The organism is Streptomyces sp. A0642, from assembly GCF_004795105.1.
Lineage (GTDB): Bacteria > Actinomycetota > Actinomycetes > Streptomycetales > Streptomycetaceae > Streptomyces.
This window is the reverse complement of the sequence record NZ_SSBL01000006.1, coordinates 283,129-340,799: the sequence shown is the minus strand read 5'-3', so window position 1 is coordinate 340,799 and position 57,671 is coordinate 283,129. Positions and strand designations below refer to the sequence as shown.

General features: G+C 70.5%; 43 protein-coding genes and 8 pseudogenes (3 of these 51 cut by a window edge). 27 read left to right on the top strand and 24 right to left on the bottom strand.

Annotated features, from left to right (window positions below; translation table 11 throughout):
- Positions 1-52, bottom strand: the 5' portion of a protein-coding gene (locus E6R60_RS37405) for a hypothetical protein (protein WP_240802567.1). The gene continues 566 nt to the left of window position 1, outside the view; only the first 52 of its 618 coding nucleotides appear in the window; it begins with the start codon at positions 50-52; its stop codon lies beyond the left edge, outside the window.
- Here E6R60_RS37405 and E6R60_RS15230 point away from each other — a divergent pair.
- Positions 1-548, top strand: partial view of an Rrf2 family transcriptional regulator gene (locus E6R60_RS15230; RefSeq protein WP_240802579.1) — the 3' portion only. Its footprint begins 43 nt before the window's first position; 548 of the gene's 591 nt are visible here — the last part of the coding sequence; its start codon lies beyond the left edge, outside the window; it ends in the stop codon at positions 546-548. The genes E6R60_RS37405 and E6R60_RS15230 overlap by 95 nt on opposite strands.
- Here the strand turns inward: E6R60_RS15230 and E6R60_RS15225 are convergent.
- From E6R60_RS15225 to E6R60_RS15205, 3 genes are all read right to left on the bottom strand, one after another.
- Positions 487-642: a hypothetical protein gene (locus E6R60_RS15225; RefSeq protein WP_136327069.1), complete on the bottom strand. Its 156-nt coding sequence runs from the start codon at positions 640-642 to the stop codon at positions 487-489. The genes E6R60_RS15230 and E6R60_RS15225 overlap by 62 nt on opposite strands.
- 1,184 nt (positions 643-1,826) lie before the next feature.
- Positions 1,827-2,348 carry a hypothetical protein gene (locus E6R60_RS15210; RefSeq protein WP_136327067.1) on the bottom strand — a complete coding sequence of 174 codons (522 nt, stop codon included), beginning with the start codon at positions 2,346-2,348 and terminating at the stop codon, positions 1,827-1,829.
- 1,517 nt (positions 2,349-3,865) lie between these two features.
- A complete protein-coding gene (locus E6R60_RS15205) occupies positions 3,866-5,665 on the bottom strand; it encodes a cellulase family glycosylhydrolase (RefSeq protein ID WP_136327066.1) in 1,800 nt (599 codons plus the stop codon).
- A gap of 567 nt (positions 5,666-6,232) precedes the next feature.
- Here E6R60_RS15205 and E6R60_RS37400 point away from each other — a divergent pair.
- Positions 6,233-6,361, top strand: a pseudogene (locus E6R60_RS37400) (IS5/IS1182 family transposase); the annotation flags it as partial.
- Between the two features lie 49 nt (positions 6,362-6,410).
- On the opposite strand, the pseudogene E6R60_RS37395 reads toward E6R60_RS37400, so the two are convergent.
- Positions 6,411-6,572: pseudogene (locus E6R60_RS37395) on the bottom strand (TetR/AcrR family transcriptional regulator); the annotation flags it as partial.
- Between the two features lie 210 nt (positions 6,573-6,782).
- On the opposite strand from E6R60_RS37395, the pseudogene E6R60_RS15190 reads away from it, so the two are divergent.
- Positions 6,783-7,223: pseudogene (locus E6R60_RS15190) on the top strand (LysR substrate-binding domain-containing protein); the annotation flags it as partial.
- A gap of 180 nt (positions 7,224-7,403) precedes the next feature.
- Here the strand turns inward: E6R60_RS15190 and E6R60_RS15185 are convergent.
- Positions 7,404-7,682, bottom strand: a complete 279-nt coding sequence (locus tag E6R60_RS15185) for a DUF5133 domain-containing protein (RefSeq protein WP_136327065.1) — start codon at positions 7,680-7,682, stop codon at positions 7,404-7,406.
- 813 nt (positions 7,683-8,495) lie between these two features.
- On the opposite strand from E6R60_RS15185, the gene E6R60_RS15180 reads away from it, so the two are divergent.
- From E6R60_RS15180 to E6R60_RS15165, 4 genes and pseudogenes are all read left to right on the top strand, one after another.
- Positions 8,496-8,969 carry a hemerythrin domain-containing protein gene (locus tag E6R60_RS15180; RefSeq protein WP_136327064.1) on the top strand — a complete coding sequence of 158 codons (474 nt, stop codon included), beginning with the start codon at positions 8,496-8,498 and terminating at the stop codon, positions 8,967-8,969.
- Positions 8,970-9,071: 102 nt separating this feature from the next.
- Positions 9,072-9,272 (top strand): hypothetical protein, encoded by a 201-nt coding sequence (locus tag E6R60_RS15175; protein ID WP_136327063.1) that lies wholly within the window; start codon positions 9,072-9,074, stop codon positions 9,270-9,272.
- Positions 9,266-9,856: pseudogene (locus E6R60_RS15170) on the top strand (LuxR family transcriptional regulator); the annotation flags it as partial. The gene E6R60_RS15175 and the pseudogene E6R60_RS15170, both read left to right, overlap by 7 nt.
- A gap of 53 nt (positions 9,857-9,909) precedes the next feature.
- Positions 9,910-10,341 (top strand): DUF4240 domain-containing protein, encoded by a 432-nt coding sequence (locus E6R60_RS15165; RefSeq protein ID WP_240802566.1) that lies wholly within the window; start codon positions 9,910-9,912, stop codon positions 10,339-10,341.
- Positions 10,342-10,471: 130 nt separating this feature from the next.
- Here the strand turns inward: E6R60_RS15165 and E6R60_RS15160 are convergent, their stop codons facing one another.
- A complete protein-coding gene (locus E6R60_RS15160) occupies positions 10,472-10,924 on the bottom strand; it encodes a hypothetical protein (RefSeq protein ID WP_136327061.1) in 453 nt (150 codons plus the stop codon).
- Between the two features lie 1,168 nt (positions 10,925-12,092).
- Between E6R60_RS15160 and E6R60_RS15155 the strand changes: the two genes are divergently transcribed.
- Together E6R60_RS15155 and E6R60_RS15150 are read left to right on the top strand one after the other, a co-directional pair.
- Positions 12,093-12,284 carry a hypothetical protein gene (locus tag E6R60_RS15155; protein ID WP_136327060.1) on the top strand — a complete coding sequence of 64 codons (192 nt, stop codon included), beginning with the start codon at positions 12,093-12,095 and terminating at the stop codon, positions 12,282-12,284.
- A 552-nt stretch (positions 12,285-12,836) separates the two neighbouring features.
- Complete coding sequence (locus tag E6R60_RS15150) at positions 12,837-13,637, top strand: GNAT family N-acetyltransferase (RefSeq protein WP_136327059.1); 801 nt, start codon at positions 12,837-12,839, stop codon at positions 13,635-13,637.
- A gap of 358 nt (positions 13,638-13,995) precedes the next feature.
- Here the strand turns inward: E6R60_RS15150 and E6R60_RS15145 are convergent, their stop codons facing one another.
- Positions 13,996-14,649: a cytochrome b/b6 domain-containing protein gene (locus tag E6R60_RS15145; protein WP_136327058.1), complete on the bottom strand. Its 654-nt coding sequence runs from the start codon at positions 14,647-14,649 to the stop codon at positions 13,996-13,998.
- A complete protein-coding gene (locus E6R60_RS15140) occupies positions 14,636-15,358 on the bottom strand; it encodes a molybdopterin-dependent oxidoreductase (RefSeq protein WP_206309414.1) in 723 nt (240 codons plus the stop codon). The genes E6R60_RS15145 and E6R60_RS15140 overlap by 14 nt, the downstream gene beginning before the upstream one ends.
- Positions 15,359-15,943: 585 nt before the next feature.
- Between E6R60_RS15140 and abc-f the strand changes: the two genes are divergently transcribed.
- From abc-f to E6R60_RS15125, 3 genes are all read left to right on the top strand, one after another.
- On the top strand, positions 15,944-17,578 hold the full coding sequence (abc-f, locus tag E6R60_RS15135) for a ribosomal protection-like ABC-F family protein (RefSeq protein WP_136327057.1): 1,635 nt from the start codon (positions 15,944-15,946) through the stop codon (positions 17,576-17,578).
- Positions 17,579-17,657: 79 nt separating this feature from the next.
- Complete coding sequence (locus tag E6R60_RS15130) at positions 17,658-19,334, top strand: ABC-F family ATP-binding cassette domain-containing protein (protein ID WP_136327056.1); 1,677 nt, start codon at positions 17,658-17,660, stop codon at positions 19,332-19,334.
- 104 nt (positions 19,335-19,438) lie between these two features.
- Positions 19,439-20,002 (top strand): CGNR zinc finger domain-containing protein, encoded by a 564-nt coding sequence (locus tag E6R60_RS15125; RefSeq protein WP_136327055.1) that lies wholly within the window; start codon positions 19,439-19,441, stop codon positions 20,000-20,002.
- A 45-nt stretch (positions 20,003-20,047) separates the two neighbouring features.
- On the opposite strand, the gene E6R60_RS15120 is transcribed toward E6R60_RS15125, so the two are convergent.
- Together E6R60_RS15120 and E6R60_RS15115 are read right to left on the bottom strand one after the other, a co-directional pair.
- Positions 20,048-20,452, bottom strand: coding sequence for an SsgA family sporulation/cell division regulator (locus tag E6R60_RS15120; protein ID WP_136327054.1), 405 nt, complete (start codon positions 20,450-20,452; stop codon positions 20,048-20,050).
- A 148-nt stretch (positions 20,453-20,600) separates the two neighbouring features.
- Positions 20,601-21,140 carry a DUF308 domain-containing protein gene (locus E6R60_RS15115; protein ID WP_240802565.1) on the bottom strand — a complete coding sequence of 180 codons (540 nt, stop codon included), beginning with the start codon at positions 21,138-21,140 and terminating at the stop codon, positions 20,601-20,603.
- Between the two features lie 608 nt (positions 21,141-21,748).
- On the opposite strand from E6R60_RS15115, the gene E6R60_RS15110 reads away from it, so the two are divergent.
- The gene (locus E6R60_RS15110) at positions 21,749-22,066 is read left to right on the top strand and encodes a hypothetical protein (RefSeq protein ID WP_136327053.1); all 318 of its coding nucleotides are present in this window, start codon (positions 21,749-21,751) and stop codon (positions 22,064-22,066) included.
- A gap of 193 nt (positions 22,067-22,259) precedes the next feature.
- Complete coding sequence (locus tag E6R60_RS15105; protein WP_136327052.1) at positions 22,260-23,813, top strand: alpha/beta hydrolase; 1,554 nt, start codon at positions 22,260-22,262, stop codon at positions 23,811-23,813.
- 154 nt (positions 23,814-23,967) lie between these two features.
- On the opposite strand, the gene E6R60_RS15100 is transcribed toward E6R60_RS15105, so the two are convergent.
- Entirely contained in the window at positions 23,968-24,696 is a 729-nt protein-coding gene (locus E6R60_RS15100) for a DUF4253 domain-containing protein (protein ID WP_136327051.1), read from the bottom strand.
- Between the two features lie 41 nt (positions 24,697-24,737).
- Here E6R60_RS15100 and E6R60_RS37950 point away from each other — a divergent pair.
- Positions 24,738-25,124, top strand: a pseudogene (locus tag E6R60_RS37950) (transposase); the annotation flags it as partial.
- A 54-nt stretch (positions 25,125-25,178) separates the two neighbouring features.
- Here the strand turns inward: E6R60_RS37950 and E6R60_RS15090 are convergent.
- The gene (locus E6R60_RS15090) at positions 25,179-26,156 is read right to left on the bottom strand and encodes a DUF5937 family protein (RefSeq protein WP_136327127.1); all 978 of its coding nucleotides are present in this window, start codon (positions 26,154-26,156) and stop codon (positions 25,179-25,181) included.
- Positions 26,157-26,241: 85 nt separating this feature from the next.
- Between E6R60_RS15090 and E6R60_RS15085 the strand changes: the two genes are divergently transcribed.
- From E6R60_RS15085 to E6R60_RS15065, 4 genes are all read left to right on the top strand, one after another.
- Complete coding sequence (locus tag E6R60_RS15085; RefSeq protein ID WP_136327050.1) at positions 26,242-27,165, top strand: aldo/keto reductase; 924 nt, start codon at positions 26,242-26,244, stop codon at positions 27,163-27,165.
- A gap of 395 nt (positions 27,166-27,560) precedes the next feature.
- Positions 27,561-28,487, top strand: coding sequence for an alpha/beta hydrolase (locus tag E6R60_RS15075; RefSeq protein ID WP_136327049.1), 927 nt, complete (start codon positions 27,561-27,563; stop codon positions 28,485-28,487).
- Between the two features lie 496 nt (positions 28,488-28,983).
- Entirely contained in the window at positions 28,984-31,224 is a 2,241-nt protein-coding gene (locus tag E6R60_RS15070) for a tetratricopeptide repeat protein (protein WP_136327048.1), read from the top strand.
- 229 nt (positions 31,225-31,453) lie between these two features.
- The gene (locus tag E6R60_RS15065) at positions 31,454-34,243 is read left to right on the top strand and encodes a LuxR family transcriptional regulator (protein ID WP_136327047.1); all 2,790 of its coding nucleotides are present in this window, start codon (positions 31,454-31,456) and stop codon (positions 34,241-34,243) included.
- A 173-nt stretch (positions 34,244-34,416) separates the two neighbouring features.
- Here E6R60_RS15065 and E6R60_RS15060 read toward each other — a convergent pair whose 3' ends face one another.
- Positions 34,417-37,203, bottom strand: a complete 2,787-nt coding sequence (locus E6R60_RS15060) for a LuxR family transcriptional regulator (RefSeq protein WP_240802563.1) — start codon at positions 37,201-37,203, stop codon at positions 34,417-34,419.
- Positions 37,204-38,337: 1,134 nt separating this feature from the next.
- Here E6R60_RS15060 and E6R60_RS15050 point away from each other — a divergent pair.
- Positions 38,338-38,913: a TetR/AcrR family transcriptional regulator gene (locus tag E6R60_RS15050; protein ID WP_206309413.1), complete on the top strand. Its 576-nt coding sequence runs from the start codon at positions 38,338-38,340 to the stop codon at positions 38,911-38,913.
- 242 nt (positions 38,914-39,155) lie between these two features.
- Positions 39,156-39,584, top strand: a complete 429-nt coding sequence (locus E6R60_RS15045; RefSeq protein WP_136327046.1) for a hypothetical protein — start codon at positions 39,156-39,158, stop codon at positions 39,582-39,584.
- A 251-nt stretch (positions 39,585-39,835) separates the two neighbouring features.
- On the opposite strand, the pseudogene E6R60_RS37385 reads toward E6R60_RS15045, so the two are convergent.
- Positions 39,836-39,937, bottom strand: a pseudogene (locus E6R60_RS37385) (dienelactone hydrolase family protein); the annotation flags it as partial.
- Between the two features lie 493 nt (positions 39,938-40,430).
- On the opposite strand from E6R60_RS37385, the gene E6R60_RS15035 reads away from it, so the two are divergent.
- Both E6R60_RS15035 and E6R60_RS15030 read left to right on the top strand, forming a co-directional pair.
- Positions 40,431-40,898, top strand: a complete 468-nt coding sequence (locus E6R60_RS15035; protein ID WP_136327045.1) for an SsgA family sporulation/cell division regulator — start codon at positions 40,431-40,433, stop codon at positions 40,896-40,898.
- 181 nt (positions 40,899-41,079) lie between these two features.
- A complete protein-coding gene (locus E6R60_RS15030) occupies positions 41,080-41,928 on the top strand; it encodes a Bax inhibitor-1/YccA family protein (protein ID WP_136327044.1) in 849 nt (282 codons plus the stop codon).
- Positions 41,929-42,705: 777 nt separating this feature from the next.
- Here the strand turns inward: E6R60_RS15030 and E6R60_RS15025 are convergent.
- Together E6R60_RS15025 and E6R60_RS15020 are read right to left on the bottom strand one after the other, a co-directional pair.
- Positions 42,706-43,299, bottom strand: coding sequence for a DUF308 domain-containing protein (locus tag E6R60_RS15025; RefSeq protein ID WP_136327043.1), 594 nt, complete (start codon positions 43,297-43,299; stop codon positions 42,706-42,708).
- A 44-nt stretch (positions 43,300-43,343) separates the two neighbouring features.
- Positions 43,344-44,966: a tannase/feruloyl esterase family alpha/beta hydrolase gene (locus tag E6R60_RS15020; protein WP_136327042.1), complete on the bottom strand. Its 1,623-nt coding sequence runs from the start codon at positions 44,964-44,966 to the stop codon at positions 43,344-43,346.
- 522 nt (positions 44,967-45,488) lie between these two features.
- Between E6R60_RS15020 and E6R60_RS15015 the strand changes: the two genes are divergently transcribed.
- The gene (locus E6R60_RS15015) at positions 45,489-46,052 is read left to right on the top strand and encodes a CGNR zinc finger domain-containing protein (RefSeq protein ID WP_136327041.1); all 564 of its coding nucleotides are present in this window, start codon (positions 45,489-45,491) and stop codon (positions 46,050-46,052) included.
- Positions 46,053-47,134: 1,082 nt separating this feature from the next.
- Positions 47,135-47,677, top strand: a complete 543-nt coding sequence (locus E6R60_RS15005; protein WP_206309412.1) for a hypothetical protein — start codon at positions 47,135-47,137, stop codon at positions 47,675-47,677.
- A gap of 177 nt (positions 47,678-47,854) precedes the next feature.
- On the opposite strand, the gene E6R60_RS15000 is transcribed toward E6R60_RS15005, so the two are convergent.
- The 5 genes and pseudogenes from E6R60_RS15000 to E6R60_RS14975 form a co-directional block, all read right to left on the bottom strand.
- The gene (locus E6R60_RS15000; protein ID WP_136327040.1) at positions 47,855-48,454 is read right to left on the bottom strand and encodes a GPP34 family phosphoprotein; all 600 of its coding nucleotides are present in this window, start codon (positions 48,452-48,454) and stop codon (positions 47,855-47,857) included.
- A pseudogene (locus E6R60_RS14995) lies at positions 48,451-48,660 on the bottom strand (pyridine nucleotide-disulfide oxidoreductase); the annotation flags it as partial. The pseudogene E6R60_RS14995 and the gene E6R60_RS15000, both read right to left, overlap by 4 nt.
- A 189-nt stretch (positions 48,661-48,849) precedes the next feature.
- Positions 48,850-49,008: pseudogene (locus E6R60_RS14990) on the bottom strand (pyridine nucleotide-disulfide oxidoreductase); the annotation flags it as partial.
- A 390-nt stretch (positions 49,009-49,398) separates the two neighbouring features.
- Entirely contained in the window at positions 49,399-49,824 is a 426-nt protein-coding gene (locus E6R60_RS14980; protein WP_136327037.1) for an organic hydroperoxide resistance protein, read from the bottom strand.
- 686 nt (positions 49,825-50,510) lie between these two features.
- The gene (locus E6R60_RS14975; protein ID WP_168713608.1) at positions 50,511-50,981 is read right to left on the bottom strand and encodes an SsgA family sporulation/cell division regulator; all 471 of its coding nucleotides are present in this window, start codon (positions 50,979-50,981) and stop codon (positions 50,511-50,513) included.
- A gap of 320 nt (positions 50,982-51,301) precedes the next feature.
- Here E6R60_RS14975 and E6R60_RS14970 point away from each other — a divergent pair, with 320 nt between their 5' ends.
- Positions 51,302-52,099, top strand: a complete 798-nt coding sequence (locus tag E6R60_RS14970; RefSeq protein ID WP_136327036.1) for an alpha/beta fold hydrolase — start codon at positions 51,302-51,304, stop codon at positions 52,097-52,099.
- A 69-nt stretch (positions 52,100-52,168) separates the two neighbouring features.
- On the opposite strand, the gene E6R60_RS14965 is transcribed toward E6R60_RS14970, so the two are convergent.
- Both E6R60_RS14965 and E6R60_RS14960 read right to left on the bottom strand, forming a co-directional pair.
- On the bottom strand, positions 52,169-54,934 hold the full coding sequence (locus E6R60_RS14965) for an AAA family ATPase (protein ID WP_136327035.1): 2,766 nt from the start codon (positions 54,932-54,934) through the stop codon (positions 52,169-52,171).
- 527 nt (positions 54,935-55,461) lie between these two features.
- Positions 55,462-56,997 carry an MDR family MFS transporter gene (locus tag E6R60_RS14960; protein ID WP_136327034.1) on the bottom strand — a complete coding sequence of 512 codons (1,536 nt, stop codon included), beginning with the start codon at positions 56,995-56,997 and terminating at the stop codon, positions 55,462-55,464.
- Between the two features lie 240 nt (positions 56,998-57,237).
- Between E6R60_RS14960 and E6R60_RS14955 the strand changes: the two genes are divergently transcribed.
- Positions 57,238-57,671, top strand: the 5' portion of a protein-coding gene (locus E6R60_RS14955; protein WP_136327122.1) for a TetR/AcrR family transcriptional regulator. Its footprint extends 55 nt past the window's final position; the window shows 434 of its 489 coding nt (coding positions 1-434); its start codon is at positions 57,238-57,240; its stop codon lies beyond the right edge, outside the window.

The window sequence follows — 57,671 nt, the reverse complement described above, 5'->3', positions numbered from 1 at the left end:
GGGCCCGCGGCGGCTTCCAGTTGGCCAGGCTCCCCGAGCGCATCACGCTCATGGACGTCGTCACCGCTATCGAGGGCCCCCGCCGATGCCTTCCGCTGCAACGAAATCCGTCAACGGGGCGAGGGAGCGGACGCGCGCGCCGGGGAGTTCCGACGGGCCTGCGGCGTCACCACCGCCATGCACCGGGCCGAGCTGGCGTGGCGCCGCGAACTCGCCGCCCCGGTACACGCGAATCCCGCGATGAGGCTCTGCGCTCGACGACCGGCGGGCAGAGCCCGGCTCAGGGCAAACTCCTCGCCGACGAGACAGGGCGGGGCAACGCATGGCCCCGCCCACGGGGTTCCCCCCTGTCTTGTCTCTCTGGCCGGGCTCTCACCTCGTCCCGGCCTCGAGTGGTCCAGAATCTCCCCACGATGTGGATTTTCCGACGCGGAGAGAGCCGTGGACACGTCACTCGTCGCAGAGAGTGGTTAAGCCACCCTGACTTTAGAAGAAGTGCTTGCGTCCACCGACCGCACGACCGGTCGCACCCAGGATCCACAGGATGACGCCAACCAGAATGAGGATGCCACCGATCGTCGTCAGCAGACCCATGCCGACAAGCAGGCCGATAATCAGCAGAATAAGCCCAAGAATGATCATTTTAAACTCCATCGTCAATTCCGGCTCAGGCGCGTGTGCGTATGAGCTTCACAAGGGCCCGAGTTCGTCCCTTGGTGGGTAGATCCCGACCAGCTCCGAATGCCAGGACCTCGTGCGATAGCCCTTGTGCCCGGCGACACGGCGTTCACGCACCCCTTCGAAAAATTGTTCAGTACGTCATCTCCTCGGCCGTCCTCTGCTCCGGAAGGTCCTTCCACCCCGGACGGTTTGGACGCTGGAGACGGAACAGCGGGCAGCGGCACCTACGGGCAGGCCCTCAGGTCCCAGGGCTTCTTCACCCTCGCCAGCCGGCCCCGGGTGACGGGACTGTGGTGCAGTCCGGTTCGACGGCTCGCTTCGAGCCCTTCCTCTGCTCGTGACCCCACCAGCCCTTATACGCAGGACCTCGTCCTCATCGGCACCCCAGATGGACGCGGAGCTGCTGCGGGTCGACCTGAACGGCTGCCGCATACAGGAAGGCGTAGCTCTGACCCCTTCCGATTCCTTCCCTGCCTAGGACACCTAAGTGACTGTTGTCGTTTCGATCTTGAGGAGTGCTGGTCGAACGGGAGTCCGGATCGGGTGAGCTAGCCTGTGCGCCGTGGACCATACTCCCGAGCCGCTGACCTGCCCCGACTGCGGGCAACCGCTGAGGAGTCTGGGCCTGGTCCTGTCTCTCCGTGACGAGGACCAGCAGCGCGTGTGCCGACATGCCTGGAAGTGCCCGGCGAGTCACATCTGGTGGCACTGGGCGGACCAGCCTGCGGAGCCCTTGGACGCCTGTCCCTACCCTCAGCTCTTCCGGCGATGACCACTACCCACTGAACCCGGCCCGCGACCTTGACTGACGAGCTCAGTGACCGGTGCCGGTCAGCTCTTGAGGATGCCAGTCGTACGGGAGTCTCGATCGAGTGAGTGCGACGACAGTCGTGCATGAAAGCAAGGCCTCTTGGTAGCTCAAAGGGTGTCTACGCCAAAGAGCGTTCCGGGAGGCCCTGTTGCCGCAGTTCTACGGCATCGTGGGAGCGAGGTCCACTTCGGCCACTCTCGCGTGTGACTGCCTGGCACGGTTCGGGAACGCCGCCGACCATGGGGTGCGTGCGCGCCGCTACCCGACGGATATGTCCGATGCGGAGTGGGCGGTGGTGCGGCCGCTGCGATGGTCCACTGGTCAATGACCCTGCTCATGACCCGCCGCCTGGCCCGGCCGCGGCCTTCCCGAGCGTGAAGCGGCCCGGCGTCGGCTCGGCGAGCCACCCGCGCGCTGTCAACCGTTTCGCCTTCGCCCGCAGCGCCTCGATCTTCGCGGGTACCGGGTCCAGGCCGAAGCAGGCGGCCATCTCCTGGCAGGTCAGCGGGCCCTGGCCGAGCCGGTTGCGGTCCGCGAGAGCTTGCACGATGCGCTGGTATTCCGCCGACAGTGCTGACTGGGCCAGGCCCGCACGCCACACCGGGATCACCGATTTCGGCTTCGCCGCCTCCGAAGATGCAGGCAGCGCGGGCGGCTCCTCGGCGGCGCCCGGGCCGGCGACGTCGCCCGGGGACAGCACGTCGCCGACGTGTGAACGGGCGATGACCCACTCGTTCAACTCCCGCTCGGCCATGACCAGCTCGGCCTGGATCCGGTCCGCCTCCTCCCGCAGCATGTTCACACGACGGCGAGCGGTCAGCTCCCGCTCTTCCAGCAGCCCCACGACCGACGGCATCCCCGACCTCCAACAGAGCGACGACACGACACGTCACCACTCCCCGAGACCGCCGACCCCATGCCTGAACAGCGGAAACGCAGCCCTCAAGACCGGAAAGGCAACAGCTACTAAAGCTCCTGCGAGAGCTGCGCGCGTGAGCACCACCCCCTCATCACACCCCGGGGGACCGTGGCCGCAGTTCTCTCACCAAGGCGCGCACGACGGCGGACATTGCGCCCCACACCCGGGCTGCGGAACCGATACCCGGCCCGGTTACCAATTACGGACATTTCCGCAACTCTCACCTGCAACCGGCACGCATATGCAGCGGACGCGGCCCTGACATTCACTGACCGCTGCACCCGCCCCTTCAACGATCAAGAGCAAGCCCTTCCATACGCCGGTGCACGCCCCAGGACGCAACCGGCGCACCACTCGTCCGGCCCACGCAATCTTCGTAACGGCCGTTCTGCACTCTTTGCCGCCCACCTGATCCTCAATCGCGTGAGAGAGCGAGGTTCACAGGAGCGTCTGCCGAACCACCACGTCACACACGCCCCACTTCGCACACCTCTCCCGACTGGGGATCTGCGAACCGAGCGATGGCAAAGCACGCAGACAACCGAGCGACGTGCTTCGGCGGGCTTTCTCCCGGTGCACCGCCAGTATCCCGAACTCGGTGAAACGTGCTGGTTGGCCGTCACCGGTATGAAGATCCGGCCGTTCGTGAGGGTGTGGGTACGCGGTCGTGGATCGGGGACGACGACTTGTGGGCGCTGATTGAGCCACTCCTGCCCTCTTGGCCGGAGCACTCGCCGAGGCCGAGACCAGTTCAACCCGACGCGCACGACCCACACCTGGGGACGCACCCCGGTCATTGATGACGTCACTCTTGTCGTTGCCGAACGCTTCCGGGGGGTCGAGCCCCACGACTCGGTTGGCCCATGACCCGCGTCCGACTCGATGGGACTCCGGGAGGACCAACCGGACAGGCCCTATGGGTGCTGGGACGGCTGCTGGTCACAGCCACTCCTTGATGGCGGCGACGAGCATGGTTGTTTCGTAACGGACGGCGAGCTCGTCCTATCGCGTGGCGACGGCTCGGTGGCGCTTCAGCCGGTTGTCTCCGCATTCCGCCGCGCCCTTTTAGTAGTCGGCCTTGGAGAATTCGGCTGGTCGGGCGCCTCGGGAGCCGAACTTCTTGCGGTTGCGGACCTGGTCGGCCTTCTCCGGAATGGTGCACGCGACGTCTCGTCTACGCAGGTAGACGCGGTTTGACCTGGTGAGTGGGTTGCCGCGGGTGACGCCGCGCAGGACCGAACTCGCCGGAGTCCCGCGGCCGGCCCAGCGGGCGGTGGTGCGCGTCCCGGCCGTGCTGCAGTTTCGGCACCCCACATGGCCGCCGGCCCGGCGGTTGTGGCCGGGCCGGCGGGTGCTCCCTGTCCGACACCGCCGGGCTGGGTTTCCGGGGGTTGCGGTGGGGCCACTGCGGTGCGGGGACGCCACTGGTGTCGGTTGCGGGGCAGCGGCTGTGGTCAGGCTGTGGTGCAGGGCCTGCCGCTGAGGGTGAAGGTGGTCGGGGCAGTGTTCGTGGCGCCCTTGTTGGCGATGAAACCGAGAGTGACGGAGCCGCCGGCGGTGATGGTGTCGGTGTAGGAGGCGGGGATTACGCTCACGGAACCACCTGTCTGGGTGGGGGTACCGCCCCACATGTTGTTGATGGTCTGGCCGTTGGTGAAGGTGAAGCCGAGCTTCCAGTTGCTGACAGCGGCGGCGCCGGTGTTGTGGATGGTGATCTCGCTCTGGAAGCCGCTTCCCCACTCCCCCACCAAGCGGTAGCCGACGGAGCAGGTGCCCGCCGGGGTGCCGGTAGTGGTAACGGTAACGGTGGCCGAACGGGTGGAGCGGTTGCCGGCCTCGTCCTTGGCGTAAACGGCGAAGGTGTAGGCCGTGTTGCCGGACAGCCCTGTGACCGTGGCCCGGTTGGACGCCGAGCCGGCCACCTGCGTCTCGGTGCCGCCGGCGACACGGACGACGTCGTAGCCGGTGACGCCCACGTTGTCCGTGGCGGCCGCCCAGCTCAAGGTCACGGAGGTGGCCGTCACCTCGGAGGCGGTGGGAGTCCCCGGAGCGGTGGGCGCAGCGTTGTCACCGCCGGGATCACCGGGGGTCTGGCTGAGCAGGTGCGCCTTGAACCCCTCACCGTAGGTGCTGGTCGGTGTGCCGTTCCAGTCCTCGATGAGCACATTGCCACCGCTGCAACCCCAGGGGTTCCAGGTCCAGGCCGTGTACCCGACCTTGTTGGCGTCCGCCCAGGCCATCACCTGGTCGATGTAGTCATGGGCGCAGGTGTTCTGACCGATCTCGCCGGCCTGGACCGGCACCTGGGCGGCGACCGCTCCGATGGTGCTGTCCCAGCACGAGGTGGTCACGCAGCCGTTGAAGTTGTAGGAGTGCCATGAGGCCATCAGATTGCCGGTGGGGTCCGCCGGTTTGAATTCCAGCCACCGACTCAGGTTGTTCGTCCACTCCAGACCGCCCGTCATGATCACGTTGGTGGCACCGGTGGCGCGTACCGCGTTGACGAGGGTCTGCATGCCGGCGACCGGGTAGGTGATCCCGGCGCAGGTGCCGCCGTCGCGCAGGCAGGTCCATGCGGCCGTGGCGTCGGACCAGTTGTTTGCCGCGTCCGGGTACGGCTCGTTGAACAGGTCGAAGACGACCGCTCCGTTCCCCTTGAACATCGTGGCCACCTCGGACCAGAAGGTGGGGGTGTAGCGCGCGTCCGGCATCGGCTTCTGACAGGTGGCCGTGACGTCCGGGCAGCCTCCGCCGGGGCCGGTGTACTCGCCCCAAGTCCAGTGCAGGTCGAGGATCACGTTGATGCCGTTGGCCACCAGGAGGTCCGCGTAGGTCTTGACCGCCTGCTGGTACGCCGCCGCGCTGGGCGCTGTCGGAGGTAAGTCCCCGGTGCCCAGCCAGCACTCCTCGTTCAGCGGGATCCGGACAGTGTTGATCTTCCATGCCTTCATCGCGTCGACGGCCGCCTGGTCCGTCGGCCCGTCGAATATCTCCTTGCCCTGGACGCAGCCGAACTCCCCGCCGGACCGGTTGACACCCAGGGGGCGGAAGGTGGAATTGGACCCGGTGACCAGGCGGCTGCCCGACACGTGCAGTGCCGGCGCCGCGGCGACCGCCGATGCCCTGCCCTCTGCGGCGGACTGACCGGCCGCCGGCGAGGCGACCGCCGAGGCCGGGCCGCCGAATCCGGCCACCGAACCCGCCATAAGCACTCCGACAACGCCGAAAGCCCGAAGGGCTCTTCGCATGCTCATCGCATTCTCCCTCAACGCACGTAGAGGACCGATCACTCCATAGGGCGCCGCCCGGCGAGAGACCAGCCTCAAAGCGGGTTCCAAAGCGGGCAACGCGCCTTCACCTGCTGAATGACCTTCGATACTGCGCAAAACGCCGTTCACCGCCTATGGGAGCGCTCCCATACGTAGTGAGCGTAGACGCGCCGGGCAATCGGACGGAAGCTCTCTGCAGGACTTGTTTCTGGCATCGAACCCTGAGGCTTCGGAAGCGGCGGCCGCCGCCGAACTGCCCGAGGGGCTGCTTCGCCGCCTGCTCCTGGGCTGCCCGCCATACCTGTGCGGGTCGCCTCGCTGAGAGGGGATCTACGACCCGCACGCCTGTCCTGTGCGCGAGGGAATCGAGCTCCGTATGTCCGCGGCCGAGCCCTGGGGCGCAGGAAACGCGCCGGCTCTCTTCGCTCCGGTGGTCAGTGAGTCCTTTCCGACCGTGCGGTGCCGGTCACGTGTTGGACGGCTCTACGGCACGACGAAAGCTCCTGATAGGCGGGTTCACGACCAGGATCCACCGTCGGCCAGGAGCCCCGCGTGCTTGTCCACCCGTCGTCGAGCGACCTGTCCAGTCGCACCCTGCACTACCTCACCGGCCGACTCTCTGCCCGGCGAGAGAAGATCGGGACCCGGTGGTCGCGTCTGACCGCCGGCCTTCAGGCTCTGCCAGGTGGCCATAGACCTCCAGCGCAACCAGGCCGTGCTGGTGCCCCCAGATCCGCAGCGCCAGGGCCACCATGGCCGGCGGTAGCGCAGGGAACGCCGGGCGGACCTTGTCGAGCAGGCCGGGGTCGCAGTCGTCCCAGCCGAAGTCGCCCTCCTCATAAGCTTGTTCAGCGCTGCTCCAGGCCGTGTCCGCCAGCGCGGCGATGCCGATGCAGACTCGCCGGGCGGCGTCCGGCGCGGCACCGCCCTCTGGGGCTCGGTAGCCGGGTCGGCACCCCGCTCTTCGTTCGTACCAACCGCCGCGTCGCCCTCACCTCACTCGGCCGGCAGCTGCGCGCCGATCTCGAACCGCACCACCGCGCGATCGAGGCCGCCCTGGAGCGGGCCGCCACCACCGCGCGCGGCATCAACACCGTGCTGCATGTCGGTTCTCGAACCCACTGACCGGCGAGATGGTCATGAAGACGACGGAGGCACTGCGCGACAGCCACCCCAGCTGGCCGTGGAAATATGGGAGGTCCCACTCGCCGATCCGTACGGGCCGCTGCGCGAGGGCGAGTTCAACGTCCAGATCACGCTCCCGGGGCGTGAGGAGAATGTGGGCGAGGGGGCGGCACTTTTCGCAGAGGAGTACATCCTCGCGATCACCTCGACGCATCCACTCGCGACTCGGGACTCGGAGTTCCTCGAGGATCTGGCCGGCGAACCGCTGCTCACAATCGTCGGCAACGTACCCGACTACTGGCTCGCCCACCACGTCCCCGCCCACACACCGGGCGGTCGGCCGATCGCACGAGGCCGCGGCGTGACCACTATGCGGAAGGCGTTGATGCTGGCCCCCGGGGGCAAGGGCGCACTGCTCGCACCCGCGCACACGGCGACTGAACCTGGCAGACAGTATCTCGAACGGCCGCTTGGTGGCGGCGTCTCAGTCTCCGTCACCAAGCCGACCACCGCCGGGGGAACTTCGTCCGTCCTCGGACGGGGAAGGTCTCCCGGGACGTATGCACCACGGGCAGACTCCAGCCGATGGACGGCTGCCTCAGACGGCAGCGGTGTCTGTGCGCTTGGGGCGGGTGGGCGCCGACCGCCTTCCCCCCTTCGGCAGCGTCGTGACCTTGGGAGCGCCGGTGCGAAGGAGCGTGTCGGCCGTGTGCAGGGCCTGCCGCACCTCGTTGACGCCCGTCATGACGCACAGGGTGTACGCCGTGTCCTCACGTCTCCGGACGGTGTCCGGGGTGGAATGGCGCTCGTCCTCGATCACTGCGTCTGCGTAGCAGGACAATGCGGCACGCAGATCACCGGGTGTGGGATGCAGCAAGGCCAACTCCTTATGGAATCAATTCGTCCTCCCGGCCGACACGGCAGGGCGGGTATCGCTCATGACGATGTCCGGATGCCCCGTATCATGAAGAGCATTCCTGACTCTTTTTCGCCACACCCTGTGAATGCGGGAACCGGTCTCCTTCCTTCCCCCGGACAGCAGCTTGCCCCTGTTGGTGGAGGTGGCGACGTCAGGACATGGCTGATGAGGTGCTGGACAAGCCGTGCGGCAGTCGTACTGGTCTCGGGCAACTGTCTGCTGCCGGGATGCGCTGACGGCCTCTCGGTACCCAGCCCCCCGTTCGCGGAGCGGCTTCCGCGCTCGGTCGGCCGAGGGATCCCCCGAAGCCGGACCGGGTCACCGCCTGACGAGCTGAGCCGGACGTCGTTCCGAAGTGGGAGGGCCGTCGGGTGGTGGACGTGCGGTACGAACACGAGGCCGACGGGTCACCCGGGCCGTGCTGCGGTTGGGCCGGCAGGCCATGGGCGACGCGTCCCCGAGAGGATGCCGCGCGCAATGAGACCTCCCTCGGGCCGCGGGGGACGCATGGCAAGGCCAGACAATCGCTTGCGGGGCCTTCAGGAGGGAGTGTCCGATCCCGCCTACGACGATTGCGCTCGGAACGCCACGGCCGATGGGTGCGCGAGGCCATGGGCGCGCTGCGGGAATGGCAGTACGACGGAACGCCGATGCAGTTTGCATGCGCCGGGGGGCCATCCGTGTACGTCATGAGGTACGCCACGCACCTGTGGGTAGACGGGGTCACGGGGTGGCACCGCGCCACCGTGTACGTGATCTGAGGAGAACCTGATGGACGGGATCGTGCTGCTCAAGGAAGACCACAAGACGGTGGAGAAGCTCTTCAAGCAATTCGAGAAGGCCGGCGAGAACGCCCATGCCGAGAAGCGGAAGATCGCTGACCGGGTCATCGACGAGCTCACCACGCACACCTGGATCGAGGAGAAGCTCTTCTATCCGGCCGTACGCGAAGCAGCGCCCGACACCAAGGACGACGTCCTGGAAAGCGTCGAGGAGCACCACGTGATGCTGTGGATGCTCTCCGAGCTCAAGGATCTCGACCCCGCCGACGAGCGGTTCGACGCCAAAATGACCGTTCTCATGGAGAACGTGCGTCACCACGTCGAGGAGGAGGAGAAGGAGTGGTTCCCGGAGGTCCGCAAAGCAATGGGCCGCAACCGTCTCACCGAGCTCGGAGAGCAGATGGAGCAGGCGAAGAGTAAGGCTCCCGGTGAGCCTCTCGCCGTCCCCAGCGCCAAGCAGTAGCGGCAGCCGGCCACGAGCCCCCGACCCCCACCAGCGCCGCAGAGCGGCGACCCGGGCCCTCGGTCGGGGGCGCGCCCCCGACTCTCCGATCGCGGCTCCGCCGTGCTCGTGATCGCCCGCCGCGACCGGCAGACGCCCACCGCGCTCAGCGCCGCGCTCCCCCGGGGCGCGGACACCGAGGCGGTGCTCAGGATCGGCCTGACGCCGCTCACCGAGCGTGACTGCGTCGAAGGACTCGCTCACGATCTGCCGCCCGACCGGACCGCGCGCCGGTACGCCGTCGGAGAGGGCAACCCGCTCTAAGCGAACTGGCGGACGAGGCCGAGAACGTCGCCCGCGGAATCGGGAGCGGTGAGCTGCTCGCCTTCGTCCTGGCCAACAAGGCCCAGATACGCGTCGCGGCGTCCCCGCCCGGCGATCCGGAGGCACTGGCGGCCGCGGAGGAGGCCGTTGCGGCGATGGGGCCGAGCGGCAACTGGCGTGCCTCAATGGCCTGGTGCATGTTCGGCTACGCGGCGCTCACCGGTGGCGACCCGCCCCCCGCCCGGAGCGCTCTCCTCCGGGCGGGGGGCGACGATCTGCGCGGCCTGCAACCGTCGATGCGCCTGCTCCTGTCGGAACTACTCGTCACGGCGGCCTTCTTCACAGGGGATGTCGAGTCGGCGTACGCCTGGTCCGAGCGAGCCCGCGAGGAGGCCGAGCGACTGGGCCTGCCCGTGCAGCGGGCGTCGGCGATGCGGAGCGCGGCACAGATCGCACAGCACCGGGGCGATGCCGGCCGGGCGGCCACGCTGCTGGCCGAGGCGGCGGAATGCGCCCGGTCCGGTGCGGTGTTCTGGGAAGCGCGGTCCCTGCCGCTTGCGGCGCCGGCGATGGCGGCGGCCGGGTTCGAAGCGTCTCTCGGCTTGGCATGTCACACCTACCCGCCATGCTCTCCGGCATGAACGAGAACGCCTTCTGGCAGCTAATGGAAGCGTGTAGCCCCTCGACCTCCGACCCCGAGGGCGATGAGCTTGCCGCTGCCCTGTCAGTTCACCTGACGAACGGCCCGGTATCGGACGTGGTCGGTTTCGCCGAGCAGCTCTCCTGGGCCCTGTACAGGCTGGACCGTAGGGAATACGGCGATGACCTGTCGAGCGACCAGTTCCTCTACACCCGAGCGGCAGTCGTCGCAGCTGGCCGTGAGGAGTACGAGAGCGTACTTCGCGACTCACAAAGGTTCAGGCCGTACGTCAACGACCTCATCTGGGCCGAGGCCCTGCTCTACGTGCCCGACAACACGTATAGGCACCTCACGGGTGACGAATGGGACCGCGGCACCCGATACAGCTACGAGTCGTACTCCAACACCGCTGGGTGGACCGACGGATAGGCAACGGCGATCACACTCACCTCACCATGCGAAACGACGTCGAAGGGTTGCTGCCCACCGCCCGTGGCGACTTCCAGGGCGGCGCCGGACTGCCGGTGGGAGCGGAGGCCGAGTCCCGATGAACCCGGGTCTATGAATGCGGGAGGACGAAGTTGAAGCCCTGCGCGCTGTGGGAGCCACCGCTCGGACAGACACCGTCGGTCGGATACCCCCAGTAATACATCGCGAAGCACTTCTGGCAGAAACGCCAGTTGTTCTGCGCGGTCGAACTCGCGGGCACATCGTGCGGGAGAACGAAGTTGAAGCCCTGCGCGCTGTGGGAACCACCGGCCGAACAGACACCGTCCGTCGGATACCCCCAGTAATACATCGCGAAGCACTTCTGGCAGAAACGCCAGTTGTTCTGGGTCGCCTGCGCCCCGGCGGGCTTGGCGGCGGCTGGGGCTGCGAACGTACCAGCGGCAACCGTCACTCCGACCAGGCTGACCGTCACGCCGAGCGTTCTGCCCAGAAAATCGCGTCTACCCGGTAACTCGATTTCATCCTGCTGAAGCGAATCTCCAGATTTCCCCGACAACCCCATTTGCGGTCCTCCCTGATTCATCAGCGACGCACCGGCCCCTGATATGAAATGTGAGCCATACCTGCTGGACGCTGAACGAGATGGTCTCGTTCAGGGCTTCGCAAGTCAAGGGGCGGCGCCCGGCCGGAGGTCGAAAAATGCGGGGTCGAGGATTCCGCATCGTGAGCCTCCAGTTGTCAGGTGCAGCAGGCGCATCAGGGCTATCAGGGAATTACGTACTCCGAGCCCCTTCCCCAGTCGTATTCCTTGCGCCGCAGAAGAGATGATCCGGGATCACCAGCCGGCCGAGTCCATTTGCGTGCTCCTTGCCGAGGACCTGGGCCTCATGTGCGACGCGATCCGGCCCGCGTCGTGGCCTGTGAGGCTCGCGCCGAGCCCAATGCGGTAGAGCAAGTACCAGTCACCCCGGTGGCACCGGGCAGGATCAGCCGACGGTCGTGCCGCAGCGTAGGCAACCACCATCGTGCTGGGGGCGGGGACATGGAGTTCGGGACGTGCACCCACGCCCTGCACGCGGAAACCGGCCCCACACGAAGCCAAACGCCGAGGCTAAGGGCTGCCCCGCCATTCCTGGTGGGTCAGCGCGCGGCGTCAGATGTGGTGCATCGCAAGGCGGAGAGGCATCCGCGTACTGGGCATATTCGGGCATTTCAACAACACGGCTGGGCTCCGTAGCTACCGTCGCGCGCCCGCCAGGAATTGCGGGACGGCCCTCAGCCGCCGTGCGGGGATATACCGGCGACTCGTCCGCAGGCGGCCGTGCTCCGTCAGGCCACGATCACTGCTCGCCAGCGGCTACTCGCCCCGCTCCAGCGCCCCCCTCCGCCTGGCCGGTCGCCTGGGCCGTCGAGCGCGGCATCGAGGCGCTCGCACTGACCGACCGGGACACGGCGTGAGGTAAAGGCCGGCGATCGCCGTGGTCACCGCGGCGGTGCACAGGGAAACCCGGCCGCGCCCGGCCGCATCGAGCAGGCCGTCCCTCGACGCGCATCGCCCTGCCCGGCCCCGGACCTTCGCGAGAGTGACGAGGCGAAGACCCCCGGCTTCGGAAGGCGCCGGATACCCCTTTCCGTCACCGACTTGACCGGTGACGGAAAGGGGTGCATTCTTGTTTCACCCAAGCGCTGAGGCGCACATCCTCAGCTGAAACGAGCGGGGATCCACTGTGATGAACGAACAGAAGACGGACAGCGCCGCGGCGGCACGGCAGGCACGCTTCGGGAAGCTTCCCGCGCGCATCCGGTACGAGGACATGGTCGAGGACCAGGCGGCCGGCCCCAGTGGTGGAGCGGACAACCGCTACAACCCCGAAGGCTCGTGGAACCACTTCAACTGTCTGGCCTTCGACCTGGGCCTCTGAAGGCGGTCACGCCCCCGCGATGATGCACGCCCCCGGCGTGCCTGAGCGTCCGCGCGCGCTCCCCGTCCGATCCGGTCCGGCCCCCTCAGCGCACCCGACGGCCTCGCACCGGACACCGCAGCCCGCTTCACGCGCGAATACCCCGGCCCGAGACGCCCTGTCGCCACCGCGCCGGCCCTCCGCGGCCGCCGTCATCCCGGACGGGGACGGGGTGACGGCGCTGGCGGACGACCGCCCTGACCGGGGCAGCCCGACGCCCGTCCTGACCAGGGGCGGCTGTCCTTCGCTCCGCTGTTGCCGCACACCAGCAGGTTCCCTCAACCGGTCAACGAGCCACCGCGCCCGAAAGGTTCACGTCGCACCGCGAATTCCGCGGCGGATCCCGAAACCTGCGAGCGAACCCCTCCTGAGGAACGCCACCCTCTGACGAAACCGGCCACCTCCGAACAGGTGACGGCACAGGCCCTGGATCCGGATCTATGATCCCCGCATCCAGGGCCGCCGCTCTGCGCGGCCGACTCTTCGCACGCCCCCACTAGTTCAGGAGTTGCCGTGCCGGATCTCGCGGAATCGATCGAATCGATGGAGCAGCTCGCCGTGGTCTGGCGTGCCATGGTGCTGGACCGGGATGCCGGTGCGGACGTACGGGACCTCCCGGGCCTGGCCGTTCGCTGGGCCGACTGCCGGTTCGCGTTCTGGAACTGCGTCACGCTGACCGATGTCGGCGCAGATACGGAGCTGGTCGAGCAACGTGTGAGCCAGGCGGCCGGCATCATGCGATCGAAGAAACACCCGGGCTTCCTCTGGGTCTTCGAGGACCTCCTCGAAGAGGGTGCGCTTGCCGGGCTGGCGGCCATGGCCGAACGGGCCGGCCTCGAACACGCGTTTCCCGGAATCGGCATGGCCGGGGACCTGCTCCCCGTCCCCGACCCGGCCCATCCGGACCTCACGTTCGTACGCGTGAGGACCGACGAGCACCTGCGCGCGTTCGCGGACATCAACTCGCGCGCGTACGGATTCCCCCTGGAGGACGGTCGCGACGGGCTCATCGGCTCCTCCCTGTGGAAGGACCGGGTGCACGCCTACCTGGGTGTGCGGGACGGCGTTCCGGTGACGTGTGCCGCGACCGTGGAGGCCGAGGGCCGGCTCTTCGTCGTGCTCGTCGCCACGGATCCGGACCTCGAACGCCGGGGCTACGGCGAGGCGGTGACGCGCAAGGCGCTGCACGAGGGAGCACGGGCCACGGGTCTGACCCGCGCCACCCTGCACGCGACCGCCGCCGGTGCGCCCGTGTACCCGCGCATCGGCTTCAGGCCGAACTCGCCGATGCGCTTCTACGGACTGAAGGAATGACGCGGGGACGGCCCGTCCCTCCGCCGCCACGAGGACAGGGGCCGTCGCCACGGCTCGACGGCCCGGAGGCCTGCCCTGCCGAGCAGGTGAGCCCGCCAGGGCAGGATCGCCAGGGCTCCGACCGGGAACTCTGCCGTGCCGGTCAGGTTGCGCCGGCGAGAGACCTCGGGGCCCTCCTGCGGAAACTGACACGCCACGGGCACGGGCGAGACCTTTTGCGAGTGGGGGGCACCACTCCCCGCGTCCCGGCAGGGGCGCCGGCCGCACACATCAGCCGGTGGACGGTCGCTCGCCGTGGACAGGAACACCCCCGGAAACCGCAGCCGTGAACCGGACGTCAGGTACCTCAGTCGGCCGGTCACCCCTCGTCCACATCCCCGGCCTCGCTCCTCGCACGCTCTTCACGCAGCCAGTGGACGTGGTGCAGTGCCGCCCATGACCGGCTGACGTACCCGGTGCGCATGCCGAGCCTCGCCTCCGGGTCCTCGTACGCCTTGCGCAGGTGGCCGACGAGGACGAGGGCGACGGCCCAGGCGAGGCAGTCGTGGACGAAGATCGCGCTGGTACGCGAAAGGGAGGGGAGCAGTCCCATGAACCACATGAGCAGGCCGGTGAACATCATCACCAGGACCGCACCGGCGATCCACCCCGCGTAGAGCTTCTGGCCGGCATTGAACTTGCCCGCCGGGCGCTCCCGTGGGGAGGCCAGCCGCTTGCGGACCGCACGCAGCCATCGCTTGTCGTAGGGAGCGAGCCGGTTCAGTCTGCGCAGGTCCGCGCGGAACGCCGGGGAGAACAGCCCCAGCAGGAGCGGCAACGGCAGCAGGATGCCCGACCACTCGTGGACCGTGACCATCAGATGGCGCCGGCCGACGAGTTGGGCGAGCGGCCCGAGGTAGAGGCAGGCGGCCGTGACCAGACACAGCAGCATCAGCCACCCGGTGGCCCGGTGGACCATGCGTTCGGCGGTGCTGAACCGGCGTACCCGGCCCGCCGTCTCAGGCAGCCGCACTGTTCCTGTCCTCCCCGTCGAGCCAGCCGTCGACCGCGTACCCGCGCTCCTCCCAGTAGCCGGGGACGACGGTCTCGGTGACCGAGATGCCGGACAGCCACTTGGCCGACTTGTAGAAGTACATCGGGGCCACATAGAGGCGGACCGGCCCGCCGTGCTCGTGTGTGATCGGCTTGTCCTGCATGTTCAGCGCCACCAGGACGTCCGACCGGCGGGCCTGCTCCATGGTGAGACTCTCGCTGTAGGCGCCGTCGAAACAGGTGAACCGGACCGCCGCACCACCCGATCGCACCCCTGCGGCGTCAAGGAGGTCGGCCAGCTTCACGCCCTCGAACGGGGTCTTCTCCACCCGCCACCCGTCGGTGCACAGGACGTCGTGGACGACCCGGGTCTGGGGCAGCGCGCTCAGGTCGGCGAGTGTGAAGGATGTCGGCCGGTCGACCAGGCCGCCGATCTTCAGTTGGTAGTTCGTCTCGTCCTTGTGCGGTACCGACCCGACGATGCTGTAGTACCGGAAACCGCCCGGGTTGGGCAGCAGGCCGGTGAGTCCGGTCGAGTCGACCTGCGAGGCGGCGCCGAGGAACCCCTCCCAGCCGCGCTGCAGATAGGGCGCGGCGGCGAGCCCGGCGGCCCCCGCCCCGAGCATCCCCAGCAGCGCGCGACGGCCCACGGGTGCGCCGTCGGCCTTCCGCTTCGGCTGTTCTGCCATGTTCAGCACTCCTTAGGGGCGGCGCGGTCCCGGTGCTCCGTGCGCTGGGTCGTCGCGTCCGTGTCGCGGAACCGGTCGACCGGCGTCACGGGCCCTCGACCGGTCACAGGAGACACGTGTGAGTTCTTGGCCGCTGACCCGCTCGAACTACGTCACCGGTTTAAGTGGTGACGATACTGGCATGCCCTTCTTTCCACTGTCAAGAAAGCGAGAAGGGAGCCCATGACCGAGTTCCGCCACCCACCGCCCGACGGCTCACACGTATGCTCCACGCATCCCGAGGGGCACCCGCGCAGGTGCCGCGCACCCGGCACGAGAACACGTACCCCGCCGCACCCGCAGTCGGGCCGCCGCAGGGACATTCCTCACGCTGCTAAAGTGGGATCGGTATCGACCGCGCACAGAGCGCAGCGAGGGAGTGGCAGACATGGCGGGTGACGACGACATCTCCGGGTGATACCCGGATGTGATCGGCCACCGACGGGCGCGCACGAGCGCCGCCGTCCTGGCCCGCGTCGTCGTGCCCTTTTCCCTGTCTGCCCTGGGCAGAACCCTGTCTGCCCTCATTCCGTCCGAGGTCGCCTTATGTCCGACGCTTCCCTCACCTGCTCCCACCTGTCCTTCGCCTGGCCGGACGACACCCCTGTCTTCCACGACCTGTCCTTCAGCATGGGCAGCGGCCGCACCGGACTCGTCGCCCCCAACGGCTCGGGCAAGAGCACGCTGCTCAGACTCATCGCCGGCGAACTGCGGCCCGGCACCGGGTCGGTGTCCGTGACCGGCACGCTGGGCTATCTCCCGCAGAGCCTCCCGTTGTCGAGCGGCCTCACCGTCGCCGAGGTACTCGGGATCGCCGAGGTGATCAGAGCTCTGGACGCCGTGGAGTCCGGGGACGTGAGCGAGGAACACTTCACGGTCATCGGCGACGACTGGGACATCGAGGAGCGCACCCGCGCCCAGCTCGACCGCCTCGGTCTGACCGGCCTCACTCTCGAACGGAGCCTGACGACGCTCAGCGGCGGTCAGGTCATCTCGCTAGGCCTGGCGGCGCAGTTGCTGAAGCGGCCGGACGTGCTGCTCCTCGACGAACCCACCAACAATCTGGACCTCGAGGCGCGCCACAAGCTCTACGACGTCCTCGAAGACTTCAACGGCTGCCTGCTGCTCGTCAGCCACGACCGGGCCCTGCTCGACCGCATGGAGCGGATCGCCGAACTCGGCAGCGACGAACTGCGCTTGTACGGAGGCAACTTCACCGAGTACGAGGAGGCCGTGCAGGCCGAGCAGGAAGTCGCCGAGAAGAACATCCGCAACGCCGAGCAGGAGCTGAAGCGGGAGAAGCGAGAGCTGCAACAGGCCCGCGAACGCGCCGAGCGCCGCGCGAGCAACGCCGCACGCAACCTCAAGAACGCCGGTCTGCCGCGCATCTTCGCCGGCACCATGAAACGCGGCGCCCAGGAGTCCGCGGGCCGGGCGGGCCAGATGCACGCGTCCCGGGTCAGCGAGGCGAAGGCCCGGCTCGACGAGGCGGGACGTTCCCTGCGCGACGAGCAGCGCATCACCCTGGAGCTGCCCGGCACCCATGTGCCCGCCGGGCGCGACCTCTTCCTCGGCGAGGGGATGCGGGTCCGCCTGGGCGACCGGGCGGTCTTCGCCGACCAGGGCGTCGAACTGTCCATCCGGGGCCCCGAGCGCATCGCTCTGACCGGACCCAACGGAGCCGGAAAGACCACGCTGCTGCGCCTGCTCACCGGAGACCTCGACCTGGAAGACGGGCAGATCAAGCGGGCCGAAGGGCGCATCGCCTACCTCTCGCAGCGGCTGGACCTCCTGGACGTGGAGAGGACCGTCGCCGAGAACTTCACCGCGTTCGCGCCGGACCGCCCCGAGGCCGAGCGGATGAACCTGCTCGCCCGCTTCCTCTTCCGGGGCGCGCGGGCCCATCTCCCCGTCCGGGTCCTCTCGGGTGGCGAGCGGCTGCGCGCCACCCTGGCCTGCATCCTGTGCGCCGAACCGGCACCGCAGCTGCTGCTCCTCGACGAGCCGACGAACAACCTCGACCTGGTGAGCGCGGGTCAGCTGGAGAGCGCGCTGAACTCCTACCAGGGCGCGTTCGTGGTGGTCAGCCATGACGAGCGGTTCCTCACCGAGATCGGTGTGAACCGGTGGCTGAGACTGGCCGACGGCACGCTCAGGGAGACGGCGGCTCCCGGGGCGTGAGCCACCGGTGTGCCGACGTACCCCGCGTCCGAGGCTTCGCGCCCGGCAGACCACACCCCAAGACGTTGGAGGGATTCCTGTGCCCCAGCCCGCTCTGATCGCCTACGACCTCGTCCGCAGCCTGGGCGGCCGCCGAGTGCTCGACGGCGTCTCACTGACCGCGTCCCCCGGTCACCGCATCGGCCTGATCGGGGAGAACGGTGTCGGCAAGTCCACCCTCCTACGCCTGCTCGCAGGGTCGGACGAACCCGACGCGGGGAGCGTCGCACGCCCCTCCGACCTGGGCTTCCTTCAGCAGGAGACTCCGTTCGACACGTCCTCGACCATCGCCACGGTGCTCGACGAGGCTCTGCGGGAGGCACGCGATGTCCTCACGGACCTCGAGCGGCTCACCGGGGAACTCGCCCGCACCGCGGACGATGACCCCGGTCACGCGGCGCTGCTCGACGCCTACGGCCGACGGCTGGAGGAGGCCCAGGACCTGGCGGCGTGGGACGCGGACCGGCGCGCGGCCGTCGTGCTGGAGGGTCTCGGCCTCGGGGCGTTCGGACACGACCGGACCCTCGGTTCGCTCTCCGGCGGGCAGCGTGGACGTCTGGCCCTTGCCGCGCTGCTGGTCCGGCGGCCGTCGGCACTGCTGATGGACGAACCGACCAACCACCTCGACGACGCTGCCGCCGCCTTCGTGGAGCAGCAGGTACGTGACCTGCCCGGAGCCGTCGTGGTGGCAAGTCACGACAGGGCGTTCCTCGACGCCGTCTGCACGGATCTCGTCGACCTCGATCCCGCCGTGGACGGTCCGGTCCGCTACGGCGGCAATTACAGCGCCTACCTCGCCGAGAAGCATGCGGAGCGGGAGCGCTGGGAGCGGCGCTATGCCGAGGAACAGGAGGAGTGGGAAGCGCTGCGACACTCGGCCGGTGTGACCGCTCATCGTCTGGCTCCGGACCGGGAGCGGCGGGACAACGAGAAGATGGGGTACGGCCACCGGGCCGGACGCGTGCAGAGCCAGATCTCGCGCCGGGTGCGCAACGCCACCCGCAGGCTGGAGGAACTGGAGCGGAGCCGGGTGGGTGAGCCGCCGCGGCCGCTGCGCTTCGCAGGACCCGTGCTCTCGGCCTCCTCCGCGGAGGGCAAGGACGATCCCCTGGTGACCCTCCACGACGTGCGGGTTCCCGGCAGGCTCGCACTGGACGGCCTGGAGGTCTCGGCGACCGACCGCCTGCTGGTCACGGGCGGCAACGGAGCCGGCAAGTCGACCCTGCTGGCCGTGCTCGCCGGAAGCCTCGCGGCCGAGGGTGAGACGCGCAGGCGGAGCGGTCTGACGGTGGGGCTGCTCACACAGGACACCGCTTTCGACCGGCCGGACCGCACGGTCCGGGAGACGTACGAGCAGACGCTGGGCGCCGAACGGGCCGAGGCGATCACGCTGAGCTCTCTGGGCCTGATGCACGAGGCCGACCTGAACAAACCAGTCGGGCACCTCTCCGTCGGACAGCGTCGGCGACTGGCTCTCGCCCTCCTGGTGGCGCACCCCCCGCACCTGCTGCTGCTCGACGAGCCGACGAACCACCTGTCCCCGCGTCTCTGCGACGAACTGGAGGACGCCATGGGTGCCGGTCCCGGCGCGATCGTGGTCGCGAGCCATGACCGCTGGCTGCGGAAACGCTGGCAGGGCCGCACGCTCCGGCTCGAGGCGGGGCGGACGCATCAGGCCGCGGCCGGCTCCGCCGTCCGGCCCGTCGGCGGGTGCTGACGAAGCGGCGGCGTACGGGGAGGAGGGCGGGCCGTCACGGGCGTGGGCGCCCGGGCCCGTGACGGTTCTTGCCGCACCCCACAGTCACCTGTCAAGATGGTGACGTGAACCTCAATCATGTCTTCGTCTGCGGCAACCCCGCCCTCGACTTCGCGGCGACGCTCCGGGCCCGCCGCTCGACGCGCTTCGAGATGTTCGTGACACCGGACCGGCTGAACGCCTGGTACCTGGAGTCCGGCGTCGTCGACACGATCGTCCCCGGCGAGGAGGATGACGTCGAGCAGGCCAAGGCGGTACGGGAGGCCATCTACCGGTTGGTCACGGCGCGTCGCCTCGGGGAGCGGTTCGACGAGAAGTCGCTCGGGACGCTGAACGAGGCGGCACGCAGGCCGCCCGCGACGCCGCAGCTCACGCCGTCCGGACGGCGGACCGAGGCGACGCCCGAGCAGGCCCTCTCCACCGTCGCCCGGTACGCCGTCGAACTGCTCAGTGGACCGGATGTGCCCCTGATGAAGGAATGCGGCAATCCCGAGTGCACGCGCGTCTACATCGACAGGTCCCGCGGCATGCGCCGGCAGTGGTGCGGAATGGACTCCTGCGGCAACAAGATCAAGGCAGCCGCGTACCGCGCCCGTAAGAAGACCGCACCCCACGCGGCCGCTCACTGAGTGCACCCGGGCGTAGTCCGAGGGATCCGCTCCATCGGTGCGCCGTCACTCCGCCAGCTGAACCAGCTCGTCCCAGTCGACCCCGTCCAGTTCGGTGCCGCGGGGCACCATGGCGTAGGTCCTGGCGAGCCACTGGCCGACGGGCCGGGCGGGGATCTCGAAGAGTGCCGTACGGGCACCTCCCACCCGTGCGCAGAACGTGGCCGGCTCGCCCTCGCCGTCCAGGAGCGGCCAGAGCACCACCTCGCCCTCCCCCACCCGGGCCGTCAGGCCGTCCGCCAGCAGCTGCCGGCAGAAGATCCACCGCACCGACCGCTCGCTGTCGGCTCCGAGGACCAGCGTGACGGCGAGCGGGTCGCTCGTGTCATAGGTGAACTCGCAGTCCAGGTCCAGGGCGAGCTCGTGTGTCACCCAGTGGGTGATCTCCAGGGAGAGGTGGCACTTCTTCATGGTTGCCTCCTGGGCACTCGGGCGCCGGTCAGCCGGCATGGATCGCGGGTGGTTGGGTGCGGCCGCGGCGTGCGACGTCAGCCGACGGCGCGCTGGGTGCGGGAATGCCGCCGGGCGGCGGCGATCGCCTCGAACGCGCCGGTGATCATCAGTACGGAGCCTCCGACACCGGCCACCGTCCGGAGGACTCGAAAGGGAAGGCGGTCATGAACAGACCTGCCGAGACGATCACCGCGTTCAGCAGGTCGTCGTAGACGAAGACATGGCTCACCGAGTCCGACGTCACGGAGATCGCCATGGTGAGTCCCCGCAGCAGCCATCCGCAGCCGGTCCACACCCCGAGCACGAACACCGTGTGGGCCCCGTCGTGGCAGAGGGCAGCACCGAGCGCCACGGCGGCGAGACCGCCCGCGGACAGCAGCCGGCGCACTGCCTTCGACGCCTCGGACCGGTACACGGTGAGCAGCTGCAGCACTCCCTGAACCGTCAGATGCACTCCGAGGAGCGCTCCGACGGCGGCTACCGTCAGGGCCGGGGTGACGACCAGCACGCAGCCGATGACCGCCGAGAGCAGTGAGCCGGCCAGCATGGTCCCCCGAGTGAGGGAGCCTCCCCAGTCGGCGGCACGGGCGCGAGGACCCCCATGGGGGTTCCGGACCTCTTCCCAGGCGGTTTCCAGCTGCGTCATGTCCCGTTTCCGTTCGTCAGCCACATGTGTGCGGTGCACCCAGTCGTCCTCGTAGGTCCGGGCACGCAGTCGTCCTCGTACGTCGGTGAAGTCGTCGGCCGCCGGGACCGCCCGGTGTTCCGGCGATGCCCGCGGACGCGGCGCCCTCCTCCTCCCACGCGGTCCTCCGGTCGCGCCCGGTGGTGGGCCGCGTTCGTCGAGCGCGACCGGCTTGAGGAGCGGGATGACATCCGTAGGCATCCCGGCCCGTGGGGGTCGGGGAAGCGGTCGAGCCGCCTGCTCCCTGCGTCCAAGTCTCCGGCGGGGCCGAGGCCTGATCTGTCATGCGTTCCCTCTCCCTCCCCGGGGGCGACCCCACACGTATGTAGGGTCCACCCCACGTCCCGGCGGGCACCTGGTGTCCGGCGTGCGCAGTGTCCTCGCGGGGCCGGACGGTCCGTCAAGGGCCTCCGGGCGTGCGGGCCGACGGGCTGGAGAGGGAGACACAGAGGCAGGTACGCGACCAGAGGGCGACCCGCCGGGAAGTCCAATTCGGCGACTCCATGGACCCGGCGATGGAGATGCGCCGGGCGGCGCCCGTGCCGCGCGTCCCCGGACGGGGGCCTCAGGTGCGCGCAGTAGCGCTGCACTTCCCGTCGGCTCCGCCGCGGATCGACGGCTGTGACGGTACGGACGACGTCACCGAGGGTGCCGGCGGCCCGGTCGAGCAGATCGTGCGGGTCTGGAACGGACCGGCCGCAACTGCGGTCGGAATGCTGCAGCACCGGCTGACCGCCGGCGAACCGCCCGTACCCGGGAGCACCGGCGGACTGCGGATACCGCTGGGCCTGGACCAGGAAACGCTCTCACCGGCCGGTCACCACTTCAACCGCACCCACAGGTGGTCGCCGTCAGGGACACCGAGAGCGGCAAGAGCAACCTGCTGAAGCTGGTGACCTCAGCGGTCACCTCCGCCCATCGCTGACGCCCTGACCGGAGTCCCGCCGAGGACGCCCCCTCCGATTCACCTCCGCGGGGAGCCGTCTCAGGCGGCTTGTACCCTGCACTCATTCGACGATCACGGGTACGGGCGGGCGCTCACAGGGCGGACGCCCCACGGGCGGGAGCGCGGAGATTTCCATGAGTGACGCACATCCGATACGAAGCCGGAGGCCGGGCCTCCCAGTCGGTGCGCGCATCGTCGCCGTGGCCCTCCTCGCCGTGATCGGGGGCGTCGGCGCCTGGCTCCAACGTGACGCTCCCGGCCGGAATGCGGAGCCGCGTACGGAGCTCACCGCGAGCAACCCGCCCGCCGGTCTGCCCCCCGCCCTCACCACCGGACAGCACCTCCACTGGTCCCGCTGCACCTCGACGCCCACCGCTCGCACGGGATACGACTGCGCCGTCATGAAGGCCCCCCTCGACTACCGGAAACCAGAGGGCAGGACGATCGACGTCGCCCTGATCCGCCGCAAGGCCACCGGCCCGAACGCCCGGCGCATCGGCTCGCTCGTCCTCAACTTCGGCGGTCCCGGCGCGTCCGGTGTGAGCGGCCTGCCCGAGCACCTCAACCAGTACAAGCCACTCCTGGACCGCTACGACCTGGTCTCCTTCGACCCGCGCGGCGTGGGCGCGACCATCCCCGTCCGCTGCGGAAAGACCGCGGACGACACCGGCTACGAAGGGGCCGAGGCCTGCGCCGAGCACTCCGGGGCGATCCTCCCGTACATCGGCACCTCGCACACCGCGCGCGACCTCGACCTGATGCGCTACCTCCTCGGCGACGAGCGGCTGCACTACTTCGGCGTCTCGTACGGAACGGCCCTCGGCGCGGTCTACGCCCACCAGTACCCCTCGCACGTCGGGCGGCTCGTCCTAGAAGCTTCCGTCGATCCGACCGAGGACCTCGACGAGGCGCAGGTGTCGCAGGTCAAGGCGGTCCAGGGGGCGTTCGACCGGTTCGCCGCGCACTGCGCGGCGCGTATCCGCCACTGCCCGACCGGCGACGGGCCCCAGGAGGCCGCGCGACGCATGGCACGCCTGGCCGACCGCCTCGAGAAGAAGCCCGCCCCGGCCGGCGGCGGAAGGAAACTCGACGCCGACGACCTCGCGTACGCCGTCAGCGACCACCTCGACCTCGGCACAGACGGCTGGTCACCGCTCGCGGAGGCCCTCACCGCGCTGATCGACCGCAACGACGGCCGACCGCTGAGCAAGGGCGCGGACGGTACCGGCTCCGCCGACCGCGCGGCGACGCCGAGCGACAACAGCGTCGCCGCCCGGACCGCGATCACCTGCGCGGACTCCAGCCTGCGGCCCGGCTTCGAACGCCTCGGCAGGGACGAGGCCCGCGTCGAAGCCGCGTCACCCGTCTTCGGGGCGGCCTGGTCCACCGGTGTCTACCTCTGTTACGACTGGCCGTTCGACGGCGAGCGCCTGACGCCCCAGGTGGACGCCGCCGGCGCGGCCCCCGTCCTGGTGGTCGGCGGCACCGGCGACCCGATCACCCCCTACCCCGGTGCCCGCCACATGGCCCACGCCCTGGGCGACGGTGTCGGCGTGCTCCTGACGGCCGAGGAGGAGGGACACGGGACATACCCGCAGAACCCCTGCGTCACGGAGACGGTCGACCGCTACCTCCGCACGGGCGTCGCCCCGGCCCCGGGGAAGGTGTGCCGGGGCAGCATGTCCTGAGGCCCGGACGCATCCGGCGAACGGCTGGGAGCACACCGGTTCGCTCGCTGGGACCTGGACGTGCGCCGCCACACCGCCTTGAGCACTGCCTCGCCTTCGTCAAGCATCGCCGCCACCCTCATCTGCCACCGCCGCCTCGTTGAGGAGAGCACTCTCAATCCCACCAAAACCGCCACTCGCGACGCTGCATGAGCTCTTCGTGGCAGGTGGACCAGTCCAGGTCGGGGTCCTCATAGAAGACGTCCGGGCAGGCGAGGTAATGCTCCGCGGTGAGGACACGAGCCTGGTGGACGTCCGTCGGCGGAGCGGCAACCGAGAGATACAGGCTTCCTTGTCCCAGGCCCACGACCCGGGCACCAAACCGTTGCTCCCAGGAGCGCAGCACGGCCGACAGTTCCTGCGCTGTCAGGTGATTCGTCATGCCCAGCCAGTTGAGGGCAGCGGGTGCGTCTGCGCCCCGCGCGACCTGGACAAGTGCGAGACACCGGGCCCGGCCCTCGCGGACGACAGCAGCCGCCACTTCCCCTGCGCACACGTCAGCGTCCGTCACCCCCGCGGAAGGCGTCGCGAGACCGGGCCACTCCTCGAAAGGCGGCCACGAGTCGTCCATCCACTTGCTCCGGAAGTACGAGCCGGCATCGGCGTCAGTCCCGTAGCCACCGCCCACAGGTTCGAATGCGTCGTCGGGGTACTCAAGCAACAGCGGGTACAGGCCGGTCGCACAACGTCGCGCGTACAGCCGCTTCCACCACTCAGCCGCGTCTGTGACCGGCCCGCCACTCATCCATACCACCGGATGCGGATCATGACACGGCCCTACCAGCCTGCCAGGTGGCAAGTCGTCCAGCAGGCGTCTGAGATCTTCACTCAAAGGCTCGGGCATGACGGAAACCTACGCGGCCCCTCTGACAGCCATCAGAAACAATGTCGCAGTGGCTCCGGCCGGACGCCCCGACCAGTGCGGACCGCTTGTTCTGTCATGTCTCCGGCCGTAGCGGACGGTCGCCCGACCAGTTCGTGCCCGGCCGGCCCTACTCGTCCGTTGCCCGGCTGGAGTCGGGCCGGCCCTCGTGATGCCGGATCCTGGACGCGCTGAGGCCGGGGCCGGCCGATGATGTCGCCGAGGACACCGTGGCCCAGGTCCGCCGCATGGTCGAGGACCTCATCCACAGGGGCCGTTGGCAAGCAGATGACCGCGGCCTACTGAACGTCTTCGACGCCGGCTACGACGCTCCGCACATGGCCCGTCAGCTGGAAATACTGCCGGTGGAGATCCTCTCGCGGTTGCACACGGAGCGCGTGATGCGCAAAGAAGAAGCTTGGTGGTCGGCTTCCTAAGCCCTTCGGGGGCGGACGTCCGGGCGTTCAGGAGGAGGCGGCTTCCAGGAGGGCTTCGGCGGCGGCGGTGCGGGCGTAGAGGACGGAACGGCCAGCGCGGTGGGCGCTGACCAGGCCCGCATTGCGTAGCGCGGTGAGGGACTGGGATACCCCGGCCGGGGAGAGTCCCGTGCGGCGGGCGAGCTCGGTGGTGGAGGCCGGCGTCTCCAGTTCGGTCAGCAGGAGGGTTCGTGAGCGGCCGAGGACGGGGGCGAGAGTGCCGGTTGTGGTGGCAGACCGTGTTTCCCACAGCGTGCCGACGCCACGCGCTGGATAGGCGAGTTGTGGAGGGTCCGGCGGTCGCACCCGGGTGCGCAGGCCGGGACCGGTGAACGCGGACGGGATGAGCAGCAGGCCCGCGCCGGCGGACTGGCGGGGCATGTTTCGTTTCCGGCGGACCAGGGTGAGCGTGTTGTCGTCCCAGCTCACCGACGTGTGCAGGTCGTTGAAGAGGTGGCCCGCGCCGTGCTCGGCGACGGTGCGGGCCCGGTGGAAGACGTCGGCGTCCAGTACGGCCCTGATCCGTGCCCAGTACGGGGCGAGCGCCAACTCCCAGTAGTTTTCGATCTCTTGTGTGAGCTTGGCCAGCCGGGAGGACGGGTCGGCGTGGAGGCTCGACAGCCGTGGGCCGAGGTGCCCCTGGTGGCGGGCGAGGTGTTCGAGGTCCTGGCGTACCCGGTCGACGGGCGAGGCCAGGATCGCGTCCCACTCCGCCGCCGGTGCGGGGGCGGGCCGGCCGGGGGCTGGATTGAGGAAGTCGGGCACGTAGCCGGAGGATCCGATCAGCTCGGCAAGCCATCCCCGGTCCAGGCCCGCGGCCACCATGCGCGGCCGCACTTGCTCCACCCAGGGCCGGTGCACCGGGTGCACGCCGGTCGACGTCAGCAGCCGGAAACTGGGCGCGACCTCCCACATCGGCGAAACGGCGAACCGCACTTGCGCGAGATCGTTCGCCGAGAACGCCAGCTCCGCCACGCCAACCGCCCCTCAACGGATTCAGACATACCTTAAACAATGGCCCGCCAGGCTACCGTGCGCCGATCATCCCGCCATGACTTCACAGACCATCCCCGCGACGGCATCGGGCACCTGGACGCTCGGCGACCGCACCGTCAACCGGATCGGCTTCGGCACGATGCGCCTGCCCCAGCACGGCGAGGCGTTCGCGCCCGACGCCGTCCCGCGCGACCGCGACCAGGCGATCACGGTGCTGCGCCGGGCCATCGAGCTCGGCGTGAACCACATCGACACCGCCGCGTTCTACTTCTCGGCGCTGCGCTGCGCCAACGAGCTGATCAACCGCGCCCTGGCGCCCTACCCGGACGACCTCGTCATCGCCACCAAGGTCGGCCCCGGCCGCGATCCCTCCGGCGCCTGGCTGCCGCACGCCGGCCCCGAGCAGTTGCGCGGCCAGGTCGAGGAGAACCTTCGCCGGCTCGGCCGCGACCACCTCGACGTGGTCAACCTGCGCATCGTCGGTGCCGATTCCATCGCCGACCGCTTCGGCGCACTCGCCGAACTGCGCGATGCCGGACTCGTCCGGCACCTGGGCCTGTCCAACATCCGCCCCCACCATCTCGCCGAGGCCCAAGCCATCGCACCGGTGGTCTGCGTCCAGAACATGTACGGCATCGGCGCCTCCCCCGAGCAAGAGGAGCTCCTGCGCCTGTGTGGTGAACAACGCCTCGCGTTCGTGCCGTTCTACTCGATCGCCGGCAGCGGCCGCACGGCCGGCGCGTCCACCGACGACAGCAGCACAGTCCACGCCATCGCCCGCGACCATGGGGTCAGCACCGCCCAGGTCCGGCTGGCGTGGACACTGCACCGCGGCCCGCACGTCCTGGCGATTCCCGGCACCGGCGACCTCGGCCACCTCATCCAGAACGTGGCGGCCGGCGCTCTGCGCCTCTCCGAGGAGGAGCTGACCGTCCTGGGCTCCCTTCGCCCCGGTGAGGGCGTGGCCCACGGCTCCTGATCTGCCCACCGGGCCTGACCAACAAGCAGATCGCCGAGCGGCTGTTCATCTCGCACCACACCGTCGGCGCCCACCTGTACCAGATCTGCCCGAAGCTCGGCATCGCCTCCCAGGTGGCGCTGAGGGACGCCCTGCGTGAGCAGGCCTCGGCTGCCGGCCCCGCGCCACGCCCGGCGGAACCACGAGCCTCCCGCTGCCTGCCTCCGCACGACCGGCCCACGGGCGTCCCACCGCCTCGAGGGTGGGCATGTTCCTTCCCAGGCAGAAACGTGTCTCTTCCGCGGGTACGAGGAGTGCCGCAGTGTGGACATGTGCCCGGCACCGACGGTGTGCGGACAAGGGCCGGCCGCCCCGTGCGGCAGCATCCACGCGACAGAGATCCAGGGAGATTCCCCATGGCCAGGACCAGCGTCACCTTCGACAGTGCGGGCATCGAGATCGCCGCCCACCTCTACACCCCGGACGCCTCCGCGCCGGGCCCGCGTCCGGCGCTCGTGGTCGGCCACCCCGGCACCGGCGTCAAGGAGCAGACGTCCGGAACGTACGCACAGTTGATGGCGGAGCGCGGTTTCGTCACCCTCGCCTTCGACGCCGCCCACCAGGGCGAGTCGGGGGGCCTGCCACGCGGTCTGGAGGACCCGGCCCAGCGCGTGGAGGACTTCAAGGCGGCCGTCTCCTACCTCACCACCCGCGCCGAGGTGGACGCCGACCGGATCGGTCTCCTGGGCATCTGCGCCTCCGGCGGCTACTCCCTGTCGGCCACCGGCGGCGACCACCGCGTCAAGGCCGTCGCCACCGTCGCCGGAGTCGACGTCGCCCGTCAGTTCCGCCTCGGCGCCGACGGCACCCAGGACCCCGCCGTGTTCCAGGCCCTCCTCGACGCGGCGGCCCGGGCCCGCACCACGGCAGCCCGAGGCGAGGACCCCGGGGTCATGACCATGTTCCCCGAGACCGCCGAACAGGCCGGCGCCCTCGGCGGAGAGCACGGCGTCGAGGGCTTCGACTACTACTGCACACCGCGCGGTGAGCACGAACGCTCCGCGAAGTTCCTCGCCTGGCAGAGCATCGACAAGCTGGCCTTCTTCGACGCCTTCCACGCCGTGCCCCTGATCGGCCCCCGCCCGCTCCTCCAGATCGTCGGAAGCCGGGCCGTCACCTCGTGGATGGCCGTCGAGGTCCATCAGCGCGCCACCGGGCCCAAGGAGCTCCACTGGATCGACGGCGCGAGCCACGTCGACCTGTACGACAGGAAGCAGTACATCGACCCTGCCGTCGACAAGCTCGCCGCCTTCTACACCACCCACCTCGCCGGAACCCGCTGATCCGCCGCCGTCGGGGCCCCCGCCGCTCGCTGCCCGAGGCGTGCGGGGCCCGGTGGGTCATGCGGCGGAAAGATCTCACGCGCGATCGGCGGGTGGTGCCGTTCGGTGGGACACGACGTTCCCGCCGCGTCCCCCCTGCTGACGTGGTCAGGTGACAACGGTCTGCGGTGTGGCCGAGCCGGGGCGGCGACATCGGGATGGAGAGGGGCCCCTCCGGCTCCGATCCCCGCCCGACGCACTCGCACGGAAGGGCCAGGGGGCGAGGGAGAAAGCTCCAGGGTCCGCCTTCCGCGCGTCACGTCCTTCCCGTGCGAACGCGGCGCCGGAGCGCTCCCGCACGTCCTCCACGAGAAGCGGCCGATGGCCCGAAGGGCCCTTTGACCAGGAGACCTAGTTTGCTTTAACGCCCATTCCACAACTGGTAGATTTCCGCTGTTCGCACGTGGCGGCACTGGTCGGGAACAGAGCTCCCGGGGCTCGTCCCTCGGGGGTGGAGATGGAAAGGATCACGTTCGGCGGCCTGTTGCGTGAGGCGCGGCTGCGTGCGCTGCTGACGCTGGAGAGCCTCGCCGAGGCCTCAGGGGTCAGTGTCCGGGCGATCAGTGACATGGAGCGCGGGCACAGCCTGCCGCGACCGGCGACGCTGAGCGTGCTGATGGACGCCCTGGACCTGGACGACGGCGAACGGGAGCGGCTCGTCGCGGAGTCCACCCGCCGCACGCGGCGGGTCCCGCGGCAACTGCCGCCCGACCTTCCGGCGTTCCGAGGCCGGGACGACGCGCTGGCGACCGTCCAGCTGCTGACCTCGCAGGTCGCCGAGGGCGGGCGCCATGTCGTCATCTCCGCGATCGGCGGCATGGCGGGCGTCGGCAAGACGGCTCTCGCCGTGCGATGGGCACACCAGGTGGCGCACCTCTTCCCGGACGGGCAGCTGTACGTGAACCTGCGCGGTTTCGAGGAGTCCGGGCAGCCGCTCGATCCCGGTGAGGCTCTGGGCGGGTTTCTCGACGCGCTGGGCGTGCCCAGTGGCAGGGTTCCGAGCGGCGCCGAGGAACGGGGCGCACTGTTCCGGGAGCAGGTGGCGTCCCGCCGGATGATCGTGGTCCTCGACAACGCACGCGACGCGCAGCAGGTCAGACCCCTGCTGCCGGCCTCCGCAGGCTGTCTGACGATCATCACTTCGCGCAGTCAGCTGTCCGGTCTGGCCGTGACCGAGGGCGCCGGTCTGCTCAGTCTGGACGTGTGGACCCCCGAGGAGGCGCTCGACGCGCTGGCCACGCGGATAGGCGCAGAACGCTGCCGCACGGAGCCGGAGGCGGCCGCTGAACTGGTGGAGCTGTGCGGCTTCCTGCCGTTGGCCGTCGCGATCGTCGGTGCGCAGCTGAGCGTGGCCCCGCAGCTCCCTCTGAGCGTCGGGGTGCGGGAGCTGCGCGAGTCCCGGCCCCGACTGGACGCTTTGTCCGCAGGCGACCGGCGGGGCGATGTCCGCGCCGTCTTCTCGTGGTCCTACCGGGCCCTGACACCCGAGACCGCCCGGTTCTTCCGGCATCTGTCGTTGGGCCCCGGGCCGTCGGTGTCGGCCGAGGCCGCCGCCTCGCTCGCGGGGACCGCCCTGGCGGCTGCCAGGCGGTATCTGCGGGAGCTGACGTCGGCGAATCTGGTCTCGCGTGACGCGGAGGGCCGTTATGTGCTGCACGACCTGGTCCGGGCCTACGGCGTGGAACTCGTCAAGGAGGAGAAGGACGACCGCCTGCCGGCCGAGACGCGGCTGCTGGAGTACCTGCGTCACAACGCCTCCGCGATCACGCGCGTCCTCGACCGGCGCCCCGGATTCGAAGTCCCGGCTCCCCTGCCCGAGGGCGTGACGGGTGTCGTGGCCGACACCCGGGAGGAGGCGCTGCGGTGGTTCCGCCAGGAGGAGGCGACCGTCGCGGCGGCCCTGCGTTCCATGAACGACCCGCGGCTGCTGCCCCACGTCATGGTGCTCACTCTCGACTGGGTGAGTTACTACTCGGTCATGGGCCGCTGGGCAGACGAGATCTCGGCCAAACGGATCGGTCTGCGGGCGGCCCTGGTGCTGGACGATCCGACCGCCATCGTGAGGAACTCCGCGAGCCTGGCCCGCGCGCTCGCCGAGACGGGCCGGCTCGACCAGGCGGAGGAGCAGGTCGGGCTGATGCTCGGCCAGATGCACCGGCTGCCCCCTGCCGAACAGGCGGTCGCCGAACGCAGTGCCGGCTGGGTACGAGGGCGGCAGGGACGCCACTCCGAGGCCCTGGACCACGCCAGGCGGGCCCTCGCTCTCTTCCGTACGCTCGGCGACCGTGGCAGCGAGGCCCGTGAACTCAACGCCGTCGGCTGGTACCTGACCCTGATCGGAGACCACCGGCAGGCCATCGCCATGTGCGAGGAAGCACTTCCCATGCTGCGCGAGTCCGGCAACCGCCGCAGCGAGGCGGCCACCTGGGACAGCATCGGCTTCGCCAGGCAACGCCTGGGCGATCTCGACGCCGCGATCGCGGACTACGAGAGGTCGCTGCGGTTGTACGAAGAGGTCCTCGACACCTACAACCAGGCCGACGTACTGGATCACATCGCGTCGGCCCATCTGGCGCGCGGAGACGACGCTCAGGCGCGCGAGAGCTGGGCCCGTGCCGCCCGGCTCCTGAGCGCGATCGGCAACCCTCGTGCCGACGAGATGCAGGCCAGGGCCGAGGCGCCCCGTGAGGTCCACTGAGGCGTGACGCGCCGCCGCGCCACCCGGCCGCCGCCCGCCGCGCCTGAGGCCTTCGACCTCCGTGACCACGCCGCCTCACGGAGGTTTGCGGCGTTTCATCCCCCGTGCGGGGGCAAGCTGCATGCGAACTGCCTGGTTCCGCCGGCCCCGTTCCACTGGGATGGAGGCAGACAGAAGAGAGCGCTCCCCCGCGTCCGACGGGATCGTTCGCCGTGGGACAGGGGCACCGATGGACACGCAGACCAGCCTCCCCCCTCCCGCCACCGAAGGGGCGGCACCGCACACCCGGTCACTCGTCGCCCCGCTTCCCGAGACCCCGCCGGGCAGCCCGGCTCTGATCGGCCGCGACCCCGAACTGCGGGCACTCCAGGACTTCCTGCGCGAGGCGGCGGCCCGCGGGGCGGCCCGGGTGGTGCGCGGCCACGCCGGTTCGGGCAAGTCGGCCCTGCTGGAGGCCACGGTCCGGTCGGCCACCGGCGCCGGGATGCGAGTGCTGCGCTGCGCGGGCACCCGGGGCGGCGCCCCGACCCGCCTCTCGGGTCTGCTCCAGATCCTCTGGCCGGCCCTGAGAAACCCGGGCCGGAGCATGGCCCCCGGCCGGCTGGAAGCCCTGGAGATGCTGCTCGTCGACGACGCCCCCGCCCCGGGCGGCCTCTCACGGCTGTCCTTCGCCGTTCTCGGCCTCCTGGAGTCGGTCAGTGCCGTACGCCCTCTGCTGATGACCGTCGACGACTGGGACGCGCTGGACGAACCCAGCCGGGACGTGCTCTCGTTCGTCGCCCGCCGGACCGAAGGCCATCCGATGGGCCTGCTGATGACCTCGCGTCCGCACCGGACGCACGAGGCCGCCCTCACCGGCCTCCCGGAGACACTGCTCGGCCCCCTCACCGCGGCCCGGTCCACCGAACTGCTGGCGGCGAGCAGGCCCGGACTGGACGCACAGGCCGTCCGTGAGGTGCTGGCCACTTCGGCGGGCAACCCCCTGGCGCTCCTGGAGCTGCCGGCCCGGGCCGAGGACTCCGCGCCCCACGCACCCGCCTCGACCGACCGGCTGGCCTCCGCCCTGGCACCGGGCGCCGCGCACCTTCCCCGGGGAACCCGGGATCTGCTTCTGGCAGCGGCGCTCCACCCGGCAGGAGACCTTCCCCTGCTCCTGTCCGCCGCGTCGCGGATCGGGGGCGTGGAAGTGGGCTTCGCCGCCTTGGAACCCGCCGAGCGCGAAGGCCTCGTCGAGTCCGACGGCATGCGGCTGGTCTTCAGCCATCCCGCGACACCGGGTGCGGTGGTCCACGCCGTGAGCCGGCCACGCCTCCGCGCCGCGCACACCGCCCTGGCGGCCGTCCTGGAGCGTGACTCGGTACGGATGCTGTGGCACCTGTCCCAGTCGGTGGAGAGCCACCACCCGGAGCTGGCCTGTCGTCTGGAAGAGGCGCACGATCGCGTGCTCGGACAGTTCGAGGCGCCGATGGCCGTCCTGCTCCTGCGGCGAGCCGCCGAATTGCACCCGGTCCCCCGGGACCGGGGCCGGTGCGCGCTGCGGGCAGCCCAGCTCGCCCACGCCCTCGGCCAGGACCGCGTGGCAAGCACGATGGCGCGCCAGGCGCTGCGCCACCCCCTCGGCCCGCTGGGCACACTGTGCGCGAAGGCGGTGGCCCGTACCGGAGAGCCTGGCGGGCTGCCGCCGGCCGACCCCGGGGCCTGGCCCGCCCCGGCCGGCCCCGCCGAACAGGAGGACGCCCTGGAACTGGCCCGGATCATGGCGCCCTCCCTCGCGCACGGCGAACGGGCCGGGGCACTGCTCGACTTCCTCGACACCATGCCGGACAGGGCAGGCGATCCCCGGCTGCTGCACGCCATGGCCACGGCCGACCCGGTCGGCCGCGCCGCGACGGTCCTCGCGGGCGTGTCCGCCGGCCGGCAGTTCACCGACGTACCGGCCCGCGACCTCGAACGGCTGGGTGAGGCGGCCCTGCTGGCAGGTGACCCGCTGCGGGCGCTCGACGTCTACCGGCTCGCCGAGCGCCGCCACCACTTCCACGAGCTGCCGGACCGGCTTCCCCGAGTGCTCGTCGGCCAGGGACTGGCCCACCTGGCCATGGGTGACCGGGGCCAGGGCGACCACGCGCTGCGCCGGTGCGCGGTCCTGGCCGAGGAGCACGGCCAGGACCACCACGCGGCCGCCGCCCGCCTGTTGGTGGATCTCGTACAAGCGCTGCGCAGCGGCGTCACGGCCCGTCGGGGCAGCGAACGCGACGTCGAGGCCGCCCGGCGCTCGGTGCGCTCGATCGACGCGGTTCTCGCCGTCGGCACGGCCTGCGCCCGGATCGAGGGCGGCGACTTCGGGACCGGCCTCGCCAGTCTCTCGGGCCTCCTCGCCGACCCCGGCACCCGTGCGGTCGCCCTCTTCGCGCTGGTGCCCCTCGCGGAAGCCGCAGCCGCGGAGGACGTCTCCGCCGAGGTGCTGACGACGCTCGACCGACTGGAGAGCGAACTGGGCGCGGAGTGCGCCCCCGTGCTCGCCGTCCGCATCGCGGTGGCACGGGCGGTCCTCGCCGACGACCGGGACGCGGAGAACCTGTTCGCGAAGGCCTTCGCCATGGACCTGTCCCGCTTGCCCTTCCTGGAGGCGCCGCTGCGTCTGGCTCAGGGGCGGTGGATGCGACGCGGCCGACGGTACGCCGACTCCCGCGCCGTCCTGCGGCAGGCGGCGGCCACCTTCACACTGATGGGTGCCGAGGCGCGGGCCGCGCGGATCACCGCGGAACTGCGGGCATCCGGGGAGCGGCCGGAGAACGGCACCGCGGACACGCCCGGTCCCGCCGCCGTCCACAGCCTGCTCACGGCCCAGGAGCTGCGGATTGCCGAACTCGCCGGCCGTGGGCTGTCGAACCGTGAGATCGGCGAACAGCTCGGCCTCTCACCGCGGACCATCGGAGCCTACCTCTATCGCATCTTCCCCCGGCTGGGTGTGACGGCTCGGGCGCAGCTCGCCCAGGTGCTGACGACGTCACCGGCCTGACGTCACCGGAAGATCGCGGCCGGACGGGCCGACGGGGCACCGAACGGCCGACGTACGAGAAGACGCGGCTGGGCCGTGGGAAATCGGAGACCCCCGCGCCCGGACAGTCGGCCGCGCGGCATCACCCGAGAGGCGGGCCCGTCAGCCCGTCGGAGCACCCGCGGGCGGCCCGGTCATCCGGGCCGCCCGTTCTCGTCCGCTCTGAACCTGGCGGCGAGCTGCGCGCGGGACGTGACGTCCATTTTCGGGAAGATCTGATAAAGGTGTGAGGCGACCGTGCGGGGTGACAGGCGCAAGTGCTCCCCGATCGCCCGGTTGGTCAGTCCGCGGGCGGCCAGGCGGGCGATGGTCAGCTGCTGCGGGGACAGCACCTCGGACAGGTCCCCGCCGGCCGTCCGTGCGGCGGCCGCCCCGCCTGTCGCCCTCAGCTCGGAAGCCGCCTGGTCGGCACGGGACCCGGCGCCCAGGGTCCGGAAGACCGACTCCGCCGCGGCCAGCGGAATGCGGGATTCGGTGAGTCGGCGTCGGCGCCTGAGCCAGGCCCCGTAGGCGAACTGGGTCATGCCGTGGAGCAGGGGCCAGGTGGCGGCCCCGGGCCCCAGTGCCCGGTGGTACACGGCCTCGGCCTCGTCGTCCGGGGAGAGGACGGCGGAGGCGTAGTCCAGGGTCCTTCCGAGCAGGGGCGCGCGTCCCGGCCCGGTCACGAGCGCGAAGTGTCCGACGACGGTCCGGGCGTCGTCCGTCTCCCCCGCGGGCGTCGCCGCCTCAGCCAGGAGTGCGAGCCCGCAGTAGTGCTCGAAGGAGTACGGGGCCGTCGCTTCGGCGAAGAGGGACCGCAAGTGCACGTAGGCCTCGGCGTATCGGCCCGCGCCGGACGCGGTAAGGGCGCGGGCCAGGACGGCCAGGCTGAGCTGCCGGGTCTCGCCGAGGCGCAGGGACGCCTCCTCGACCTGCGCGGCGCACTCCAGCGCCTGGTCACCGTGCCCCCGCAGTGCCTCGACGATGCCGCGTGTGCCGGTGGCCCTCGCCGCCCAGTCGGGCTGTTCCGTCCGGGCGGCGATCGTCCCGGCCTCCTCGGCGAGGGCCAGGGTCCCGTCCCACTGCGTGGCGAGCAGGATCTGCCCCATGGCCTTCGGTACGAGGATCTGCGGCAGCCGCCCGTAGCGTCCGCCGGCGCGGAAGGCGGCCTCCGCCTCCGCGAACAACAGGTCCGCTCCGGCGAGGTCGGCGTCGAGATGGGCGACGTGGCCGAGCAGGCTCTCCTCGTCGCCGTCGGGCAGATCCGTCAGGGGCTTCGACGGTGCCGGCGAGGTCACCGGCGGCGGGCCCGTCAGCGCCAGGAGCATGAGGTCGCGCGCGTCACGGGGACCGGACCGGAGGTCCTCGAACGTCGCGCGGATCAGGCGGCGTTCGTCCGGCCCGGACTGCTGCCACCAGCTTCTGCGCGCCGCCGCGTGCAGGAGCTTCTGGGCGAGGGCGGGGTCCTTCGCGGCCACGGCGCGTGCCGCTTCGCACAGTTCGGCGATCCGCCCCCGGCCGACAGCACTGTTTCCCCGGAGCAGTTCGTGGATCCACAGCAGCAGGGCACGGCCCCATGTCCCGAGCTCGGTGGGGTCGATGCGCCGCGCGAGCCGGAGCGCCTGCTCCGGCAGCCCGTGGTCGCACGCGAGCTCGGCCGCGCGCAGCAGTCGGCCCGCCCGGCTCTCCGGCTCCGGGGAGAGGACTCCGGCGGCTTCCAGGGCTGACAGGGCCACGAGCACGCCCGTCCCCGAGCGGGGTCCTGCGGCCAGCGCCTCCAGCCGGCGGGCCAGCTCCTCGTCGGGGGCACCCGCGCACCGGGCCGTGTGCCAGGCCGCGTGCGGGGAGCCGGCGAGGCTCCGCCCGAGGGCCGCGTGGGCGCTCAGGCGGCGGGCCGCCGGCTCCGTGTGCAGGACCACCGGCCGGACCAGAGGCCGGGGGAAGCCCAGCAGCTGTCCCTCCTCGACGACGAGTCCGCGGGCGGCGGTCTCGGCCAGACCGGAGCGGGCGGCGTCCGGACTGCCGAGCAGACGGGAGCTCGCGTCGAGGATGTCCCGTGTGGCCGGGGAGGTGCTCAGCGCGGCGGTGAGGAGCACGGTACGGGCTGCCGCCGACAGCCCTGCCAGGTCCTCCGCGTACGCCTCGGCCAGGCGGGGCGTCGCCGGCAGCATGCCGAAGGCCGCCGTGTCCCCGAGAGGGCCGCTCCCCAGGGAGAGCTCCGTGAGGGCGAGCGGGTTCCCCTCCGCCACGGCGAGCACGAGCTCCTGTTCGGTGTAGCCGGTGGCGCGGCGGGTGCTCGTGACGAGGAGGCGAGCTTGAGGGCCGGGCAGGGCCTCCAGCGTGACCCCGAGTCCGTCGGGGGTGAGCCGGGGGCCGGATGACGACCGCTCGGCGAGGATCATGCCCAGTGGCGTGCCGCCGCCGCGCCGGGCCACGTGGCGCAGGACGTCGCGGGTCGCGGCATCGAGCCGGTCGAAGTCATCGACGCACAGAAGGACCGGCCCCGGTGTCATGTCCAGCAGACTCAGCACGGCTTCGGCCAGCAGCGCGGCGGACGGAACGGCCGCTCCGCCTGTGAACGCGGCGTCCAGCACGAGGCGTTCCGGGTCCGGCAGGCCGTCGAGCCGGGCCAGGCGGGGACGGAGGAGGCTGTGGAGGGCCGCATGGCGCAGGCCCCGCTCGGCGGGCGCCGACGACGTCGACAGCACGCGAATGCCCTGGCGCACGGCCGCCTCCGCGGCGAACCGCAGGAGGGCGGACTTCCCCGTGCCCGGGGCCCCGCGCACGTGGAGCACCTGGCCGCCACGGGGCAGGGCCGCCAGCAGCGCGGCCACCTGTTCCTGTTCCCGCTCGCGGCCGACCAGTTCCCTGTCGTCCGAACCGTTGAGGTCCGGGCCCGCGCCCTTCGGGCGGGCGTCGGCCGATTCGATGCGCGCGCTCACCCGTCAGCTCCCCCATTCGTTCGACCGGCACCGCGAGCATCCGCGAGCCGTCCCGGCAGACCTCCTCCACGGGCGCCCTCCCGCGGACGCCCCCCCACCGGTGCGGAGTCCTGCCGTGGACCCCTGGTTGTCCGGGCGCGCCCCGGGGCGCTTCATCCACCTCTTCCACACCCCCCCACACCTCATCATGCCGGTGTCCAGTAGCGCCGGGGCGCTTCTCCCGTCCCGGCTGCCGTGCAGAGACCGCGAATGCTGACATCGGCTCCGCACGCGAGGCGGCTGAAGACCCATTCGATCGGCCGGCATTCCCCGTGCGTCAGGCAGTTCCACGAAGAGGAGCACAGCCCTGGGGAAGATGACCGGCGAGCCCGCCGGGGCCTGCCGCCGGATTCCCCCGGCATGACGATTCAGTATCTCGCCGACGTGGCAGCCGAACGCGATGAGCGATTCCGCCAGGTGCTCCTGAGTGACGCCTTCCGCGCGAAAGCCGTCGACTATGTCCTCGACCACGGTGCTCTCGGAGCTGCAGTCCAGTTCCGCCCCGCTGATGTCGGCCGCGGTCGCGACGATGGCAGCTGCGTGGCGGGGCGCGCTGCCGGGCTCCAGCGGGGGGGGGTCAGGTGCACCTGCATGTTCGTCCTCGGACTGTCGCCGTCAATGCCGTCGAGGCTAACCGCAGAACATCCGGCCGGGCATGCCCCTGGTCCTGTCGCTGGGGAGTTCGCTCGTACCGCATACGGGCGGTCCTCTCCCGTCCCCGTCGCCCGAAGCGCTGTCCCAGCCGGCCCAAGGTCCGTCCTCCGCAGCAGCGCGAAGCGGAGCAGGGCCGGCCGGACATCCGGCGCCCTGAGCCTCTTCGTCCGGCTGGCGTGTTGTCCGAGTACATCGAACTCCAGGGCAGGTGACCGCCCGTGCGACGAAGTCGCCCCTGCCTCGCCAGGTGTGCAGTCGATCGACTCATGCCTGCGAAGGGTCGCCGGGGCAGAGTCGGGACCGTGGTCCGTTCACTGATATGTAACGCCCCGGGCGCCCGGCAGGCCAGGAGCCGGCCGACCGACTTGATGCTCCAGCCCGCCCCGCACTGCGATCATCACGCCCCCGCGGGACCGAGGACACCGACGAAAGGACCCCGGTGTGGCACGCCCTCGTGCATTCGATACCGACGCGGCCGTGGAACAGGCCATGCACCTGTTCTGGAAGAACGGCTATCACGCCACTGTCGTACCACGGCTGACGGAACTGCTGGGAATCGGCAGTGGCAGCCTGTACGCGGCGTTCGGCTCCAAGGACGGCCTCTACGCCCACGCCCTGAAGCGCTACTGCGACCTCATGATCGCCGCCCTCGACGAGGACGTCCGGGCCGGCTCCGACATCCGTACGGCGGTGCGCGCCATCCTGATCACGATGGTCACCACCGACGCGGCGGACCGGGAACGCGGTTGCCTGCTCGTCAAAGCGACCACCGAGCGGTCGACGCACGACGGCACGGCGGAGCAGGTGCGCGCGACCATGACCGCCATGGAGTCCGTACTCGCCGCGGCGCTGTCCCGCGCCAGGAGCCGGGGAGAACTGCGCGACGAGCACAGCCCTGTGGAACTCGCCCGCTTCCTCGTCACGTTCGTCCAGGGGCTTCGCGTCATGGACCAGGCCCGCGTCGACCGGTCCTTCCTGGAGGCCGCCGTCGCCGGAGCGTTGAAGGTGCTGGACTGATCCGGGCGCAGTCCAGCAGCCCCTGGGGTCCGTCACGGTCACAGAGAGCCTGCCTCCCTGGGGTGAGCGGCCCGGACTGTCCCGGGTCCGTCCGTCATGCGACTGCACCGCCGCCCCTCCCGCCTCTCCCTCCCCCTCGCGTCCACTTTCGAGAAAAGTAACCACCTTGACAGGTGACGTAACAGCGTGGGAGTGTCTCGTCACCGTTCAGAGCAGTTACTTATTGGTGAGGAAGAAGATCCATGGCAGTCGTACGGTTCCATCTCGTCTCCACGCTCAGCCCGCAGGACGTGGTGGGGGTGCTCACCGACTTCGGCCCCTCCCGCGCCACGTCCTGGCCTACGATCGACGCCGAGCACTTCGAGGTCCACGGTCTGGGCGAGACCTGGGCAGAGGTCACCGAGGGCACCGCCGCTGCGTGGGAACGCGCACGCTACGCGTGGGAGCCGGGCGGGGACACCGTCGTCATCACCACCCTCGACTCCAAGCTCTTCGGAGCCGGGGGCGGATGGGTCTTCCGCATGACCCCCGAGGCGGAGGGCACCCGGGTCGACGTCGAACTGACGCGTCAGCCGAGCACGTTCAAGGGCAAGGTGCTGGCCTCGCTGCTTCCTCTCGCCGCCCCCGCGTCCCTGCGCAAGTCCTTCGCGGGCCCGCTCCAGGCCCGGTAACGGCACCCGAGGGCTCCGGTCACGGGTGCCCGAGGATGCGACGACGCAGGGCGTGGGGCCGACAGATCCTGTCGGCCCCACGCCCTGCGTCGTCGCATCCGGCCGCCCGCCGAGAGCAGCGGGCACTGAACGTCCGACCGGAACTCATGGGTGCCCGCACGGCCCTCCCTCACCGCCACCCCCATAAGAACCCGCGGGGACCGGACGGCGCACCCCTCCACGCCCCGAACGGTCCCGCGGCGCCCGGTCCCTCAGAGGGTGCGGCCGAAGAGGGCGAGGAGTTCCGTCCAGTGCCGCTCCGCCGCCTCGGGGTGGTAGGCGGCGGTGTCGGACTGGGTGCATCCGTGGTGCGCGCACCCTTGTAGACCCCGCAGCGGTACGTGAGGCTGCGACCCAGCCGGGCGAGGACGCACCTCTGACGTGTCTGCGGTCGACGGCGACCACGTAGTCGAAGGATCCGGCGAGCGGTTCGCTCTCGAAGGCGGTTCCGTCGACGGAGGGGAAAGGTCATATGCGCCTCCCCCGCCGGACGGCGATGCCCGGTGTACGGCTTCCCTCTTTGATACGTGTCCTACGGCCGACGCCTGCCGTTGCCCTGTGCCATGGCATCGGCATTCCGCCGAAGACGACACCCCGCCCGGCGAGCAGCCGTCCGGTGCAGATGGCCCCACCGGCTTCGGGCCCCGGCAGCCAATTGACTTACGGCACGGCTCGCACGCCGCAATGCTCGCCGTCAACCGCCCCGCGCTCCGTCGCCCTTCGACCGTCAAGTGACCGATGTCCGAGGAGCGGTCGCGACGAAGACTGAGGAACGCAGACTTCGTCCCATGGAGGGGAACCCCTGTCATGTCTCGTGATCAGTCACCACTGCGGGCACCTTCGGCGCCCGGCCTCATACCTCCGCTGCTGCTCGACCTGGACCAGATGCTCGACGAGTTCACCCGGCTTCCGATGCGCGCGAAGTTCAGCTTCGACCCGGACGCGCCCGCGGTGATCACAGTTGAGTTCCTTGCGGAACGGGGTCCCAGTCTCAGCTGGTGCGTCGGCCGTGAACTCCTGCATCTCGGGCTGAGGTCGATGAGCGGCTCCGGCGACGTGCGGATGTGGCCGACGCTGTCCCAGGAGTCGCCCTCGTCCTGGCTGCTCATGGAGTCCGAGGAGGTGGAGGCGCTGTTCGAGGTACCCACCTCCCCCCTCGCCGACTGGCTCGCCGCCACCTACCGCGTCATCCCGTCCGAGGTGGAGATGGACGGCCTGGACTGGGACGGCTTCCTCAGGGAATTGCTCTCGGGGCCGGAAGCGCCGGCCGTGTGACCACCTGTCATGCCCGGCCCGGCGGGACTTGCCTCCCTTAGCGTCACCTGTCAGAGTGGTGACGTCGAGCATGGCCGTCGCCGGTGCGGCGAATTCACCACCGGCATACGTGTGCCGCAACGGGCGCCCGGCGGCAATGGCTGTGCGCAGGCCGCGAGTGCGGCTGACGAGGAGGATTGACGTGAGGACCAGCAACCCGATCTTCTCCCGCTGGGGGACCGCACGAGACGCCGGCAGGGCCGACGCGTACACACGGGTGGCGGCGGTGGGTGCCACCGGCGTCCCGCAGCCGGCCGGCGACTACGGGACCAACCCCTACGCATCGGCCGGCGACGGGGCCGGCAGCACCTCGGTGACCATGGACGACGTCGTCGTCCGCACCGCGACGACCCTCGGGACCGTAGCCCTGACAGCGGTGCTGTCCTGGCTCCTGCTGCCCGTCGACGAGGCCGACATCGGCCGTTCCTACGGGATCGCCGTGGTCGCGGCCTTCGTCGCCTTCGGGCTCTCGATGCTCCAGTCCTTCAAGAGGGCCCCCTCCCCGGCACTCATCCTCGGTTACGCGGCGTTCGAGGGCGTCTTCCTCGGCACTATTTCCAGTGCGACCTCGACCTACATCTCACCGGGCGTCGTCGTCCAGGCGGTGCTCGGTACCTTCGCGGTGTCGGCAGGCGTGCTGATCGCGTACCGGATGCGCTGGATCCGGGTCACCCGGAGGTTCATGGGGTTCGTCGTCGCCGCCGCCACCGGCTTCGTCCTCCTGCTCCTCGCCGACCTCCTCTTCTCCGCCTTCGGCGCGGGTGACGGGCTCGGGTTCCGGAGTGGCGGCCCCGGCATCGCGTTCGGCGTCATCGGCATCCTGCTCGGCGCCGCATTCCTCGCCCTGGACTTCAAGCAGATCGAGGACGCCGTCGCATACGGCGCTCGGCGTGAGGAGGCCTGGCTGGCCGCCTTCGGCCTCACCCTGACGCTCGTGTGGATCTACCTGGAGGTGCTGCGCGTGCTGACGATATTCAACAGCGACAACTGAGTCCTCGGCTCTCCCACGCCACAGGGGCATGCGCACCGCGCATGCCCCTGTGGCGTGCCCGGACATCCGCGCCACGCCCACCGGACCACACACCGGGCCGGGCTCCCGCCTGCGAAGACGCCCCGGCACCTGGAGGAGCAGAGCCCTCCGGACTCGGAGCTCGGGGCTTGCTGCTCCGGGACTCGGGAACTCCGGGGCCCGGGGACTCCGGGACTCCGGACCTCCAGGAGTCCGGACCTCCGGACCTCCGGGTGCTCCATGCCTCGGCGCTCCGGGGCTCGGGGGCGCCAGGACTCCGGCGGCCGTGTCCGATCTCCGAAACCTCCCGGGCAAAGTCGCCTGCGCCGCCCGGCCGGGTCCTCAGGGCGGTCCCGCGGTATCGGACTTGGCGGCCCTGGCGGCTTCTGCCGGCTCGTCCGCCGAAGCCATTTCCCGCGCCCCATCGCTGCGGCCCCCGGGGAGGACCTGGAACGCCGACACGTATCAGGACGGCTGCGGAGACGGCGGTCGGCGCGTACTCCCGCCCCGCCCCGCCACACAGCATCATTCCCCGCCCGGCGGTCCGCCGGGCGGGGGTCGCAACGGGCCGGATCGGCACGGAGCGGCCGGGACGAGCTGCCCTTCCTGGACCGGGAAGCGCCGTGCTCGCGCGCCTCGGCCGCACTCCTTCTCGTACCGGGCGCGAGGAGCGCACTCTTCGGGCCGGTGCCAGGCACGCCGAAGTCCCGGCCCGCGCCTGGTGGCGCGGACCGGGACTGTACCGGCAGGGGCTGGTGCTCAGACGGTCCGGGTGTTCAGCCGGCGGTTCTTCCACGCCAGCAGGAGTGCCTGGGCGATGAAGAACACTCCACCGCCCGTCGCGTAGACCGAAAGCACGTCGAGCGAGGGAGCGTCGCCCGCAGCCTGGATGTTGTAGAAGACACCGACGACGAAGGAGAGTCCGCCCGAGATCAACGTCGGCCACTGCCTGCCGAATTCAGGGCCACGGCGGCGCAGTCCGACGAGCACCTGGGCGGCACCGGAGACGACGGCCCAGGTGCCGAACACATGGAGCACCGGTGCCTCGCCGCCCACGCCTGCGCTACCGACCGCGAGGGCGGCCAGGGTGCTGAGCACCCCGTTGAACGCGATGACCCGGCGTTCCGGACCGTCGGAGGTCGCGCGATGGTCGACCAGCGAGGACACCGCGTCGATCAACGGGTAGGCGACGAGCAGCGTGATCGCCACGGCGTCGACCTCCGCGTGTGCTCCGGCGAACGCCACGGCCCAGGCCACGGCAAGGACGCCGCGGCCCAGGTACAGCGCCGGCAGGGAGGAGCGCGTGCACCTCGCCGCCGTGTCGGCGGCCGGCGTCACTGTCTGCGTACTCATGATGGTTCGGACCTCTCTCGGGTCAGGGCGGAGCGTCGGCCAGGTCAGTGACGAGGCGGGGCGGTGCAGCGGAGGCTGGAGGCGACAGCCGGGTCGCCCTGGCCGTCGTAGCGGGACACCTGGGGGTAGCTGCACAGATCGCGGCTGACCTGTGCGCCTTCGTCGTTGACGAGCGTCGCGGGCAGCACCCGGGGCGCCTTGCCCTGCTCGACCCACTTGGTCAGGGCGGCGAGACCATCGGCGGTACCGTCACTGCCGTTGAGACCGCAGTGGTTGGTGCCGGGTGCGAGGAAGAGCCGGTAGAAGTCGTCGACCTTCTTCGAACCGCCCATGGTGCGCTCGACCTGGTCGCGGTACGCCACGGTGCCCTGGGTGGGGATGTACTGGTCGGCCTGGCCGTGCCAGGTCAGCAGCTTGCCGCCGGACGCACGGAAGCCGGACAGGTCCGGGTCGTCCGTGCCGATGACCTCGTCGAACTCGGCCTGGGACTGCTTGAACAGCTGGGTGAACCGGCTGTAGGTGATCGTCGAGACGTCGAAGGCCGGATCCTTCTTCAGCCAGTACGAGACCCAGAAGGCCGGGACCGCGAAGGGTGCTCCCTCGACGTTGCCGTCGGCGTCGGGTCCGGTGGTGGCCGCCAGGCCCTTCAGGTCGGCGCCGACCGGGACGCCCGACCAGAGCTTCGTGCCGGAGGCGGTGCGCGGCCCGTCCCAGATCTTGCGGACGACGGCAGCGTCGGCCGCCGTGATGGTCAGCTCCCTGCCCTTGCAGACGACCTTGGTGCCGATCAGCCTGCGGGGGTCGAAGGTGCACTTCTCGGGGTCGTTGACCAGGCCGTCCTTCACACCGTCGAGCCTGTCGCAGGCCTTGACGGCAGCGGTGGTGAAGGCGTCCAGCTCGCAGTCGGCCGGATAGGTCTTCTCGTTGTTCATGACCACCTGCGGCCACAGGGTGGCGACCTCGAACTCGTCCCAGTTGATCGCGGGCGCGTCGGCGAGGATGCCGTCGTAATCGTCCGGGTAGCGCTGGGCTTCCATGTAGCCCTGGCGCCCGCCGGTGGAACAGCCGGTGAAGTACGAGTAGGAGGCGCGCTCGGCATAGACGGAGGCGACGACCTCCTTGCCGACGACGGCGGCCTCGTGCTGCGAGCGGGAGGCGAAGTTCTTCAGCTTGGCACGGTCGACCTGCCCGTTGCCGTTCAATGCCCAGCTGACGTCCACGACGTCACCGACGCCGGCGTCCGTGGTGGTCACGGCGTAGCCGTTCTTGACCGCGGCGCCCATGCCTACACCGTTGTCCCCGGCCGCGTAGGCGCTGCCGCCGAGCGCCTGGAAGCGGCCGTTCCAGCCGCTCTCGGGCAGCCAGGTCTGCACCTTGGCGTGGTCGCCGCCATCCGGGTGGGTGAGGGTGACGGTGACCTCGCAGTAGGCGGGGACGCCGGAGACGGAACCGCCCAGGAGACCGGTGCCGTTGACGGTGCCGCCTGGCCGGCGGACCGCCGTCACGGATTCCACCTCGGTGCCGGCCGGAGCCTTCAGGGACATGGATGTGCAGGGGGACGGAGCGGACGCGGTCGAGTTCAGGGGTGCTGCCGACGCGGTCGGCAGGTACACCGCCGCAGCCAGCGGCACACCGGCCGCGAGGACAGTCAGGATGTGCTTCTTCATGGGATTCCGTTCGAGAAGTAGGTGTGACGCCCCGCAGCGACGACACATGTGCCTGCTGCCGAGGGAGACGGTCGGCCGGTCCACGGGCTCGTCCGGACCCTGTCCGTGTGTGCCTCCGTGGTGGGTGCGCGGCCCGAGCCAGGCTCGTTCCGCGAAGACTGATCCGGACCATATCACCGGTTAAACAGGTGACGGAAGTAGGTGATGCGATTCGGCACCCGCGGCGGGTTGCCGCCGACCGATTCCCACCCTCGACGAATACCGGAGAGGCGACAACAGTCAGTTGACTGATCGCGGCCCGGGGGACGACTGAAGCCGACCGTCATCGGAGGGGGCGACAGCCCCCACCCTCCCGGAGCCCGGCGACGTGATGCGTCCCGTGCCGTACGATCCCGGGCAGGGCCCCGCAGGGCCGTCTCCGCCGGCCCCGAAGGGCGCCCCGAGGGTCGCTGTTCGCGGCAGGGCACGGTCCGGACGGGCTGATCCTTGCGCCCGACCGGAGTCACCTGTCAAAATGGTGACGTGAATCTTAGCCATGTTTTCGCCTGCGGACATCCGGCCCTCGACTTCGCCGCCACCCTCCGGGCCCGGCGGTCGACGCGGTTCGAGATGTTCGTGACCCCGGAGCGGCTGAACGCCTGGTACGTGGAGTCCGGGCTGGTGGACGCGATCACCCCGGGCGACGAGGAGGGACTGCAGGCGGCCAAGGTCGTGCGCGAGGCCCTCTACCGGCTGATCACCGACCGCCGCCTCGGGGAGGAGTTCGAACGGGAGGCGCTGGCCGTGGTCAACGGCGCCGCCCGCGGGACCCCCGTCACCCCGCAGCTCACGGTGACGGGCCGGTTCACCGAAGCCACGCCCGAACAGGCCCTGGCAACGGTCGCCCGACAGGCCGTCGAACTCCTCAGCGGCCCGGACGTCCCGCTGATGAAGGAATGCGGCAACCCCGAGTGCACGCGCGTCTACGTCGACCGGTCCAGGGGCATGCGGCGCCATTGGTGCGGCATGGCGTCCTGCGGCAACAAGTACAAGGCCGCCGCCTACCGCGCACGCAAGAAGTCGGCGTCCGCCGTCGCCGGTGGATGACTCGCCCGGCCTGACGACGGGACCGCCGGCGGTCCGAGTGGGGACCCGGCCCGTCGGCGACGGGCGGCCTCCGCCCGCGGCCCCGGGACCGTGGCCGGGCTTGGGATGCCGCTTGCTCCGCGTGCGGAGGCCGCCGTGCTGGTCACGCATGGCCACAACGACCACATGCCACGGCCGAACACCTGCGCGCCCTGTACGGGGTGCCCGTCCTGATGCACCAGGACGTTACGGCGCACACACGCCGCGAACACCTTGACCTGGTGGCCGTCGGACAGGTGCTCCTGCGGAGCGGCCGAGGGCTCCCCTTGGCCGTGCACGCCCTGTGTGCCGGAGACACCGCCACGTACCGGAATCCGAGCCGCAGGCCTTCCCGGTGCCGGGCCCCCCTCGCTCTGCCGGGCAGCCCTTCGCCCGTGCACACACCAGGTCACACAGACGGCCACTGCGCCTGTCGCCTGCCCGCGAGCGGCATCCTGGTCACGGGGAACGCTCTGGTCACCGGGCATCCCACGTCGTGGATCAGCGGACCGCAGCTGCTGCCCGCGACGTCCCACTCCGACCGCTCCCGAGCCCTCGCACCCTGGCCCTGATCGAGCGCCTTGATGGGAACGTGGTGCTCCCCAGCCACGGACCTGCGCACCACGGCCCGGTCGGTCCGGCTTCTCTGAGGGGCCGCGAACGCAGCGCCAGTTGAGCGACCGCCCCTCCCTCGCACGCCGCCCGGACGGTGGACGGCCGCGACCCACACCTGACCGGCGAGCGGGTCGTACCGGGGGACGGGCACGGGCGCGCCGGTCGGCTGTGCCCTACCCGGCACACACGGACGGGTGGGGACAGGTACGGCCGTGGGTGGTTCGACGACACATTTGCCGGGCATTCCGTCCGGCAGGATCCCTTGCCGACGGGTGCCACGTGCGGCGGGCGGTTGAAGAAGACCCGACACCAGCTACATGCTCGGGCGCATCGGCGCTTATCGTGAAGGTGAACATGCCCCGCCACGGCCCGGTGCAGATACTTTCGGCACGGAGCCTCTGCGTGGGTACCGTGCGCAACATCGTTCATATCGAGGGAGTGAATCGGTTGTGACCAGCAAGTCAGCCGCCCCGCTCCGATCGCGGTTGGTGGAACAAGCCGCGTCGGACCTGGAGGAGAACCGTCGTCGACAGCAGGAGCTCGCGGACGGGATCACGGTGTTGAAGCAGGAGGAGGCCCTCCTGACGGACATCCTGAGCCTCGCCGAGCGGTACCGCGGCTTCGCGGACCCGTCACGACTGCCCGAGCAGTTGCAGGACGAGCCCGCCGTCACCAAGACGAAGCGGACGGCTGCCAAGTCCTCCTCCCGGCGCCCGGCCGGCAGCACCGATGCGGCGAAGGCCGGCGCGAAGGGGAAGTCGCGCCGTCCCCTGCTCGGTGACCTGCTGATCGAACTGCTCGGCAAACATCACGAGCCCCGCCTCGCGAAGGAACTGCGGGACGAACTCCTGGAGAAGCACCCGGACCGCGACCCGACGCCGCAGGTGGTGCGGAACACTCTTGAGTCCCTGGTCGCGAAGGGACGCATCCAGCGCCACAAGCAGCAGCGCACGGTCATGTACACCCTGGTCGAGAAGCAGCCCGCCGGCTGATACGTCCATGCGTCCGCGCGCGGGCCTGCTCCGGTACGCACAGCAGCAGACCCGCGAGCGTCGTCCGCCCTGCGGGCCGCACGGGGAACTCGCGGGTGTGTGCCTGACCCGACGGCAGGCACACATACGTGCGAAGCGGGCTGCCGGGGCAGGATGTTCGAGTGCCCGCCCGAACCGCTACCCGCGCCAGATGTTGTCGAACGCGCTGCCCTCCACGTCCCGGCGCAGCCGTACGGCCTCCAGCTCCGTCACCGCGTCCCCGACGGCCGCCAGCACTGTGACGACCGCGTCCCCGAGGCTCTCACCGGCATCCGCCGGGGCCTCCCCCGCCCCCAGAACGGTTGTGAGAGCGGCCAGGACGGGCTCACCCGAGGCCACCCGTTCCTCCGCCGCGCGCCACTCCGGCGAGTCGGCCGGGGCGGACCGATCCGGCCGTGGGTGCCATCCGTGCCCGCGCGGTGACGCGAGGAGTCCGGCCTCTTCCAGGTCCTCGGCGTAGGCGGAGGCGAGTGCGCCGCCGCGGCGCCACAGCCAGTCCCCGACCGTTTCGTGGGGTTCGCTCCGGTCCAGTGAGTCGAGTGCCCGGTCGAGCAGGCGGTCGCCGGTCGCCATGCGCGGACCGGGCACCATGCTGTCGCCCTCCAGGGTCAACGCTCCGCAGGTCAGCAGGTCGACCGCTTCGGCCCCTGCGAGCGCGAGGGCGAGGTCCCCCCGCCCCACGGCCGGGCCGGCTGTCCGGCCCAGGACGACGAGCGCCAGATCGCGTGCTGTGGTCATGAATTGCTCCTCTTCTCCAGGAGGCGCAGCCACACCTCGCTGATCGTGGGGAATGCGGGTACGGCGTGCCGGAGGCGCCCGACCGGTACCTCCGCGGTGACGGCCACGGTGGCCGCGTACAGGAGTTCGGCAACGCCCGGTCCGGCGAAGGTGGCACCGACGACGACCTGACGGTCCCGGTCGATGAGGATACGGGCCCTGCCCCGCTAGGGCGTGTTTCGAAAGTAGCGCCGTCCGCCCGGAGGGCGGGCTCGGCGGCGCCTGGTGCGTGCGATCGCAAGGCGGAGGGTCGCCCCGATACTGGTTGTATCGGGGCGATCCCGACAACGCGGCGAGTGTGCGTGCCAGGCGCCGCCGAGCAGGCGGGGCTTTCGAAACACGCCCTAACCGGGGCGGTACGGGAGCGCGCCCGCCAGATGGCCGATCTCGTCATCGACGACCTCGACGGCGTGGCCGGTCCGCTCGGCCTCCAGGACCGTGAGGCCAACGGAGGCGACCTCGGGATCGATGAAGACGACGGACGGCGCAGCCTCGTTGTCTGCCGTGCCGCTGTGCGGAACGAGTGCTGACACATCACGGCCGCCACCACTGACGTTCGTTTCGCAGTGCGGCCGCGGGGCCGTCCGTCACAGGAAACTGGAGGCGGGCGGCCCGTACCCCAGAAGGACCGCGCTCTCCGCCCAGTTCCACACCTGGGTGTCGGTCGGCCGGCCCCGCGCGCCGGGGCGGGGCGCGCCAGGGCCGGACCGCTCGCCCGAGCCGGCCGGGACCGGACCGGCCTCGGTCGGACGCGACTGTCCGGGGTCTGCGGCATGCGTGTGCGTCGTCCGAGCCATGTCCTGCCCTCGCGCTTCGATAGGTGTGGTGGGTACGGCGATGAGATGGGGGGCGGGCCCCGTGCAGACACATGGAGGGGGCACGGGACCCGCGGCCCCGGGGGCTGATCAGGCGGCCGCGGCCGTGAGGGTGACGGGGATGTTGCCGCGCGTGGCCTTGGAGTACGGGCAGATCTGGTGTGCCGCGTGGGCGAGTTCCTCGGCGGTGGCCTGGTCCACGCCGCCGAGGACGGGGGCCAGGACCGCGGAGAGCGAGAACTCGCCGTCATCGCCGTGGGTGAGGGTGATCTCCGCCGTGATGGTCGTGCTGGTCAGCCGGACCTTGCGCACGGAGGCCGCTCGGCGCAGCGCCCCGAGAAAGCAGGCTGCCCAGCCGGCGGCGAGCAGCTGCTCGGGATTGGTCGCGGTTCCGGCCCCTCCGAGCTCCTTGGGGAGAGCAAGCCCGGTCTCCAGCAGGCCGTCGGAGGAGACGGCGTGACCGCCGTTCCTGCCCTCTCCGTCGACGTCGACAACGGCGGTGTAGCTGACTGCCATGACTGTTGCTCCCCATCTGGTTCAAAGGTTTCGGGCACCTCCTGACCGCGACACTCCTGCGTCACCGGTTGAGGCGGTGACGCAATCATTGCAGCATCCAGCGTCACCAGTCAAGGCGGTGATTATGTAGGGCCATACTGTTTTCTCACATGTGCGCAGGAGCCGCACCGCCCCTCCCGTACGGGCCGGCTCGGCGTGCCGATCACCGACACACGTATGAAGGAGCTCTCCGGGGCGCCCCGGGACGAGGAGGGCAGAGCTCGCCGCTCTCGCGAGCGCGCAGGAGCGTTCGATGAGACGCTCAGCGAAGGCGCCCAGCGGGGGGCGTGGGCTCGTGCGGACGGTGGCCCGGGAGGGGGGCCGACCCTTTCACCGACAGGCGCATGACGAGTCCGTCGCCCGTGCGGCCGCCCTCACATCAGGGAAGTGCGCGGGGACGGCCGACCCGTTCCTGCGGCCGGGCGGGCCAATTGATCCTCCTGGCCGCAGGAGTCCCTCACTTATGCAACGTGGCGGCCCCGCGCTGGGTTCACCGTGGGCGCGAGAAGGTCGGCCGGACGGCGAACGGGCCGCGGAGTAGGTGCCGAGTACCGCCACCGGTTTCGAGTGCCGCCCCGGCCGACGTAGTCAGTCGCCTGCGCTCCGTGCGCAGTGAGTCAGTCAGTCAGTGTTCCGTGCGCAGTCAGTCAGTCCGACGGTGTTCCGTGCGCAGGCAGCAGGTCCGCGGTGGCCACGTCCCAGTCGATTCCGGCGAGCTCGCGACCTGCGGGAACGAGTTCGTAGGTGTGTCCCAGCCACTCGGCCAGCGGGGCCACGGGCAGCTCGAACAGAGCCGCCATGTCACCCGAGGCCAGCTGAAGCCAGACCGTTGCCCGGTCCTCGAGGGGCGACGGCCACATCTGCACGTCACCCAGGCCGCTCATCGAGTACAGCCCCTGCTGAAGGAGATCACGCCCGATGCGCCACAGAACCCGCGGGCCGCCTTCCACGAGGAACTCCACGCACACGACCAGGGGTGACTTGGAGTCGAAGAGGAACTCCGCCCGGATCGCCTGCCGGGCATGGACGTCCAGCACCCGCTCTATTCCGAGGATCAGCCCGAGGTGGTCGTGCGGCGCCGAACGGGGGGCTTGGACAGCTGGTTGGTCGGCGCTCATGACGGGTGGATCCTTTCCTCTGCGAATGCTGGCTCGACCCACTTTCCCTGCCGCGCGACTGTCGTACATAAGTAACTTGACCGTCCCGCGTCGCCCGATACGACGGCGCTGACCACAAGAAGCGACTGATGTATGGACACATGCCCGCCTCGGTGTATTGCGGGAGTGGGGTCTTCACCGAGGACCGGCACCGCCGCCCCAGGGCAGCGCTGCCCACATTCAGTCATTCGACTGTCGCCTCCGGCCCGGGGCTGGACGACCCTGAGACCTGTCGCCCGTGTCCAGGAGCCGGGCGGTCCCCCAGCTCGGAGGAACCAGCCGTGAACCGTACTCCCGTCGTCTTCATCCATGGTGCGTGGCTGGACGCACTGTCCTGGGAGGCATGGGCGGAACGCTTCGCCAGAAGGGGATTCCTCGCATTCCCCCCCGGCGGGCCTGGGGAGGACTCCGCCTCCCTTCGGGTCCGCGCCTTCCCGGAGCGGCCCGAGGACGCCGGTCTCGGCGCACTGAGGGACCACTACGCCGCGATCGTGCGGTCGTTCGACGTCGCCCCGGTGATCATCGGCCACTCCGTGGGCGGTCTCATCGCGCAGCACCTGATCGGCGCCGACCTCGGCCGGGCCGCGGTGGCCATCGCTTCCCTCCCGGTCGACGGCGTCCCGATGCCCGCATCCGTACGGCCGTTGTGGACCCCCGACGGTGCCGAGCGGCTGGTGTCCCTGTCAGCGGAGCAGTTCCACCGCGTCTTCGCCAATACGGTCGAGCGGCGGGAGTCCGACCGGCTCCACGAGCGCTACGCCGTGCCGGTAGCACGCCGGCTGCTCGCCGATCTGCCAGCCGCCGGTGAGGGAGGCGAGCCGCTCACGCCGGCGGACGTCGCCACCACGGGCCGTGGACCGCTTCTGCTGATCTCGGGGCAGGAGGACCGGCTCGTGCCCGACTCCGTCACCAGGTCGGTCTACAAGGCGTACGGGGACTCGACGGCTGTGACGGAGCTGAAGCAGTTCGCGGACCGCGGCCACTCCCTGGTCATCGACAGCGGCTGGCGTTTCGTCGCCGACTACGTCCTCGGCTGGCTCGACGCCCACGGAGTCCGCGCCCTGCCCGACGGGAGCTGAACGCACGACGACCGACGGACAGGCACCCGCTGAGGTCCCGCCGTCGGCCGCGGCAGCGCGTGCGGCCGCTCACACGTTCTGATCCGTGGGGAACTTGCCCAGCGCGTCGCGCAGTGCGGCGCGGGAGGTGATGCCGAGCTTCGGGAAGACCCGGTAGAGGTGGGAGCTGACCGTGCGCGGCGAGAGATGCATCCTCTCGCCGATCTCCTTGTTGGTCAGACCGCCCGCCGCCAGATCGGCGATACGCCGCTCCTGCCAGGTCAGCGCCGCCAGGTGGGCGGAGGAGGTGCGGGCGGGCGCGCCGGTCGCCCTGAGCTCGGCGCGGGCCCGCTCGGTCCAGGCGGGCGCGCCGAGACGCTCGAACGCCTCCGCGGCCAGTGCCAGCGGCTGACGGGCGGCCTTCCGGCCCTCGGTGTGTCGGAGGCGGATGCCGTGGGCGAGCCGGATGCGGGCGAGTTCGAAGGGGAAGGTGGTGGCGGCCGGGTGGGTTTCGGCACGGTGGTAGAGGCGGTCGGCTTCGGTCGGGTCGGTGGTGGTCATGGCGAGGGCGCCGTAGGTGATGAGGGCGAGGCGGGGGGAGATGTCGGGGAGGTGTGCCTGCTGTGCCGCGAGGGCGTGCTGGCGCGCTTGTTCGGATCGGCCGGTGTGCAGGGCTGCTTCGACGAGGTCGAGGAGGGTGCGGGAGGCCTGGTGGGCGTAGGGCTGGAAGGTGCCGGGGGGTGTGATGCCGATGGCGTGGAGGTAGGCGGCTTCGTAGTCGCCCTCGCCGAGGGCGGTGGTGGTGCCGATGGCATCGGCGATCTGGGTGAGGAAGCCGACGCCGCGGGGGCGGGCCCAGGCGTCCACGGCGGCCTGCAGTTCCCTCGCCCGGTCGGTGTCCCCGCGCAGGGCTGCCACCAGGCCCAGATACGCACGGGTGTGATGGGCGAACAGCACGTGCCGGTGCTTCGTGGTCAGTTCCAGGCAGCGCTGCCCGGTGCGCTCCGCCTCGTCCCACTCACCGACCCCGATCTGATCCAGCATGATCAGGTGCAGCATGGTCATGCCCGCGGCCATGGCCCCCGTCTCCACCTCGCGGTCCACGGTTCGCTGCAGGTGCGGCCGGTAGTGGCTGAGGGTGTCGACGTGGTAGGCGGCGACCCCCAGCCGGGTGACGTCCCAGGGTTCCAGGTGGTGGAGGCCGACGAAGGCCTCCTCGATCCGCTCGTGCACCCCCGTGCCGCGACGTACCACGTCACCCCAGGCGTTCTGGTAGATGCGCGAGTGCGGAGACACCAGATCGCCCAGAGAGCCCAGCAGTTCGTGAGACCGCTCCCACCACACCTCGTCACTGGCGTACTGGTTGATGGCCAGCAGAAGGTCGACCATGCGCGTGAGCACCTCGTCCGAGTCCTGCGCTCCGCTGTCGCGCCACTTCTCGACAGCCGCGAAGACGCGGCGCTGCGTGGACCGCACGTCCCCGTCCTCGAACAGCGCACCGTAGGCCGAGGCGACGACCGAGGCGGGAGACTCGTCCCGGCCCGGCTCCCCGTCGGACCGCACCAACTGCTGGGCCTGGTCCAGCAGACCCGCGTGACCGGCGATGAACGCCGCCCCGCCCAGCCGCCTGGAGCGTTCCGCGTGGCTCTCGCTCAGTTCCGCCGCCCGGGTCAGCCAGGCGACCGCGGCTCGCGCGCCGCCGCGCCGGGTGGCGGAGTCGGCAGCGGCTTCCAGTACGGCGGCGACCTCCTCGTCCGGGTCGACCGCGAAGGCCCCCAGATGCGTGGCTCGGCGCTCCAGGTCGTCGCCGTGCACGAGGGCGAGGGCGGCGTGAGCGGCACGCCGCTCGTTGGGGGTTGCCATCTGGACCACGGTCGAGCGCACCAGCGGGTGCCGGAAGACGAAGTCGCCGCTCAACGGGTCGATGTCCACCAGGCCGCAGGCCGCGGCCTCCTCGGCGTCCACCATGCGGTAGCGCGTGCCGCGCGAGTGATCGGCGGACGTGCCCGACCGGACGCCGTCCAGCGCGCCTCGCAGCAGCTCGGCGCGTACGACGCTGCCGAGGGATTCGATACGTGCGCCGTAGACGTGCTGCAAGCGCAACGGCAGCGGAACACCGGTGTACCCGAAGGGCTCCCCAGGTTTGCGTCCCACCCGGCTGTCACGGACGAAGGGGGGCAGTTCCAGCAGGGCGAGCGGATTACCCTGGGCCTCGTCCAGCACGACGCGGCGGACCCGGGCGTCGAGTCCGGGATGGTGTAGATCCAGGAGTTGTTCGGAGGCCTTCTCCGACAGGGTGGTCACCGGCAGTTCGGACAGCGCGGCCGTGTCGAATCCCGAGGGCACGTCGGAGCGGAGGCCGACGACCAGCTTCACCGAACTTCCGGCAAGGCGGCGCCCCACGAAGCCGCACACCTCGGTGCTGGAGGCATCCAGCCACTGACCGTCGTCGAGCACGAGCAGCAGGGGGTGCTGCGATGCCGCGAGGGAGAGCAGGTCGAGGACGGCGATTCCGAGGGTCATGACCGAGGGGGGCGTGCTCTCACCCCGCCCGAAGACGACGTCGAAGACCCTTTGGTGCACGTCGTCGAGGCGGTCGATGTAGGGCAGAAGGGGGTACAGGATCTGGTGCAGACCGGCGAACAGCAGCTCCGACTCGGCCTCGACGCCGGCCGCTCGTATCACTCGGTGCTTGTCGCCGGCCGCGAGGTCGGCGAGGTGGCTCAGCAAGGCGCTCTTACCCACACCCGTGTCGCCACGCAGCACCAGCGCCTGTCCTCCGGATGCTGCCACGAAGGCGGACAGCACCTGCTGTTCGCGTTCGCGGCCCACCATCGTTCCGACGATCGACTCCATCGTCCCCCACTTCCTTCACCGCTGGACCGGCGCCCGGCCGGCACGTCGTCGCACCCCTGCGTGCGGACTGCCGGACACGTGGCGAGCAGGTGTGGCTTCGCTGTTCCGCAATGCAGCCCGGACAGGCGCCCCGGACGCACCTGTCGAGTACGCAACGGTCCTGCCGGACCGGACTCCGCCGGGCCATGATGCTCACACCTCAGCTGAACATTAGATGTCCCGGCCCCTCTTCGTCACCCGGAATGGCCGAGAAAGTTCTTGTTGAGCAACGTTTCCGGGGCGTGATCGGCACCGACGGGCCCTGCACGCCGGGAGTGCGCGGGCCCGGTACCCTTCCGTAACCACCGGACACGTCTGCATACATATGAACTTTCCTCACATGTATCTCCCGAACGGGTACACCGCAGACGAGCCGTCGGGGGCCATGCACTGGGGCCGGCCGAGGCCTGCGCCGGACGCCGGGACGGTGCACCTCGACCGGTCGGTGACGTGCAGGGCATCGGCCGTCGAGGTGGGCCCTCCGGCGATCACGCCGCCGGGACGGTCCTCTCGGCGACGGGACGCGGGGCGGGGGTCGTGGCAGCGCTCCCGCGGGACGGCGGCAGGAACAACGCGAGCAGGATGCCGACCGCGAGCGCCGGGGCGATCCACAGATACCCGGTGGCGGTGGCGTGGGCGAAGGCCTCCAGGGCCGTGTCGCGGAGACCTGCGGGCAGGCGGCCGATGCTGTCGGGGCGGGCGGCGTCGAAGCCCCCGACGGTCGGCAGGCCGTGGGTACGGTCCGCGAAGCCGGTGTTCAGGAAGGTGCCGAAGACGGCGACTCCGAAGGCGGCGCCGGTGGAACGGGCGAAGGTGACCACCGCGCTCGCGGCGCCGAGGTCGGCGGCGGGGACGCTGTTCTGGACGGTGGTCAGGACCACCATGGGCACCATCCCGATGCCGATACCGGTGATCAGGAAGTAGGTGCCGAGTACCAGGGTGTTGGTTCCGGCGCCGATGCTGCCGAGCAGGAGCAGTCCGGCGAGGTTGGCGGCCAGGCCGGCGAGCAGGATCATGCGGAGGCGGTCGACGTGGGCGGCCCATCGCCCGGCCAGGGACTGGCTGACGACGAGACCGGCCACCAGCGGGAGCATGTGGATGCCGGAGAGAGTGGCCGAGACGCCGTGAACGATCTGCAGGTACGTGGGCAGATACACCAGGACACTGAACATGGCGGCGTTGGCGAAGAAGCCGATCAGCGAGGAGAAGACCACGGTCCGGGAGCCGAGCATGGCCGGCGGCAGGACCGGAGCGGCGGCGCGCCGCTCGACGGGCACCAGAAGCACGGCCAGAGCGACGGTGGCGGCCACCAGGGCGATGATGGCCGGTGAGCCCCAGCCCCAGCGCTCGCCGAATGAGGTGACCAGTACGAGGCCGGTGGCGATGCCCGCCAGGACGAGAGAGCCCGGATAGTCGATACGGGCACGGGCACGGGCGCCACGGGCCGCGGGGGGAAGGGCGCGCGCGGCGACGGCCAGGGCGACGGCCCCGACGGGCAGATTGACCAGGAAGGCCCACCGCCAGGACAACTGGTCGGTGAAGACGCCGCCCAGCAGGGGTCCGACGATGCTGGCCACGCCGTACACCGACCCGAACATGCCCTGGTACCGCCCGCGGTCGCTCGGGGCGACGATGTCGCCGACCAGGGCGAAGGTCAGCACGATCATGCCGCCGCCACCGACCCCCTGGAGTACCCGGGCTCCGATCAGCTCCGGAAGGTTCTGTGCGAGGCCACAGGCCACCGAGGCGATCAGGAAGATCATGGTCGAGACGAGATACAGCCGTTTGCGGCCGAACATGTCGCCGAGCTTGCCCCACACCGGCGTCACCGCCGTCGAGGCGAGCAGGTATGCGGCGCTGACCCAGGCGATGTCGTCGAACCCGTTCAGGTCCTCCGCTATGCGGGGCAGGGCGGTCGACACGATCGTCTGGTCCAGGGCCGCGAGCAGGACCGCGAGGACCAGCGCGCTCATGGCGGCGCGGACACTCCCTGCCCGGGGCGATGAGGACGGTGTCTTCGACATCGGAACGTGCCTTTCTCCCAAGGGCGGCAGGGCGGACGCGCCTGCTGCGACATGACGGCCGCGTCTCACTACATTGGCGCTAACCGGCTTATCTGTCATCGCAATGTAGCACTTAGGGGTAACTTCAACACACACGAGAGGCGTTATCTGTCGCAGGCTGCACAATCTCCCACTACACTCAATGGGGTGAGAGCCGACGCTGCACGAAATCTGGAAGCCGTCCTGACGACCGGGGCGCGCATGCTCGCCGCCGATCCGGCCACGAGCATCGCGAGCATCGCCGCCGAGGCGGGCGTGGACCGGCGCACCGTCTACCGGCGCTTCGACTCCCGCGAGGAACTCCTCGCCGCCATCCACGAATCCCGGCTCTCGGCCATCGAAACCGCCATCGAGGACGCACGCCTGCGCGAAGCACCCGTGGCCGTCGCCCTGCACCGCTACGTCGAAAACATCATCACCGTCAACCGCACCTGGCCGGTCGACCTCACCCGCATGCTCACCGACGACACCATCCGCCAACGCCGCGACGCCTACATCACCGAGGTCGACACCTTCCTCGAACGCGCCACCGACGAAGGCCTCCTACGCCCCGGACTCCCCCGAGGATGGGCAGCAGCCCTGCTGGTCGAACTCATGCACCTCGTGGTCCGGCAGTCGCCGGAGCTCAGCGCCGG

Excerpts from the sequence above, each read along its gene's own strand:
- E6R60_RS15225 (WP_136327069.1), bottom strand. The coding sequence starts at position 642 with ATGATCATTCTTGGGCTTATTCTGCTGATTATCGGCCTGCTTGTCGGC.
- E6R60_RS15210 (WP_136327067.1), bottom strand. The coding sequence starts at position 2,348 with ATGCCGTCGGTCGTGGGGCTGCTGGAAGAGCGGGAGCTGACCGCTCGC.
- E6R60_RS15205 (WP_136327066.1), bottom strand. The coding sequence starts at position 5,665 with ATGAGCATGCGAAGAGCCCTTCGGGCTTTCGGCGTTGTCGGAGTGCTT.
- E6R60_RS15180 (WP_136327064.1), top strand. The coding sequence starts at position 8,496 with ATGGACGGGATCGTGCTGCTCAAGGAAGACCACAAGACGGTGGAGAAG.
- E6R60_RS15165 (WP_240802566.1), top strand. The coding sequence starts at position 9,910 with ATGAACGAGAACGCCTTCTGGCAGCTAATGGAAGCGTGTAGCCCCTCG.
- E6R60_RS15160 (WP_136327061.1), bottom strand. The coding sequence starts at position 10,924 with ATGGGGTTGTCGGGGAAATCTGGAGATTCGCTTCAGCAGGATGAAATC.
- E6R60_RS15155 (WP_136327060.1), top strand. The coding sequence starts at position 12,093 with ATGAACGAACAGAAGACGGACAGCGCCGCGGCGGCACGGCAGGCACGC.
- E6R60_RS15140 (WP_206309414.1), bottom strand. The coding sequence starts at position 15,358 with ATGGCAGAACAGCCGAAGCGGAAGGCCGACGGCGCACCCGTGGGCCGT.
- abc-f (WP_136327057.1), top strand. The coding sequence starts at position 15,944 with ATGTCCGACGCTTCCCTCACCTGCTCCCACCTGTCCTTCGCCTGGCCG.
- E6R60_RS15120 (WP_136327054.1), bottom strand. The coding sequence starts at position 20,452 with ATGAAGAAGTGCCACCTCTCCCTGGAGATCACCCACTGGGTGACACAC.
- E6R60_RS15115 (WP_240802565.1), bottom strand. The coding sequence starts at position 21,140 with ATGACGCAGCTGGAAACCGCCTGGGAAGAGGTCCGGAACCCCCATGGG.
- E6R60_RS15105 (WP_136327052.1), top strand. The coding sequence starts at position 22,260 with ATGAGTGACGCACATCCGATACGAAGCCGGAGGCCGGGCCTCCCAGTC.
- E6R60_RS15100 (WP_136327051.1), bottom strand. The coding sequence starts at position 24,696 with ATGCCCGAGCCTTTGAGTGAAGATCTCAGACGCCTGCTGGACGACTTG.
- E6R60_RS15085 (WP_136327050.1), top strand. The coding sequence starts at position 26,242 with ATGACTTCACAGACCATCCCCGCGACGGCATCGGGCACCTGGACGCTC.
- E6R60_RS15075 (WP_136327049.1), top strand. The coding sequence starts at position 27,561 with ATGGCCAGGACCAGCGTCACCTTCGACAGTGCGGGCATCGAGATCGCC.
- E6R60_RS15070 (WP_136327048.1), top strand. The coding sequence starts at position 28,984 with ATGGAAAGGATCACGTTCGGCGGCCTGTTGCGTGAGGCGCGGCTGCGT.
- E6R60_RS15065 (WP_136327047.1), top strand. The coding sequence starts at position 31,454 with ATGGACACGCAGACCAGCCTCCCCCCTCCCGCCACCGAAGGGGCGGCA.
- E6R60_RS15045 (WP_136327046.1), top strand. The coding sequence starts at position 39,156 with ATGGCAGTCGTACGGTTCCATCTCGTCTCCACGCTCAGCCCGCAGGAC.
- E6R60_RS15035 (WP_136327045.1), top strand. The coding sequence starts at position 40,431 with ATGTCTCGTGATCAGTCACCACTGCGGGCACCTTCGGCGCCCGGCCTC.
- E6R60_RS15025 (WP_136327043.1), bottom strand. The coding sequence starts at position 43,299 with ATGAGTACGCAGACAGTGACGCCGGCCGCCGACACGGCGGCGAGGTGC.
- E6R60_RS15020 (WP_136327042.1), bottom strand. The coding sequence starts at position 44,966 with ATGAAGAAGCACATCCTGACTGTCCTCGCGGCCGGTGTGCCGCTGGCT.
- E6R60_RS15000 (WP_136327040.1), bottom strand. The coding sequence starts at position 48,454 with ATGACCACAGCACGCGATCTGGCGCTCGTCGTCCTGGGCCGGACAGCC.
- E6R60_RS14980 (WP_136327037.1), bottom strand. The coding sequence starts at position 49,824 with ATGGCAGTCAGCTACACCGCCGTTGTCGACGTCGACGGAGAGGGCAGG.
- E6R60_RS14975 (WP_168713608.1), bottom strand. The coding sequence starts at position 50,981 with ATGAGCGCCGACCAACCAGCTGTCCAAGCCCCCCGTTCGGCGCCGCAC.
- E6R60_RS14965 (WP_136327035.1), bottom strand. The coding sequence starts at position 54,934 with ATGGAGTCGATCGTCGGAACGATGGTGGGCCGCGAACGCGAACAGCAG.
- E6R60_RS14960 (WP_136327034.1), bottom strand. The coding sequence starts at position 56,997 with ATGTCGAAGACACCGTCCTCATCGCCCCGGGCAGGGAGTGTCCGCGCC.